Source organism: Streptomyces sp. HUAS TT7, from assembly GCF_051550175.1.
Taxonomy (GTDB): domain Bacteria; phylum Actinomycetota; class Actinomycetes; order Streptomycetales; family Streptomycetaceae; genus Streptomyces.
Map to the genome: position 1 here is coordinate 566501 of NZ_CP196175.1, position 56673 is coordinate 623173.

At 70.4% G+C, this 56673-nt stretch carries 50 protein-coding genes and 1 pseudogene (2 of these 51 only partly in view); 32 read left to right on the plus strand and 19 right to left on the minus strand.

Features of this window, described 5'->3' with window-relative positions; all coding sequences use genetic code 11:
• A protein-coding gene (locus ACSHXC_RS02695) for an ATP-binding protein (protein WP_438289960.1) crosses the window boundary here: on the plus strand, positions 1 to 1039 show its end. The gene continues 1328 nt to the left of window position 1, outside the view; only the last 1039 of its 2367 coding nucleotides appear in the window; its start codon lies off the left edge, out of view; the stop codon is at positions 1037 to 1039.
• Between the two features lie 13 nt (positions 1040 to 1052).
• Here the strand turns inward: ACSHXC_RS02695 and ACSHXC_RS02700 are convergent, their stop codons facing one another.
• Together ACSHXC_RS02700 and ACSHXC_RS02705 are read right to left on the minus strand one after the other, a co-directional pair.
• Positions 1053 to 1526: a GNAT family N-acetyltransferase gene (locus ACSHXC_RS02700; protein ID WP_438289961.1), complete on the minus strand. Its 474-nt coding sequence runs from the start codon at positions 1524 to 1526 to the stop codon at positions 1053 to 1055.
• A gap of 31 nt (positions 1527 to 1557) precedes the next feature.
• Entirely contained in the window at positions 1558 to 2532 is a 975-nt protein-coding gene (locus ACSHXC_RS02705; RefSeq protein ID WP_438289962.1) for a DUF5937 family protein, read from the minus strand.
• 60 nt (positions 2533 to 2592) lie between these two features.
• Between ACSHXC_RS02705 and ACSHXC_RS02710 the strand changes: the two genes are divergently transcribed.
• From ACSHXC_RS02710 to ACSHXC_RS02720, 3 genes are all read left to right on the plus strand, one after another.
• Positions 2593 to 3810, plus strand: a complete 1218-nt coding sequence (locus tag ACSHXC_RS02710; protein ID WP_438289963.1) for an MFS transporter — start codon at positions 2593 to 2595, stop codon at positions 3808 to 3810.
• 118 nt (positions 3811 to 3928) lie between these two features.
• Positions 3929 to 4600 carry a hypothetical protein gene (locus ACSHXC_RS02715; protein WP_438289964.1) on the plus strand — a complete coding sequence of 224 codons (672 nt, stop codon included), beginning with the start codon at positions 3929 to 3931 and terminating at the stop codon, positions 4598 to 4600.
• A 65-nt stretch (positions 4601 to 4665) separates the two neighbouring features.
• Positions 4666 to 5676 (plus strand): SDR family NAD(P)-dependent oxidoreductase, encoded by a 1011-nt coding sequence (locus ACSHXC_RS02720; protein WP_438289965.1) that lies wholly within the window; start codon positions 4666 to 4668, stop codon positions 5674 to 5676.
• 7 nt (positions 5677 to 5683) lie between these two features.
• On the opposite strand, the gene ACSHXC_RS02725 is transcribed toward ACSHXC_RS02720, so the two are convergent.
• A complete protein-coding gene (locus ACSHXC_RS02725; RefSeq protein WP_438289966.1) occupies positions 5684 to 7123 on the minus strand; it encodes a dihydrolipoyl dehydrogenase family protein in 1440 nt (479 codons plus the stop codon).
• Between the two features lie 125 nt (positions 7124 to 7248).
• On the opposite strand from ACSHXC_RS02725, the gene trxA reads away from it, so the two are divergent.
• The 10 genes from trxA (at position 7249) to ACSHXC_RS02775 (ending at position 18495) form a co-directional block, all read left to right on the plus strand.
• Entirely contained in the window at positions 7249 to 7614 is a 366-nt protein-coding gene (gene trxA, locus ACSHXC_RS02730; RefSeq protein ID WP_438289967.1) for a thioredoxin, read from the plus strand.
• A gap of 292 nt (positions 7615 to 7906) precedes the next feature.
• A complete protein-coding gene (locus ACSHXC_RS02735) occupies positions 7907 to 8440 on the plus strand; it encodes a hypothetical protein (protein ID WP_438289968.1) in 534 nt (177 codons plus the stop codon).
• Positions 8441 to 8939: 499 nt separating this feature from the next.
• Positions 8940 to 11117: a hypothetical protein gene (locus ACSHXC_RS02740; protein ID WP_438289969.1), complete on the plus strand. Its 2178-nt coding sequence runs from the start codon at positions 8940 to 8942 to the stop codon at positions 11115 to 11117.
• Positions 11118 to 11217: 100 nt separating this feature from the next.
• Complete coding sequence (pelF, locus tag ACSHXC_RS02745) at positions 11218 to 12756, plus strand: GT4 family glycosyltransferase PelF (RefSeq protein WP_438289970.1); 1539 nt, start codon at positions 11218 to 11220, stop codon at positions 12754 to 12756.
• Positions 12753 to 14141 (plus strand): hypothetical protein, encoded by a 1389-nt coding sequence (locus ACSHXC_RS02750; protein ID WP_438289971.1) that lies wholly within the window; start codon positions 12753 to 12755, stop codon positions 14139 to 14141. The genes pelF and ACSHXC_RS02750 overlap by 4 nt, the downstream gene beginning before the upstream one ends.
• 100 nt (positions 14142 to 14241) lie before the next feature.
• Positions 14242 to 15243 carry an SDR family NAD(P)-dependent oxidoreductase gene (locus tag ACSHXC_RS02755; RefSeq protein ID WP_438289972.1) on the plus strand — a complete coding sequence of 334 codons (1002 nt, stop codon included), beginning with the start codon at positions 14242 to 14244 and terminating at the stop codon, positions 15241 to 15243.
• A 31-nt stretch (positions 15244 to 15274) separates the two neighbouring features.
• A complete protein-coding gene (locus tag ACSHXC_RS02760; RefSeq protein WP_438289973.1) occupies positions 15275 to 15988 on the plus strand; it encodes a nucleotidyltransferase family protein in 714 nt (237 codons plus the stop codon).
• 7 nt (positions 15989 to 15995) lie between these two features.
• Positions 15996 to 16904: an NAD-dependent epimerase/dehydratase family protein gene (locus ACSHXC_RS02765; protein WP_438289974.1), complete on the plus strand. Its 909-nt coding sequence runs from the start codon at positions 15996 to 15998 to the stop codon at positions 16902 to 16904.
• Positions 16901 to 17563: a spherulation-specific family 4 protein gene (locus ACSHXC_RS02770; RefSeq protein WP_438296409.1), complete on the plus strand. Its 663-nt coding sequence runs from the start codon at positions 16901 to 16903 to the stop codon at positions 17561 to 17563. Before ACSHXC_RS02765 ends, ACSHXC_RS02770 begins: the two co-directional genes overlap by 4 nt.
• The gene (locus tag ACSHXC_RS02775) at positions 17560 to 18495 is read left to right on the plus strand and encodes an endo alpha-1,4 polygalactosaminidase (RefSeq protein WP_438289975.1); all 936 of its coding nucleotides are present in this window, start codon (positions 17560 to 17562) and stop codon (positions 18493 to 18495) included. Before ACSHXC_RS02770 ends, ACSHXC_RS02775 begins: the two co-directional genes overlap by 4 nt.
• Positions 18496 to 18499: 4 nt before the next feature.
• Here the strand turns inward: ACSHXC_RS02775 and ACSHXC_RS02780 are convergent, their stop codons facing one another.
• The 3 genes from ACSHXC_RS02780 to ACSHXC_RS02790 all read right to left on the minus strand — a co-directional run bounded on the left by ACSHXC_RS02780 (position 18500) and on the right by ACSHXC_RS02790 (position 21388).
• Entirely contained in the window at positions 18500 to 19399 is a 900-nt protein-coding gene (locus ACSHXC_RS02780; protein WP_438289976.1) for an AEC family transporter, read from the minus strand.
• A gap of 98 nt (positions 19400 to 19497) precedes the next feature.
• Positions 19498 to 20376, minus strand: a complete 879-nt coding sequence (locus ACSHXC_RS02785; protein WP_438289977.1) for an RICIN domain-containing protein — start codon at positions 20374 to 20376, stop codon at positions 19498 to 19500.
• A 106-nt stretch (positions 20377 to 20482) separates the two neighbouring features.
• The gene (locus tag ACSHXC_RS02790) at positions 20483 to 21388 is read right to left on the minus strand and encodes a LysR family transcriptional regulator (RefSeq protein WP_438289978.1); all 906 of its coding nucleotides are present in this window, start codon (positions 21386 to 21388) and stop codon (positions 20483 to 20485) included.
• A gap of 115 nt (positions 21389 to 21503) precedes the next feature.
• Between ACSHXC_RS02790 and ACSHXC_RS02795 the strand changes: the two genes are divergently transcribed.
• A complete protein-coding gene (locus tag ACSHXC_RS02795) occupies positions 21504 to 21851 on the plus strand; it encodes a DoxX family protein (RefSeq protein WP_438289979.1) in 348 nt (115 codons plus the stop codon).
• On the opposite strand, the pseudogene ACSHXC_RS02800 reads toward ACSHXC_RS02795, so the two are convergent.
• The 4 genes and pseudogenes from ACSHXC_RS02800 to ACSHXC_RS02815 form a co-directional block, all read right to left on the minus strand.
• Positions 21803 to 22217 (minus strand): annotated as a pseudogene (locus tag ACSHXC_RS02800) (hypothetical protein); the annotation flags it as partial. The gene ACSHXC_RS02795 and the pseudogene ACSHXC_RS02800 overlap by 49 nt on opposite strands.
• A 131-nt stretch (positions 22218 to 22348) precedes the next feature.
• Positions 22349 to 23785 (minus strand): benzaldehyde dehydrogenase, encoded by a 1437-nt coding sequence (locus ACSHXC_RS02805; RefSeq protein WP_438289980.1) that lies wholly within the window; start codon positions 23783 to 23785, stop codon positions 22349 to 22351.
• Between the two features lie 217 nt (positions 23786 to 24002).
• Positions 24003 to 25187, minus strand: coding sequence for a thiolase family protein (locus tag ACSHXC_RS02810; protein ID WP_438289981.1), 1185 nt, complete (start codon positions 25185 to 25187; stop codon positions 24003 to 24005).
• Positions 25188 to 25335: 148 nt separating this feature from the next.
• Entirely contained in the window at positions 25336 to 25629 is a 294-nt protein-coding gene (locus ACSHXC_RS02815; RefSeq protein WP_438289982.1) for a hypothetical protein, read from the minus strand.
• Positions 25630 to 25815: 186 nt separating this feature from the next.
• Between ACSHXC_RS02815 and ACSHXC_RS02820 the strand changes: the two genes are divergently transcribed.
• Positions 25816 to 26394, plus strand: a complete 579-nt coding sequence (locus ACSHXC_RS02820) for a DUF4352 domain-containing protein (RefSeq protein ID WP_438289983.1) — start codon at positions 25816 to 25818, stop codon at positions 26392 to 26394.
• A 42-nt stretch (positions 26395 to 26436) separates the two neighbouring features.
• Here the strand turns inward: ACSHXC_RS02820 and ACSHXC_RS02825 are convergent, their stop codons facing one another.
• Positions 26437 to 27459: a LacI family DNA-binding transcriptional regulator gene (locus ACSHXC_RS02825; protein ID WP_438289984.1), complete on the minus strand. Its 1023-nt coding sequence runs from the start codon at positions 27457 to 27459 to the stop codon at positions 26437 to 26439.
• A gap of 280 nt (positions 27460 to 27739) precedes the next feature.
• Here ACSHXC_RS02825 and ACSHXC_RS02830 point away from each other — a divergent pair, with 280 nt between their 5' ends.
• Both ACSHXC_RS02830 and ACSHXC_RS02835 read left to right on the plus strand, forming a co-directional pair.
• Positions 27740 to 28954, plus strand: a complete 1215-nt coding sequence (locus ACSHXC_RS02830; protein ID WP_438289985.1) for an MFS transporter — start codon at positions 27740 to 27742, stop codon at positions 28952 to 28954.
• Positions 28955 to 29113: 159 nt separating this feature from the next.
• Complete coding sequence (locus ACSHXC_RS02835; protein WP_438289986.1) at positions 29114 to 29809, plus strand: alpha/beta fold hydrolase; 696 nt, start codon at positions 29114 to 29116, stop codon at positions 29807 to 29809.
• Between the two features lie 63 nt (positions 29810 to 29872).
• On the opposite strand, the gene ACSHXC_RS02840 is transcribed toward ACSHXC_RS02835, so the two are convergent.
• Both ACSHXC_RS02840 and ACSHXC_RS02845 read right to left on the minus strand, forming a co-directional pair.
• Positions 29873 to 30496: a cysteine hydrolase family protein gene (locus ACSHXC_RS02840; protein ID WP_438289987.1), complete on the minus strand. Its 624-nt coding sequence runs from the start codon at positions 30494 to 30496 to the stop codon at positions 29873 to 29875.
• A 70-nt stretch (positions 30497 to 30566) separates the two neighbouring features.
• On the minus strand, positions 30567 to 31559 hold the full coding sequence (locus ACSHXC_RS02845; protein ID WP_438289988.1) for a GlxA family transcriptional regulator: 993 nt from the start codon (positions 31557 to 31559) through the stop codon (positions 30567 to 30569).
• 117 nt (positions 31560 to 31676) lie between these two features.
• Here ACSHXC_RS02845 and ACSHXC_RS02850 point away from each other — a divergent pair, with 117 nt between their 5' ends.
• Both ACSHXC_RS02850 and ACSHXC_RS02855 read left to right on the plus strand, forming a co-directional pair.
• Positions 31677 to 31880, plus strand: coding sequence for a hypothetical protein (locus ACSHXC_RS02850; RefSeq protein ID WP_053725353.1), 204 nt, complete (start codon positions 31677 to 31679; stop codon positions 31878 to 31880).
• Positions 31881 to 32034: 154 nt separating this feature from the next.
• Positions 32035 to 33528 carry a flotillin family protein gene (locus tag ACSHXC_RS02855; protein WP_438289989.1) on the plus strand — a complete coding sequence of 498 codons (1494 nt, stop codon included), beginning with the start codon at positions 32035 to 32037 and terminating at the stop codon, positions 33526 to 33528.
• A 61-nt stretch (positions 33529 to 33589) separates the two neighbouring features.
• Here ACSHXC_RS02855 and ACSHXC_RS02860 read toward each other — a convergent pair whose 3' ends face one another.
• Positions 33590 to 35053, minus strand: coding sequence for an APC family permease (locus ACSHXC_RS02860; RefSeq protein WP_438289990.1), 1464 nt, complete (start codon positions 35051 to 35053; stop codon positions 33590 to 33592).
• 159 nt (positions 35054 to 35212) lie between these two features.
• Here ACSHXC_RS02860 and ACSHXC_RS02865 point away from each other — a divergent pair, with 159 nt between their 5' ends.
• The 9 genes from ACSHXC_RS02865 (at position 35213) to ACSHXC_RS02905 (ending at position 47059) form a co-directional block, all read left to right on the plus strand.
• Complete coding sequence (locus tag ACSHXC_RS02865; protein WP_438289991.1) at positions 35213 to 36388, plus strand: ROK family transcriptional regulator; 1176 nt, start codon at positions 35213 to 35215, stop codon at positions 36386 to 36388.
• A 199-nt stretch (positions 36389 to 36587) separates the two neighbouring features.
• Positions 36588 to 37373 (plus strand): ArsR/SmtB family transcription factor, encoded by a 786-nt coding sequence (locus tag ACSHXC_RS02870; protein ID WP_438289992.1) that lies wholly within the window; start codon positions 36588 to 36590, stop codon positions 37371 to 37373.
• Positions 37374 to 37437: 64 nt separating this feature from the next.
• The gene (locus ACSHXC_RS02875; protein ID WP_438289993.1) at positions 37438 to 38361 is read left to right on the plus strand and encodes an NAD-dependent protein deacetylase; all 924 of its coding nucleotides are present in this window, start codon (positions 37438 to 37440) and stop codon (positions 38359 to 38361) included.
• 455 nt (positions 38362 to 38816) lie between these two features.
• Positions 38817 to 39674 carry an isocitrate lyase/PEP mutase family protein gene (locus ACSHXC_RS02880; RefSeq protein ID WP_438289994.1) on the plus strand — a complete coding sequence of 286 codons (858 nt, stop codon included), beginning with the start codon at positions 38817 to 38819 and terminating at the stop codon, positions 39672 to 39674.
• A gap of 82 nt (positions 39675 to 39756) precedes the next feature.
• Positions 39757 to 40845: a bile acid:sodium symporter family protein gene (locus ACSHXC_RS02885; RefSeq protein ID WP_438289995.1), complete on the plus strand. Its 1089-nt coding sequence runs from the start codon at positions 39757 to 39759 to the stop codon at positions 40843 to 40845.
• Between the two features lie 158 nt (positions 40846 to 41003).
• Positions 41004 to 41846 carry a mycofactocin-coupled SDR family oxidoreductase gene (locus ACSHXC_RS02890; protein WP_438289996.1) on the plus strand — a complete coding sequence of 281 codons (843 nt, stop codon included), beginning with the start codon at positions 41004 to 41006 and terminating at the stop codon, positions 41844 to 41846.
• A 26-nt stretch (positions 41847 to 41872) separates the two neighbouring features.
• The gene (locus tag ACSHXC_RS02895) at positions 41873 to 43540 is read left to right on the plus strand and encodes an amidohydrolase (protein ID WP_438289997.1); all 1668 of its coding nucleotides are present in this window, start codon (positions 41873 to 41875) and stop codon (positions 43538 to 43540) included.
• Positions 43541 to 43745: 205 nt separating this feature from the next.
• A complete protein-coding gene (locus ACSHXC_RS02900) occupies positions 43746 to 45224 on the plus strand; it encodes a pyridoxal phosphate-dependent aminotransferase (RefSeq protein ID WP_438289998.1) in 1479 nt (492 codons plus the stop codon).
• 599 nt (positions 45225 to 45823) lie between these two features.
• Positions 45824 to 47059, plus strand: a complete 1236-nt coding sequence (locus tag ACSHXC_RS02905; protein ID WP_438289999.1) for a phophatidylserine decarboxylase associated domain-containing protein — start codon at positions 45824 to 45826, stop codon at positions 47057 to 47059.
• A gap of 190 nt (positions 47060 to 47249) precedes the next feature.
• Here ACSHXC_RS02905 and ACSHXC_RS02910 read toward each other — a convergent pair whose 3' ends face one another.
• Both ACSHXC_RS02910 and ACSHXC_RS02915 read right to left on the minus strand, forming a co-directional pair.
• Positions 47250 to 48314 carry an ETX/MTX2 family pore-forming toxin gene (locus ACSHXC_RS02910; RefSeq protein ID WP_438290000.1) on the minus strand — a complete coding sequence of 355 codons (1065 nt, stop codon included), beginning with the start codon at positions 48312 to 48314 and terminating at the stop codon, positions 47250 to 47252.
• A gap of 300 nt (positions 48315 to 48614) precedes the next feature.
• A complete protein-coding gene (locus ACSHXC_RS02915) occupies positions 48615 to 49169 on the minus strand; it encodes a hypothetical protein (RefSeq protein WP_438290001.1) in 555 nt (184 codons plus the stop codon).
• A gap of 989 nt (positions 49170 to 50158) precedes the next feature.
• Between ACSHXC_RS02915 and ACSHXC_RS02920 the strand changes: the two genes are divergently transcribed.
• The gene (locus ACSHXC_RS02920; protein WP_438290002.1) at positions 50159 to 52888 is read left to right on the plus strand and encodes a discoidin domain-containing protein; all 2730 of its coding nucleotides are present in this window, start codon (positions 50159 to 50161) and stop codon (positions 52886 to 52888) included.
• Between the two features lie 7 nt (positions 52889 to 52895).
• On the opposite strand, the gene ACSHXC_RS02925 is transcribed toward ACSHXC_RS02920, so the two are convergent.
• Both ACSHXC_RS02925 and ACSHXC_RS02930 read right to left on the minus strand, forming a co-directional pair.
• Positions 52896 to 54182, minus strand: coding sequence for a MalY/PatB family protein (locus ACSHXC_RS02925; protein WP_438290003.1), 1287 nt, complete (start codon positions 54180 to 54182; stop codon positions 52896 to 52898).
• A gap of 91 nt (positions 54183 to 54273) precedes the next feature.
• Positions 54274 to 54711: a hypothetical protein gene (locus tag ACSHXC_RS02930; protein WP_438290004.1), complete on the minus strand. Its 438-nt coding sequence runs from the start codon at positions 54709 to 54711 to the stop codon at positions 54274 to 54276.
• 370 nt (positions 54712 to 55081) lie between these two features.
• Between ACSHXC_RS02930 and ACSHXC_RS02935 the strand changes: the two genes are divergently transcribed.
• Both ACSHXC_RS02935 and ACSHXC_RS02940 read left to right on the plus strand, forming a co-directional pair.
• The gene (locus tag ACSHXC_RS02935; RefSeq protein ID WP_438290005.1) at positions 55082 to 55795 is read left to right on the plus strand and encodes a class I SAM-dependent methyltransferase; all 714 of its coding nucleotides are present in this window, start codon (positions 55082 to 55084) and stop codon (positions 55793 to 55795) included.
• Entirely contained in the window at positions 55792 to 56532 is a 741-nt protein-coding gene (locus ACSHXC_RS02940; protein WP_438290006.1) for a hypothetical protein, read from the plus strand. The genes ACSHXC_RS02935 and ACSHXC_RS02940 overlap by 4 nt, the downstream gene beginning before the upstream one ends.
• Here ACSHXC_RS02940 and ACSHXC_RS02945 read toward each other — a convergent pair.
• Positions 56476 to 56673, minus strand: the end of a protein-coding gene (locus tag ACSHXC_RS02945) for an alkaline phosphatase family protein (RefSeq protein ID WP_438290007.1). Its footprint extends 681 nt past the window's final position; 198 of the gene's 879 nt are visible here — the last part of the coding sequence; its start codon lies off the right edge, out of view — the gene reads right to left on this strand; the stop codon is at positions 56476 to 56478. The two genes, ACSHXC_RS02940 and ACSHXC_RS02945, sit on opposite strands and share 57 nt — an antisense overlap.

Here is a 56673-nt window from a genome sequence, read left to right on the forward strand (position 1 = left end):
CGGCCCCTGCCGGGACCGCACCCGCGCTCTGTGGGTGTGCGGGATGATCGCGGGCACCCAGGTGGACATACCCACCGCCCGCGCCCTGCTGCTGCGCGCCGAGCGGGAGGCGGCCGAGCAGCACGACCAGGTGGGGCACACCTTCGCCGTTCAATGGCTCGGCCAAGTGGCCTTCCTGGAGGGCGACTGGGGGCGGGCGATCGACCTGCTGCTGCGGGCCCGCGCCGCCCACGGCCCCAAGGCCGCGCTCAACCCCGGCCCCATCCCCTGCCGGGTCACGCTGGCCGCGGCCTGGCTGGCCCGGGGCCGTACCACCGAGGCGATGGCCGTCCTCGACGAGGCCCGCGGCCTGTGCGAGGAGGCCGGCGAGATCTGGATGCGGGCCCATCTGGACTGGCTGCTCGCCACCGCAGACCGGGCTCGCGGGCGTTTCTCCGCCGCCGTGTCCCATGCGGAGCACGCCCTGTGGACGCAGTACGTCTTCCACGACATCGTCGGAGTCACCGTCAACCTGGAGGTGCTCGCGGGCCTGACCGCCGCCCAGCTCCAGGCCGAGCGCGCCGCGACCCTGCTCGGCGTCGCCGACCGCATCCGGCGCGCCTACTGCGTCAAGGCCGACGGGGGGCCGTTCCTCGCGGACATCCGGCGCCAGGCCGCGCACACCGGGCGCGAATGCCTCGACGAGCAGGCCTTCCGGACGGCCTTCGAGCGGGGCGCCGCCATGGATCCGGCCGAGGCGGTGGCGTACGCGCTCGGCCTGCCCGGGCCGCCGCCCGCCCCCGGGCCGGCCGCGGTCGTCCCCGCCCGGGCCCTCACCCGACGCGAGGAGCGGATCGCCGTCCTCATCGGCGAGGGCACCTCCCCCGCCACGGTCGCCGGGCTGCTGCGGTTGTCCCGTACGGAAGTGGAGTCCCAACTGGCCGCCATATTGGGCGCGTTGAACCTTTCGGACCCGGCGCAGCTCGCCGCCTGGGCCTCGGCGCGGCCACTCCCGGACGGCGACGCCCCGGTCGCGCCGCCGGCGTCGCACGCGACGTAGCCCCCAACTTTCTTCATTCAGTGGGGAGTTCGAGCTCCGGACGGTCCCACATCACGGCGGGCGGGTGGGCCGCCACTGTGCCGGTCCGCCTCGCTCCCACACTGAGGTAGAACCCCTCGGCGGGCGGATGCGAGACGATCCGGACGCTGTCGAGCCCGGCCGCGCGCGCCTCGCCCTTCATGTGAGCCATGAGGAGGCGGCCGATACCAAGGCCCTGTGCGCTGTCCGCGACGAACATCAGGTCCAGTTCGGGCGGGTTCAGGATCAGCGCGTAGAAGCCGAGCACCCGGCCGTCCGTGCCGACGGCGACGTACACCTCGTGGGTCTCGATGTAGTCCGGGCCCACCCGGTACCCGGCGATCATCGGCGCGTACGGGCCCTCGTAGGCGCTGGAGGTGCGCACCAGGCGGGTCAGCCGCTTGGCATCGCGCGCGGTCGCCCGCCGGACGCTCACCCCGCGCCCCCCATCCGTAACACGTGCATTCATGGGGAGAGTATTACTCACGACGGGAGAGGCCTCATCCCCCGCCGCCCGGCGCCGCGACCAGGACGTCCCCGGCCGGGGTCCGGTAGTAGAGGACCGACCGGCCCGAGCGGCGCCGTCCCACCAGGCCGGCATCGAGCAGGATCTTGAGGTGACGGCCCACCGAGCCGAGGCCCTGGCCGGTCAGCGCCACCAGATGGCTCGTGCTCTTCGGGGTGCCCAGCAGCACGAGCACCCCCGCGCGGGCCGGTCCGAGCAGCGCGCCCAGGGCCCGGGGCGCCGCGGCCCGGCCCGATTCGGCGAGCACGCCCGTGCACGAGTACACGACGGCGTAGTGCCCCCGGTCGTCCCAGGTGACCCAGCACGGGCGCGGGGTGACCGGCAGGAACAGGAGCTGGGCCGCCGAGATGTCCTGGGGCGGACGGTCGTGCACATTGATCTGGAGCCGGCTCTCGCCGAGCCAGCACATCCCGGGCCGCATGTCGTCGAGCACCGCGGCCCAGCCGCCCCGGCCCAACTGCCCGGTGCGCGCGATGATGTCGGCCTCCATGATCCGGCGTCGGCGCGGCCAGTCCGGGAGCACGATCCGCGTCCACAGCCAGTCGAGGAGGTCCGCCGTGCGGTCCGCCAGATCCGGGCGGCAGAGTACTGCCGGGAGCGGGCCGCCGATCGTCTCCACCAGATCCGCGTGCACGGTCGCCGACGGGGTTTCACGGATCTCCGCCAGTTCCTCGTGGAAGGACCGCTCGCCGTCGCCGGTCGGCGTGGGCACGAGGTAGTCCGCGGTCCAGTGGGCGCTGCGGACGGCGCGTACGAGCTGTGCGGTGACCGGATCGTCCGCCAACCGAGCCTGGAAGACGGGCAGTTGGGCATCGAGCCAGGCCCGATCGCCGGGGTGGTGGGCCGTCGGGGCGAGCAGTGCGAAGAGGGTCGCGGTGGTCTCGGCCAGCGGCGAGACGACGAACCGGCTGCCCGCGAGCGTGTCCGCGCCGACCTGCCACCACCCCATGGTTTCGCCTCCCCGCGAAACAGTAACGCCCTCGCCGCGCGGCCCCGGAGACTCCCCGCCATGTCCACCTACCGGGAGCTCCTGCGCACGCCGGAGTTCGCTCCCTTCTTCCTCGTCTCCTCCGTCCAGGTCGCCGCGTCGACGGTGAGCGGTCTGGCACTCGCCACCCTCGTCTACGCGGCGACCGCCTCGCCGCTCCTGTCCGCGCTCAGCATGTTCGGCGCCTCGTTCACCCAGGTGATCGGCGCGAGCCTGCTGATGTCGGCGGCCGACCGGCTGCCGCCGCGGGCCGCGACGACCGCGATCGCGCTGGCCTCCGCCGCGAGCACCGCACTGCTCGCCGTCCCGGGCCTGCCCGTCGGCGCCGTCTTCGTGGTCCTGCTCTGCCAGGGCCTGGTCGCCTCGGTCGGCGGCGGGGTGCGTTACGGGCTGCTCGACGAGATCCTGCCGAGGGAGCGCTATCTCCTGGGCCGCTCGGTGCTCAACATGAGCACCGGCGCCATGCAGATCTGCGGGTTCGCCGTCGGCGGCATCCTCATGGCCGCGCTCTCTCCGCGCGGCACCCTGCTCGCGGGCGCGGTCCTGTACTCGATCGCCGCGGCCGTGGCCCGCCTGCGGCTCGCCCGCCGGCCGCCGCGAGTCTCGGGGCGCCCGTCGATCGCCGAGACCTGGCGCGTCAACTCCCGTCTTTGGGCGTCGGGTTCGCGCCGCCGCCTCTATGTCGGCCTGTGGGTGCCGAACGGCCTGATCGTCGGCTGCGAGTCCCTCTTCGTGCCCTACGCGCCCGATCACGCGGGCCTGCTCTTCGCCTCGGCGGCCTTCGGCATGCTGACCGGAGACACCGTCACCGGCCGTTTCCTGAGGGCGAGTTGGCGGCGAAGACTGCCCGTGCCCCTTCTGCTGCTGCTCGCCGTCCCCTATCTGACACTCGCCCCGCACCCGCCCCTGCCGCTCGCCGTCGCGGCCGTGACACTGTCCTCCGTCGGATACGCGGCGAGCCTCCTCCAGCAGGAGCGGCTCGTGGCGCTGGTCCCGGAGGGCATGACCGGCCAGGCCCTCGGGCTGCACACCTCCGGCATGCTCACCTTCCAGGGGGTCGGCGCGGCCCTAGCGGGCACGGTCGCCCAGCGCACGTCGCCCGGGACGGCCATGGCGGTGATGGCCGCCGCGTCGATCACCGTCACGCTCGTCCTCGCGGCGGGATCAGGCCGAATTCGCGGGCCCCGCCGAGCTGTTGAGGGCGGATGTCCCGCACAGCAGAAGGTGTCCGAGGCGTAAGAGAGGCGTGGCCGATACCGCGTGGTGTCGGCAGGGCAGGGGGGACACGGGGTAGATAAGGGTCATGACCGACCATTTTCTTTCGCCCGCTCTGTACGTCTTAATGATCGTCCTGGTCATGAAGGTCATGGACGGGCTGCCGCAGCGGACGTTCAGCCTGCGCAAGCCGCCGAAGGTGGCGATCGGGCTCTGGCTGCTCGTGGCGATCCCCTCCCTGCTCCAGTTCACGTTCCCCCAGATCTACGACAACCTGCACCGCGACTCCGACCTGATCATCGACCACGGCCAGTGGTGGCGGGTGTACACGTCGTTCATGGTGCAGGACGGCGGGGTCGGCGGAACCGCGTTCAACCTCTTCGTCCTGGCCCTCATCGGCTTCGCCGCCGAGCGTGTGTGGGGCACGCGCATGCTGCTCGCGTTCGTCCCGGCGCTCATGCTCGTGTTCAGCGTCGACACGTTCCTGGTGCACGGGCCTCCCGGCGGCGGCAACTCGGGGCTCACCTTCCGGCTCGCCACCAGCATCGCCGGGCTCGCGCTGCTCATCCGCCCCGGCAGGCGCCACTACCTGCTGGCCGCCGCGATCGTCGTGGACGGCGCGGTCCTGCTGCTGCTCGGCGACGGGCACGGCGAGCCCATGATCACCGGCATCGTCGCGGGCCTGATCGCCGCCCTCGTCCAGCGCCGCTGGCCGCGCGTGTGGCAGCCGGTCGCGACCGACCCGGACGCGCGAGGCAACACGCCCAAGCCCGAGGAGGCACCGGAACCGGAAAGCGACTTGGAGGGACATTGAGATCAACCGGCGAACAAATAACGGGAGTTGACTGAGAGTGCACTTCAACTCCTAGATTCGTCACCATGACGGCTTCTGAACAGCACACCCTACAGCACAAGATCGGATCGGGCTTCGGGGCCCGGAGCACCACCGCGGACGTCCTGGCCGGGACCGACCTCACCGGGAAGCTCGCGGTGGTCACGGGCGGCTACTCGGGGATCGGCCTGGAGACGACCCGAGCACTGGCCGGGGCGGGCGCCCACGTCGTGGTCCCCTCCCGGCGGCTCGAAGTCGCCGAGGCGGCCGTGGCCGGGATTCCCGGCGCCGAGGTCGACACGTTGGACCTCGCCGACCTCGACAGCGTGCGCGCCTTCGCCGACCGGTTCCTGGCCTCCGGCCGCTCCATCGACCTCTTGATCAACAGCGCCGGGATCATGGCCTGCCCGGAGACCCGGGTCGGGCCGGGCTGGGAGTCCCAGTTCGCGACCAACCACCTCGGGCACTACGCGCTGGTCAACCGGCTGTGGCCGGCGCTCGCCGCGAACGGCGGCGCCCGAGTCGTGGCGGTCTCCTCGCGAGGCCACCAACTATCCGCCATCCGCTGGGACGACCCGCACTTCGGTCTCGGCTACGACAAGTGGCAGGCGTACGGGCAGGCGAAGACCGGCAACGTACTGTTCGCCGTGCACCTCGACGCGCTGGGCCGGGACGCGGGCGTGCGGGCGTTCTCGGTGCACCCCGGCGAGATCCACACCCCGCTGGTGCGCCACGTCTCGGCCGAGGAGCGGATCGCGGCGGGCTGGGTCGACGAGCAGGGCAACTGGTCGTTCGACTTCAAGACCCCGGAGCAGGGCGCCGCCACCCAGGTGTGGGCGGCGACCTCCCCGCAGCTCACGGGTCTGGGCGGCGTCTACTGCGAGGACTGCGACATCGCGGAGCCCGCGGCGGCGGGCGCGGTCGGCGCCGCCGACGGCGAGCTCGACCACGACGCGCTCACCAGCGGCGTCCGCCCGCACGCGACGGACCGCGAGCAGGCGGCCCGGCTGTGGGCACTGTCGGCCGAGCTCACCGGCGTCGACGCGTTCGCGGTGTAGGCGCGCTTCAGCCCCGGTACGTCTCCAGGAGGCGCAGCCACACCTCGCTGATCGTCGGGTACGACGGGACCGCGTGCCACAGCCGCTCCACGGGGACCTCGCCCGCGATGGCGACGGTCGCCGAGTGGATCAGCTCGCCGACGCCGGGGCCGACGAAGGTGACGCCGAGCAGGACGCCCCGGTCCTCGTCGACGATCATGCGGGCCCTGCCCGTGTAGCCGTCGCCGTAGAGGCCGGCTCCCGCGACACCGCTCATGTCGTAGTCGACCGAGCGCACCCGGCGGCCCGCGGCCTCCGCCTCGGCCAGGGTGAGCCCGGCCGAGGCCGCCTCCGGGTCGGTGAAGACGACCTGGGGGACGGCCGCGTGGTCGGCGGTCGCGCTGTGGGCGCCCCAGCGGTCGCTCTCCAGGACCGGGGTCCCGGCGGCGCGGGCCGCGATGGCCGCGCCGGCGATCCTGGCCTGGTACTTGCCCTGGTGGGTGAGGAGCGCACGGTGGTTCACGTCGCCGACCCCGTACAGCCAGTCGCTGCCCTCGACGCGGCAGGAGTCGTCGACGGGGAGCCAGGAGCCGGGGTCGAGGCCGATGGTCTCCAAGCCGATGTCCTCGGTGCGGGGCGCGCGGCCGGTTGCGAAGAGGATCTCGTCGGCCTCCAGGCGTTCGTCGCCCTCGGGGCCGCGCACCGACACGGTCACCGCGCCGGTCGCCACATTGCGTACGACGTCCGTGACCGAGGTGTGGGGGCGGAGCTCGGCGCCCGCCTCGCGCAGCGCGTCGGCGACCAGCTCGCCCGCGAAGGGCTCCATCCTCGGCAGCAGCCCCTCGCCCCGCACCAGCACGGTGACCTGGGCGCCGAGCGCCTGCCAGGCGGTCGCCATCTCGGCGGCCACCACTCCCCCGCCGACCACCACGAGCCGGCCCGGCACCTCCTGGGAGCTGGTGGCCTCGCGGCTGGTCCAGGGGTTCACGTCGGCCAGGCCCGGGAGGTCCGGGAGCTGGGCGCGGCTGCCGGTGCACACGGCGACGGCGTGCCGGGCGGTGAGGACGTGGTGCTCGCCCTCGGGGCTGGTGACGCTGACCTTGCGGGTGCCGTACAGGCGGCCGTGGCCGCGGTAGAGGTGGGCGCCGATGCCGTCGAGCCAGGCGACCTGGCCGTCGTCCTTCCAGTGGGAGGTGTACTCGTCGCGGTGGTCGAGGACCGCCCGGGCGTCGAGCGGGCCCTGCACCGACTGGCGCAGACCCGGCACCCTGCGTGCCTCCGCGCGGGCGACGACCGGGCGGAGCAGCGCCTTGCTGGGCATGCAGGCCCAGTACGAGCACTCGCCGCCGACCAGCTCGCTCTCCACCACCGCGCAGCTGAGGCCGGCCGCCCGCACCCGGTCGGCGACGTTCTCGCCGACCGGCCCCGCGCCCAGCACCACCACGTCGTATTCCTCGGCTTCCGTCATAGGCACAGTCTGCTGGGCGGTGTACTCCGTGGCCACAGGGGCACACGCCAAGGACGGAATACCGCGGCGGCGCACGCGGTTGTGCGAGGCGGTCCCACCCCCGGGGCCGGGAAGAGGTGTGAGTGATGGCGACTGTCGAGCTGACCAAAGAGAACTTCGACTCGGTCGTGTCCGAGAACGGATTCGTGCTGATCGACTTCTGGGCCTCCTGGTGCGGCCCGTGCCGTCAGTTCGCCCCGGTGTACGAGGCCGCGTCCGAGCGCCACGACGACCTGGTCTTCGCGAAGGTGGACACGGAGGCCCAGCAGGAGCTGGCGTCGGCCTTCGACATCCGCTCGATCCCGACGCTGATGATCGTCCGCGACAACGTGGCGGTCTTCGCGCAGCCCGGTGCGCTGCCCGAGGCGGCCCTGGAGGACGTCATCGGCCAGGCCCGCGGCCTGGACATGGACGAGGTCCGCAAGTCGGTCGAGGCGGCGCAGCAGAAGTAGCCCCGGATCTCCCGCTCATCGCGGCCCCCTCCCCGCCCAAGGGGAGGGGGCCGCGGCGTTGCCCGGGGCGGAATCCGCCATTGCTGGGCACAGCACGGAGCGTCTGTTACCGGTCAGCCACTTGTCCGGGCGCACCGGCCGCACCTCCGCACGCTGTACATGAGGTGCGGTCAAGATGCCAACCGGCGCCAATCCACGGCCAGTTCATACCCACGGGGTTCGAGCCAGGAAGTGCTCCACCATGTGGTGATCCAGCGGACGTAGCGTGTGCTTCCTCCTACTCTCCGTCCTCATGCGAATCACACACCTAAGGCGTTTCGGCCTCGCAGCAGCCCTTGCCTCCTCTCTCGCCCTCTTCGGCGTGAGCCAGTCCGCGAGCGCAGACGCCCCTGCCGACGTCAGCTTCACGGCCGACCAGACGGCGGCCACCCCCGGCAGCACGGTCAATCTGAAGATGACCTTCACGAACAACCAGACCACCGATGTGTGGTTCGTCTACCAATCGGTCCAGCCGACCTGGGCGACCACCCAGCGCCCGGACCTCAAGTACTCGCTCGCCGCGTGTACCGGCGAGGGTGTGACCTGCACCGGGACCGGCACCACCTCGATCGGCGTGAACTACTCCGTGCCGGTCGCGCCGGGTACCAGCCGCACAGTCACCATCCCGGTCCAGATAGCGGCGAACTCGGGCTGCAACGGAAACATCGCGTTCTATTCATACGTCTACTACGAGTACAACGACAGCCAGAGCCACAAGGACGGCACCTTCAACTCCCCGACCACGCGGGTCAACTGCGCCACGCCCGCCCCGGACGGCGCTCACTGACCAACCCTCGGCCGCGCCTGTCCGCGGCCCACGGATGCCGGTCGGCCCATCCCCCCGGGTCGGCCGGTTTCGTGTGTCCGGGATCAAACATCCACGGCCCTTATTCGAGTGAATGTTTCGCTCGCGTGGCCGAAAACCGGATACGTCCCGGAAAGCCGAGTTGTCTGGACCATTGGCGATTCGCGCCGTCGTGCGCCCCCCGCCCCGAAAGCGGTTACTCCGCCGGGCCGCTCCGATTTTCCCGCCCCGGCACGCCCCGCCGAGACCGTCCGGAAACCCGCACATCTTCCTGTGCACCGCTCTGCGCCCCATCACAGCGGCCACGGTTTTTCGTCATGTTTCACAGTAGCCACTCGAAAACTCCTTGAAGGGCCGCACTATGTGACGCGTCAGAGCGGAACGGCGGGCCCTTCGAACCAGGGCGTGCCCATTCCGTCGTGCGAGGGGTCCGTGCAGGCAGGGGAGCCGAACGGACCTCCAGGGGAGGGGACTTCACCGCGTGAAGCGGAATACACACCGCAGCAGACACCTCACCGGCCTGGCCGTCGGCGGAGTGCTGCTCGCCACGGGTTTACCGGCGGCGCCGGCGTACTCGGCGACGCCCGCGCCGCGCATCGATCTGAAGGTCCTCGTCGTCTCGGACGGCGGCCCCGCCACCGCGGCCATCACCGCGGAACTGGACGGCGAGGGCACTCCGTACACCGTGGTCGACCTGGAGCAGTCCGGGCGGCCCGTGATCGACCAGGCCTTCCTCTCCGACACCGTGGGCGGGCTGCCCCGGGCCAAGTACCAGGCCGTGGTGCTGCCCAACGACAACCCCTTCCCGGCCGGCTCGGCCGAAATGGCCGCGCTCGCCGCGTACGAGAAGTCGTATGCGATCCCGCAGGTCGACGCCTACACCTACGCGCGTCCGCAGGTGGGTCTGCAGCCGGCCGCCACCAGCGGCTACAGCGGCTCGGCGGACGGCTTCAAGGCCCAGGTGACTGCGGCCGGCCGCAGTACCGGGCCGTTCGGCTACCTCAACGCAAGCGTGCCGTTCGAGGACAACTCCCCCTCGGTGAGCGAGAGTTACGCCTTCCTCGCACAGCCGGCCGCGGGCGCCGACTTCACGAGCTACGTCGAGGCGCCGATCCCCGGCAGGACGGGCAACGGCACCCTCGTCGGCGAGTACCGCCACGACGGGCGCCGGGAGCTGGTCGTCACCTTCGCGTACAACCAGTACCAGGAGCAGTTCAAGCTGCTCTCCCGGGGCATCGTCGACTGGATGACGCAGAACGTGCGGCTCGGCGCCTCGCGCAACTACTTCGCGGTCCACGTGGACGACGTGTTCGCCGGCGACGACCGCTGGGACCCCAATCTCAACTGCACACCGGGCGACGTCGACTGCCCGCCCGGGCAGGGCGTCGAGGACTCGATCCGGATGACCCCGGACGACGTCAGGAACGCGGTCGCCTGGGAGAAGTCCCGGGGCTTCACGCTCGACCTCGCCTACAACGGCGGCGGCAGCGTCGAGTACCGCGAGAACCACAACGGGGCCGACGAGCTCGCCGACCAACTCGCCCTGAACAAGGGTGACTTCCGCTGGATCAACCACACCTACGACCACGCCTTCCTCGGCTGCGAGCAGAACGTGTCGGTGGTCCCGTGGAAGTGCGCGACCAACCCGGACGGCTCGACGAAGTATGTGAGCCAGACCGGGATATCCAAGGAGATATCCGACAACCAGCAGTGGGCGCAGGGCGTCGGACTGCCCGTCGAATCCGATGAGCTGATCACCGGGGAGCACTCCGGGATGAAGCTCCTGCCGCAGCAGCCGCAGGACAATCCGTACCTGGCCCCCGCGCTCACCGCCAACAAGATCGACTGGCTCGGGGCCGACATGTCGCGCGACCCCGAGCAGCGCCAGGTGGGCTCCGCACTCACCGTCGCCCGCTACCCGATCAACATCTTCTACAACGCGGGCCACGTCTCCGAGCAGGTCGACGAGTACAACTGGATCTACACCAGCCGCGCCCAAGGCGGCAGCGGCCTGTGCGAGAACCTGCCGAACACCACGTGTCTGCCCGCGCCGCTCAGCACAACCACCGGGTACACGGGCCACATCGTGCCCCTGGAGACCCAGGTCGCCCTCGGTCACGTCCTCGGCAACGACCCGCGGCCGCACTTCATCCACCAGTCCAACCTCGCCGAGGACCGGATCGGCTATCCCGTCCTTGACGGAGTGCTCGACCAGTACAAGGCGCTGTACGCGGCCAGTGCCCCGCTGGTGAACCTGCGGATGAAGGACATCGGCGCCGAGCTGCGCAACCGGGGCGCCTGGAACTCCGCCGTGAAGGCCGGCCAGGTCACCGGGTACCGGATCGGCGACAGCGTGACCGTGCAGGCTCCGGCGGGCGTGGCCGTCACCGCGACGATGCCGAACGGCACCAACCAGGTTCTGGGGAGCGGCACTTCGGCGTTCGGCCAGGCCTACGCCGGGAGTGTGTCCGGCTGGGTGTCGCCGCAGTCCGGGCAGAGCAGCGTCTCGCTGGCGCTCGCGCCGGCCCCCGCCAGAGCCCTGGCACCGCAGTCCCGCCCCGCGCCGTCCGCCGAGCGCGCGACGCCGCAGAGCGCACCGCGCACGCCGGTCCCCGCCGGTGTCACCAAGCCGGTTCCGTACAGCGCCGAGCGGCGCTGACACCGGTCCACCGAGGCTCCGAACGCCCGCCGCCGCCGCGGCGGCGGGCCGCCGGGCCGCCTTCACCACCCACCGCTCTCTTCAGCCGCGGAGCGCATGCATGCACGTACCACACCGCGCGCCGCGCTCCGGCGCTGCGCGGGTCACCCTGCTCACCGAGGGCACCTATCCGCACAGCCACGGTGGGGTGAGCGTCTGGTGCGACCAGCTCGTCACCGGAATGCCCGACATCGACTTCGACATCATCGCGGTGACCGGCACCGGACGCGAACCCACCGTGTGGGACCTCCCGCCGCACGCCTCCGAGGCCGTCTCGGTCCCCATGTGGGGCCCCGCGCCGGCCGGTTCGGCCCCGCGCGGCCGCCAGGAACGGCGCCTGATGACGGCGTACGAACGCTTCCTCACCGCACTGCTCGACCCCTCGGCGGAGAGCGGGTTCTCTCCCGCGCTGTACGAGATGGCCCGGGCCGCCCGGGACGGACAGCTCAGCCCCGCGCTGCGCGGCGACCGGGCGATCCGGGTCATGACCGAGGTGTGGAACCGGCCGGGGCTCGCCGTGCGCGAGGCACGGCCGACCCTGCACGACGCGGTCACCGCGACCGGGCTCCTGGAGCACGCGCTGCGGCCGCTCGCCGCGACCCCGCCGAGCCAGGGCGTCTCGCACGCGGTCAGCGGCGGAGTGGCCGTGCTTCCCGGGCTCGTCGGGGCCGAACTCCACGGCGTGCCCCTGCTGTTGACCGAACACGGCGTCTATCTGCGCGAGCGCTATCTGGGCTACCGGACCGCCCCGTACCGCTGGCCGGTCAAGGCGGTGCTGCTCGGGTTCTTCCGGCTGCTCGCCGAGGAGACGTACCGGCGGGCCGCGCTGATCACGCCGGGCAACCAGTACAACCGGCTGTGGGAGGAGCAGGGCGGTGCCGATCCGCAGCTCATACGTACCGTGTACAACGGGGTCGACCCGGCGGCGTTCCCGCCCGCCGGACCGGAACCTTCGACCCCAACTCTCAGCTGGGCCGGGCGAGTTGACCCCATCAAGGATCTGGAGACGCTGATCCGCGCCTTCGCCAAGGTGCGCAGCGAACTCCCCGAGGCCACCCTGCGCCTGTTCGGCGGCACGCCCCGGGGCGGCGAGGCCTACCGGGAGCGGTGCGAAGCCCTCGCCGACTCGCTCGACCAGGGCGGCGCGGTCACCTTCGAGGGCCGGGTCGACGACATCAGGGACGCCTACGCCGCGGGCAACGTGGTCATGCTGTCCAGCATCAGCGAGGGCTTCCCCTTCACGCTCATCGAGGCGATGAGCTGCGGCAGGGCCACCGTCTCCACGGATGTGGGCGGGGTGCGCGAGGCGGTCGGCGAGACCGGGCTCGTGGTGCCGCCGCGCGATCCGGACGCGATGGCCGCGGCCGCCCTGGAACTCCTGGGCGACCCGGTGCGCCGGGCGGCCATGGGAGAAGCGGCCCGGCTGCGCGTCGTCGAGCAGTTCACGCTGCGCCAGACCGTCGACACCTTCCGGGCCATCTATCTCGAACTATCCGTACGCGGCGGGGCAGTTGTCCCGGTCCGGCGAAGAGAACACAGCGAGGACACCACGATGGCCCTGCGCCTGGTCCCCGCCGAGCTGAGCCGGGTGGCCGGATGAGCGGGCCCATCCGTCTGCAGCCGTCCGACGGCCGCGACGACACGCTGACGCTCCGGCTCGCCACCGAGTCCACGATGACGCTGCGTCTGCCGGGCCGTGCGCCCGCGCGGACGGGCAAGGACGCGGCGGTGGACCGCCTCGCCGCCGAACTCGCCGAGCAGATAGGGCCCGCGGTGCACGCCTACGAGGTGGCGGCGCTGCTTGAGTCCGAGGGCCTGACGGCCCAGCAGATCGCCGACGAGTACGGCCACGGCAATCTGTTCGCGCTCGCCGAGGACCTGTACCGGCGGGTGCCGCGCAGCTTCCCGGAGCCGCCCGCGGCCGCCGATCCCTGGAAGCCCGACCCGGTGCGGTGCGCGCTGCGCGGCGCCCTGTTCGCGCTGCCGGGGCTCGCCTATCCGCTGACCGCCCGGCTGTGGCAGAGCGACCGGGCGGTGCTCGCTCTGGTCGTGGCGGGCCTCGTCTCCTGGGCATGGGGGCAGGGGCTCGGGCACCGCGCCTATCTGCGGATGGCCTCGGGCCGCGCCGAGGCGGCCCGCACCCTGATGGCGGGCGCGCCGCTCGGCGCCCTGCTGGCCTGTGCCACGGGCTTCGCGATCGTGGGGCCGGGCAAAGCGGCGTTCTTCGTGGCCGGCCAGTCCTGCTATCTCGCGGCGGCCGGGATCCTCCTGGTCCTGGCGCGCGAGCGGCTCCTGCTCGGCGCGCTCGGCCCGATCATCGCGGGGGCCGCCGTCCTGCCGTTCCGGGAGCCGGGCTCGCTGTTGCGGGTGGGGCTGTGCGCGCTCACCCTGGTCCTGGTGATCGCGGCCGTCGGCCACTGTCTGCGGGAGGCGCTGAAGGAACCCGGCGCGACCTCCTCGGCGGCGCCCCGGCTCGTGGCGTCACTGCCGTACGGGCTCTTCGGCCTGGCCGCCGGTGTGCTCGTGGCGTTCGCCGGTCAGCGCCATCCGCTCGCGGTGATCGCGCTGACGCTCAGCATGGGCCCCGCCGAATGGCTGCTCTACCGCTACCGGGGCCTGTCGGTGGCCGCGCTGCGGGCGACGGCCACCCCGGCCGCGTTCCGGTGGCGCTCGGCCGCCGTCCTCGGCGGCTGCCTCCTCGTCTATCTGCTCCCGCTGTTTCCCGCGGCGCTGCTCACCGGGGCCGAGCCCGCGCCCCTGCTCGCGCTCGCGGCACTGCTGTGGACGGCGCTGCTGCTCCAGGCGTTCGGCATCGCCTGGCCGCCGGCCGCCGTCAGCCTGGCGGCCGCGGCCGGGGTCGCCTCGGCCGGGCTGCTCGCGCCGCCCCCGGGCCCGCTCACCGAACTGCTCTGCTGCGCGGCCGCCGCCCTCGCCCTGACCGGCACCACCCTGCACCTGCTCGGGCGGCCGACCGCGCACGCCTGACCCGCACCGCGCCCCACCCGGCACAGGGCGGGGCACCAGCCTCACGCACCGCATCCGAATGATCACCCAATGTTCTGAACAGCGTTGAAAGGAGCGGCAGTTGACTTCCGCACCGCTTGTCGCCGTCACCGGAGCCGAAGGCTTCATCGGCTCCCACCTCACCGAGGCCCTCGTCGCCTCCGGGCATCGCGTCCGCGCGATGGCCCAGTACAACTCCTTCTCGTCGTACGGCTGGCTGGAGACCCTGTCCGCGGACGTCCTGGACCAGGTCGAGATCGTCCTGGGCGACGTCCGCGACCCCGGCTCAGTGCGGGGCCTCACCGAAGGCGCCGAGGCCGTCTACCACTTGGCAGCGCTGATCGCGATCCCGTACTCCTACCAGGCCCCGCACAGCTACGTGGACACCAACGTCACCGGCACGCTCAACGTGCTCGAAGCGGTCCGCGCCCTGGAGACGCCGCGCCTGGTGCACACCTCGACCAGCGAGACGTACGGCACCGCGCAGACCGTGCCCATCACCGAGGACCACCCGATCAACACCCAGTCCCCGTACGCCGCTTCGAAGGCCGGCGGGGACCGGCTCGCGGACAGCTACTACGCGAGCTTCGGCACGCCCGTGGTGACGCTGCGGCCGTTCAACACCTACGGGCCGCGCCAGTCGATGCGGGCCGTGATCCCCACCGTCATCGGCCAGGTCGCGGCCGGCTCGCGCACCATCACGCTCGGCGATCTGCGGCCCACCCGGGACTTCACGTTCGCCGCCGACACCGCGCGGGCTTTCCTCGCCGTGGGCACCGCCCCCGCCGAGCGCGTCGTGGGGCGGACGTTCAACGCGGGGACCGGCACCGAGATCTCGGTCGGCGACCTGGTGCGGCTCATCGGCAAGGTGATGGGCGCCGAACTCGACGTACAGGAGGACGGGCAGCGCATCCGTCCCGCCAACTCCGAAGTGATGCGTCTGGTCGCGGACGCGAGCCGGCTCACCGAAGCCACCGGCTGGCAGCCGGGGTTCGGCCTGGAGTCGGGCCTGGAGCGGACCGCGGAGTTCTTCCGCGACCCGGGCAACCTCGCCCGCTACAAGACCGGCATCTACAACATCTGACCCCGCCAGTCCCATTCTCAGGGAGGCTCCCATGCACGCAGTGATACTCGCCGGAGGCAAGGGCGTCCGGCTGCGGCCGTACACCACGGCGCTGCCCAAGCCGCTGGTCCCGATCGGAGACCAGCACGCGATCCTGGAGATCGTGCTGCGCCAGCTCGCGGCCGCCGGGTTCACCGGATGCACCATCGCGATCGGCCACCTGGGCCAGATCATCCGGGCCTATGTGGGCGACGGCGAACGCTGGGGTCTGAACATCGACTACAGCACCGAGGAGAGCCCGCTCGGCACCATCGGCCCGCTGCTCACCATGCGGGACCGGCTGCCGGAGTCCTTCCTCGTCATGAACGGGGACATCCTCACGGACCTCGACTACGCGGACGTGCTCACCCAGCACCGCACCAGCGGCGCACCGCTGACGATCGCCACGTACGCCCGCAAGGTGCACATCGACTTCGGGGTGCTGACCACCGACGACACCAAGGTGGTGGGCTTCACCGAGAAGCCGAGCATGGACTACCGCGTCTCGATGGGCGTGTACGGCCTGTCCCTCAGCACCCTGGACGGCTACACCTCCGGCCTGCCGCTGGGCTTCGACGAGCTGGTGCTCGACCTCCTGAAGGCCGAAACCCTGCCGCATGCCTACGCGTTCGACGGCTACTGGCTCGACATCGGGCGCCCGGACGACTACGACCGGGCGAACGCCGAGTTCACCAGCCACCGTTCCCTCCTGTTGAAGGGGGTCTGACCCTCCCATGCGCATTCTCGTACTGGGCCACAGCGGCTACCTGGGCGGCCACGTCGCCCGGGAGCTGCGCGCCCTGCCCGGCGTGCGGTTCTTCGGCGCGGGCCGGGGCCCGACGGCCGACCTCGCCGTGGACCTCGCCACCGTCGGCCCCGGGCCGCTCGCCGAGCGGCTCTTCTCGTACGCCCCCGATGCCGTCATCAACTGCGCGGGGGCGGTCGGCCCGCAGTCGATGGCGCTGGCCGAGGTCAATGTGCGGGGCCCGGCCGTGCTGTGCGCGGCGCTGCGCGAGGCCGCCCCGACCGCCCGGCTCGTCCACTTCGGATCGGCCGCCGAGTACGGGCCGAGCGGGATCGGGGAGCGCGTCACCGAGCAGTCCGCGACCCACCCGACCACCCTGTACGGAGCCACCAAGCTGGCGGGCACCTTGGCCGTCACCTCTTCCGGGCTTGACGCGGTGGTCCTGCGGATCACCAACCCGGTCGGTCCCGGCGCGCCCGCCGCCGGGCTGCCGGGCCGCCTCGCCCGGCAGCTGCGCGACCTGGGACCACGGTCCTCGGTGCGGCTCGACGACCTCTCCGCGCACCGCGACTTCGTGGACGCGCGGGATGTCGCCCACGCCGCGGTCCTGGCGGCCATCGACGGCGGACCGCTGCCCCCGGTGCTCAACATCGCACGCGGACAGGCCGTCCCCGTAAGGGAGTTGGTGTACGAACTGGTCCGCGCCGCGGGGTTCAAGGGCCACATCGAGGAGAACGCCGAAGGCTCGGCGCGCTCGGCGGACGTGCCCTGGCAGTGCTCCGACCCGGGCGCGGCCCGGACCACCCTCGGCTGGTCGCCCCAGTACTCCCTCGCCGATTCGGTGTCCGCGCTGTGGGCGGCCGTGCGCGCCGAGCCGGACCGGGAACCGGTGCACTGATGCTGCTCGTTCCGCTCTATGTGCACCCCGCCGAGGACCCGGCCGCCTGGCAGCGGCTCGCCGAGGCGGCGGCCGGCCTCTACGGGGTGGTGCTCAACGCGGCGGACGGGCCGGGCGCCGCCCCGGACCCGGCGTTCGTCGAGCCGGCCGAGGCGCTGCGCTCGGCCGGCGTCCGGGTGCTCGGCTATGTCGACCTGGACTACGGCGCCCGGCCGCCGGCCCACGTACTGCGGGACGTCGAGCGGCACCGCGACTGGTACGGGGCCGACGGCTGCTTCCTCGACCGGGCGCCCGCCGACCGGACCGGCCTGCCGTTCGTGCGGCAGGCCGCCCGGGCCGCCCGGCGGGCGGGCGCGGCCACCGTGGTGCTCAACCCGGGCGTGCATCCCGCGCCCGGCTATCTTCGGATCGCCGATCTCCTGGTCACCTTCGAAGGCCACTGGGACACCTATGCGTCCGCCTTCACCCGCCCCGGCTGGGCCGACCGCCAGCCGCCGGAACGCCTGTGCCACCTGGTGTACGGCGTGCCCGGGGCGCTCCTCGCGCTCGCCCTGCGGACGGCCGGTGACCGCGGCGCGGGCGTGTGCTGCGTGGTCGAGCGCGAGCTACCCAATCCGTGGGCGGCGCTGCCGCCCGTGCTTCCCGGAAAGACGCCATGAACCACACCCTGGCCCGCAACCCGAGGGCGCTGCTCTGCACCGCCGTCACCCTTCTCCTGCTCGCCACCGCCTGTTCGTCCGGCTCCTCGGACGACGACACCGACGGCCCGGACACCCCGCGTCCGACGGCGACGCCCTCCCCTTCCCACTCCCCCTCGGCCTCCGGCACCCCCGCCTCCCCGTCACCGGGCAATCCCGTTCCGTCGCCCTCGCCGAGCGGTTCGGCCCCGGCGAAGCTCTGGCAGCCCAAGCCCGGCACCGCCTGGCAGTGGCAGCTCAACGGGCGGGTGCAGGACGGCCCCGATGTTCCGGTGTACGACATCGACGGTTTCGAGAACACCGCGGCCGACGTCGCCAAGCTGCACGGCGAGGGCCGCAAGGCGATCTGCTACATCAACGCGGGCGCCTGGGAGAACTTCCGGCCCGACAAGGGGGACTTCCCGGCCGCGGTCCAGGGCGAGAACAACGGCTGGGAAGGCGAGCGCTGGCTCGACATCCGGCAGATCGACGTGCTGCGTCCGCTGATGGAGCGCCGCTTCGACATGTGCAAGGAGAAGGGCTTCGACGCGGTCGAGCCGGATCTCATGGACGGCTATCTGAACAAGACGGGCTTTCCGCTCAAGGCCGCCGACCAGCTGGCGTACAACCGCATGCTCTCCGGGATCGCGCACGCGCGGGGGCTGGCGGTGGGGCTCAAGAACGATCTCCAGCAGATCCCGGAACTGGTGCCCGCCTTCGACTTCGCGGTCAACGAGCAGTGTGCGCAGTACGACGAGTGCGCCCTGCTCACGCCGTTCGTGAAGGCGGACAAGGCGGTCTTCCACGTCGAGTACGAGCTGCCGACCAAGGATTTCTGCGCCAAGTCCGACAAGCTCGGGCTCTCCTCGATGCGCAAGAACCTCAAGCTGGACGTCTGGCGCCAGCCCTGCTGAGCGGTCAGCCGAGGAGGACCGCGATCAGCGAGAGGGACGCCATCGACAGGAGCGTCGAGAGCAGCACGGTGTCCCGGGGCAGCTCGATGTCCAACCGGTACTCGGAGGCGAAGATGAAGGCGTTCTGCGCCGTGGGCAGTCCGGCGCAGAGCACCACCGCGAACAGCTCGTGCCCGCCGAGCCCGAAGGCCCACCTCCCCAACGCGTAGGCGAGCAGCGGCTGTACGGCGATCTTGAGGGCGACGAGCAGGCTGCGCTCGGCCCGCTCCCCCGGGTCGGCCGCGGCGCGCGCGGTGAGCGACAGGCCGAGCGCGAACAGGGCGGCCGGGACGGCGCCGCCGCCGAGGATGGTGAGCGGCGAGGTGACCTCGTCGGGCAGGCGCAGCCCGAGCGCGGCGACGGCCACGCCTGCGGCAGATGCCCCAACCACCGGGTTGCGTACGGGCAGTTGGAGCATCCGAAGCCAGCGCCTGCCCGCGCCCCGGCGCACATCGAGCTCTATGAGCACCAGGATCAGCGGCGTGATGAACAGCATTTGAAACAGGGCCGCCGCCACGATGAACGACGTGTCGTGCAGGACGTGCACGGCGACCGGAATGCCGAGGTTCGCCGAGTTCACATAGGACGCGGCCATCGCGCCGATCGCCTGCTCGGCCTTCTTGCGCCGGAAGAGCCGCCTGCTCGCGATCAGCCCCGCGCCGAACACGGCGAGCAGGCTGAGGGCGAACACCGCGACGCCGGGCTGCGCCAGCTCGCCGGGCCGCGACTTCGCCATCGTGAGGAACAGCAGCGAGGGCATGGCGAAGGTGAACGCGAAGCGACCGAGGACCTGTTGGGCCTGGTCACCGAGCAGATTGAACCGCCCGGCGCCCCAGCCGAACGCGGTGATGGTCCAGATGGGCAAAAAGCCGGAGAGAACCGAGTGCACCGGCCAAGAATGCCGGACCGGTGTCCGATGCCCGCGGTCGGGGTCGCGGTATCCGAACGGGTTCCAGGCAGTGGTCAGACGCGCTCGATGCGCCACTTCTGCGCGACGGTGTCATTGAACGTGTATTGCTGGACGTTGGCGCTGTTGTCCTTGGAAGCTCCGGTTACATCCACGGTCTTGCCGCTGTGGATGTTGCTGATCACGAAGACGCCGTCGCCGATCGGCGTGACCCACCAGCGCTGGCCGGCGGCGCCGGTACGGTCCCACTGCTGGATGTTCGCGGCGTCTTGCAGGGCCGCTCCGGCGACCTCCAGGAGCTTTCCACTCGCCGTGGAGGCGATTTCGTACTCGCCGGTGTCGTTGTACGCCGGGTTGCGCGAGTAGTCGCGCCGCACGGGCGTGAACGTCCATTGCTGGTTCGGACCGCCGTGCCGGGTGTACTGGCCGACGTTCGCCCCGTTCTCCTTCTCGTTGCCCAGCACGTCCAGCACCTTGCCGCTGCCGATGTTGGTGAGGACGTACGTGCCCTCCTCGACGGGCAGGTTGCGGATGACCTGTGCGGCGTCGGAGCCGAGCGGGAAGATGCGTATGGAGGCCGTCCGGTTCTTCAGCGCCGGGCCCAGCTTGTTGCGGGACTCGCCCACCGGGCTTCCCAGGCCATCGATCTCCCGCGTGTCCTTCTCGGCGATGGAGCGGAGTTCGTCCCGCGGGCCCACCTGGGCGGCGAAGCCCTGGGAGTCGGGCTCGACGTGGAGGGCGACGCTCTGCTCGGTGTGGTTCACCACCGACAGGACCCCCCCGTCGAACCCGAAGGCCCGCAGGTCCCCGAGTGTCTGGTCGCAGAGCAGGACCCGCCCGCGCTCCTTGGTATTGAAGTCCTCGTGCTCGTAGAGCGCGTACCAGCCCTTCGGGCACGCCTCGACGCCACTGCTTTCGAAGATCTTGACCGTCACCGTCGTGGATCCCTCTCTGCTCGCATCCCGCACACCGCGGGCCACGCCATCACCCTAGAGTTCCGGCTTGATGACCAATAGTGATCAAATCTGGCCACCGCGACGGTTATGCCGTCCTGCCGGGGGGCCTGCTCTCCAGGCAGCAGCGGACGAAGTCCTGGACGACCGGGTTGCCGTCGTTGCCGGGTGCCCAGGCGACGCCGACCCGGCTGGGGCTGACGCCGCTGACGGGCCGGTAGGTGACGCCGGGCCGGGCGTAGAAGCGGGCGGCGGATTCCGGGGCGAGCGCGATCCCGTAGCCGTTGGCGATGGCGCTGAGCCAGTCGTCGGGTTGGTCGGTGACGGCGCCGATGCGGGGTGGGTGGCCCTCGCGCTCATCGGTGGCCAGCCAGTACTCCCGCCACCGGCCGGACTCGGGCGGGGCCGCCACGAACGGCTCGTCCCACAGCTCACGAAAGGGGATGAGGTCGCGTGCGGCGAAGGGGTGCGTGGTGGGCAGGGCGACCCAGCGGGGCTCGGTCAGCAACACCTCCACCCGCAGCCCCGCCTGGCCGGGAAAGGGCAGCCGTAGCAGGGCGACATCGACGTCCCCGTCGGCCAGTCCGGCGGTCGGGTTCGACCAGGCGGCCTGGCGCATCTCGACCCTCCAGCCCGGCCGGCGACGGGCGAACTCCGCCACGATGTGCTGGGTCGCCTCGTTGGCGGCGCTGGCCATGAAGCCGACCCGCAGCACGCACTCCGCCTGGCTGGCCGCGGTCCTGGTCTCCCGTAGCGCCCGCTCCCACTCGGCCAGCACCGCGGGCACCCGTTCCGCCAGCGACCGGCCCGGTTCGGTGAGAGCCATACCCGCGCGGGACCGCGTGAACAGCCGCACGCCGAGCCGGCTCTCCAGTTGCTTGATCTGCTTGGTCAGCGCCGGTTGGGCCACGAACAGCCGCTCCGCCGCGCGGGTCAGGTTCCCTTCCTCGGCCACCACGACGAAGTAGCGCAGCAACCGGGTGTCGACGTCCATGCCATCAGGTTATGGATGCAGGTATTGGACGCCCAACGCCGGCCTTGGTGAGGCTTGTTGAACCGGGGGTACGCAGCCGCGACCTGCCGAAGCTCACGATCCCCTGAGAGAAATCATGTCTGTGACGATGCTCATCACCGTCATCACCATCGTGGCCAACGCCGCCATCGCGGTGGCCGACTTCGCGAAGGCCGAGTTCGTCCTCGGCAACATGGCCGAGGTCGGCCTCCCGACCTCATTGCTCCCCGCCTTAGCCACGCTCAAGGCCGCCGGAGCCGTCGGGCTGGCGCTCGGGCTCCTGGGAGTCCGATTCCTCGGCATCGCCGCCGCGGTGGGGCTGGTGCTGTTCTTCGTCGGTGCCGTCGTCAGACACGTACAGACTCGCGTGTACCACAACATGGCGTTTCCCGGGACTTATCTGCTGTTGTCCGTCGCCTCCCTCTGCGTTGCCCTCGCACGGTGAACAAGGTGTCGGCCGTGTGGCACATCGCCTGAAGTGCCACCCGGCGCGCCCAGGAACCCGCGAACAAACCCGGCCACGGTGTCCAGGTGGCTTTCGAGCAGGAAGTGTCCGCCTCGCGAGGAGCGACACCTGGTGATCCCGGAAGTCGGCGTGGACCTGAGGGTAGAGGGGTGGATTGCCGGCGTAGTCGCGGAACAGGGCGAGGTGCACGAGGTCCTTGCCCGGCCGGTTGACCTCGCGGTGGTCCGCGGCCCAGGTGTCGGGATCGACCAGCTCTGGTCGGTCCACTCCGTGCAGGTACTGCCGGCGGATGGCGTCGAGCGAGAGAGCGGCGCGGGCCGCGGGTTCGGTCCGGGGGCCCGGATTCTCGCAGCCCGCCGTCACCAGGCTCGGGCACGGGAGATCCGACAACCCGAGTAGAGCGGCGGCGAGTCGGCGCCCGGCCCGGCGCCCACTGGCGGGCTCGTCGACAGGACAGACGTTGCCTGATCAAGGCATTAGAACGGATGGCCCGCCGGTTCGCGCCGCACGGTCGTCCAGCGCAGTTCGGTGAACGCGTCCAGGTTGGCCGAGCCGCCGAACCGGGCGCCGGTTCCGGAGGCCGCGATGCCGCCGAAGGGCGCGACCGCCTCGTCGTTGACCGTCTGGTCGTTGATGTGGGCGATCCCGGTCGGGATGCGGTCGGCGAGCTCCAGGCCGAGCGCGGTGTCCTGGGTGACGATGCCGAGCGAGAGACCGTACGGACCCGCCGCTGCCAGGGCCGCGGCCTCGTCCAGGGTGGCGAAGGAGCGGACCGGCGCGACCGGTCCGAAGACCTCCTCGGCATAGGCGGGGGTGTGGTCGTCGACGTCGGCGAGCACGGTGGGGCGGTAGAAGAGGTCCCGGTGGGTGCCGCCCGCGGCTAGCCGGGCACCACGAGAGGTGCTGGACTTCACCAGGCCATGGATCTTGGCGAGTTGGGACCGGTCGATGACCGGGCCGAGGTGGACCTGCTCGCGGTACGGGTCGCCGACGGCCAGCGCGTCGGCCTTGGCGGCGAGCCGCTCGACGTACTCCTCGTACAGCGAGTCGTGCACGAGGTGGCGGCCGGTGGTCATGCAGATCTGGCCCTGGTGGAAGAAGGACCCCCAGGTGGCCTGCGCGATCGCGCCCTCGATGTCGGCGTCGGCCAGCACGACGAGTGCGGAGTTCCCGCCCAACTCCAGGTGGGCGCGCTTGAGTTGGCGGCCGGCCGCCTCGCCGACCCGGCGTCCGGCGGCGGTCGATCCGGTGAACGAGATGACGGGGATGCGCGGGTCGGCGACGAGCGCCTGCCCGGTCTCTGCGCCGCCGGGCAGGATGTGCAGCAGCCCCTCGGGCAGCCCGGCCTCGGCGAACACGGCCCCGAGCGCGAGCCCGCCGCAGACGGCAGTACGCGGGTCGGGCTTGAGCAGTACGGCGTTGCCGAGCGCGAGTGCGGGAGCGACCGAGCGGACGGAGAGGATGAGCGGGGCGTTGAACGGGGCGATCACACCGGTCACGCCGACCGGGACCCGGCGGGTGCAGGAGAGCCGTGGCTGCTCGCTCGGCAGCACCTCGCCGAGCGGGCGGGAGGCGAGGGCGGCGGCCTCGTAGCACTCCTGCGCGGCGACGTGCAGCTCGAAGTCCGCCTTGCCGGACACCGATCCGGACTCGCGGACCAGCCACTCCCGCAGCTCGTCGGCGTGGTGCGCGAACAGGTCGCCCGCCCGGCGCAGGACCGCCGCGCGCGCGAAGTGCGGGGTGCGCGCCCAGGCGGCCTGCGCCGCGACGGCGGCTTCGGCGGCCGCGTCGACGTCCTCACCGGCGGCGAGGGTGATGGCGCCGAGCGACTCCCCCGTGGCGGGCTCGACGACCTCGTGCTCACCCCCGGCGAGCGTTCTGGGCTGCCACGTCTTGGGGTCGAGCAGGGTCATGAAGCCTCTCCAGTCGCCGTGTCGCCGCCGCAGGGAAGTCCAGCAAGTCCCTTACAGGGCAGGGAAGTTGAGCAAGGCACTGCGGACGCCCCGTACGCGGCACGGCAGTCGGGGTGCGCGAGCGGCCATCGTAAGATGATTTAGCGATCAACGAAAGCCCGGAGCGCCCAACCGAGCGCCCACCCGAGAGCCTCAACTCCCGTACGCAACAATCCCGTTAGCGTTCCAGTACGAGGGCGAGGCCCTGGCCCACGCCGATGCAGAGGGCCGCGAGGCCCGTGCCGGAGCCGGTGGCGGCCAGCTGGTGGGCGACGGCTCCGGCGAGCCGGGCGCCGGACGCGCCGAGGGGGTGGCCGATGGCGATGGCGCCGCCGCGCGGGTTGACCACGGCGGGGTCGAGTCCGGGCCACTCGGCGAGGCAGCCGAGCGACTGGGCGGCGAACGCCTCGTTCAGCTCGAAGGCGGTGAGGTCGGCGAAGCCCTTGCCCGCCTTGGCGAGCGCCTTGCGGACGGCTTCGACCGGGCCGAGCCCGAAGAGCTGGGGCTCGATGCCGGTGACGGCGGAGCTGCGGATGCGGGCGAGCGGCTCGCGGCCGGTGGCGCGCAGCCCCTCCTCGTCGACGAGGAGCAAGGCGGCGGCGCCGTCGTTGAGTGGGGAGGCGTTGCCCGCGGTCACCGAACCGTCCGCACGGAAGGCTGGCTTGAGCCGGGCGAGCGCCTCCATGGTGGAGGACTCCCGGATGCATTCGTCGCGGACCAGGTCGACCCCGTCGTACGGGACGACCTCGCCGTCGTAGAGGCCCTTGGCCCATGCCTCGGCGGCCTTGCGGTGGCTGTCGAAGGCGAAGGCGTCCTGCTGCTCGCGGGTGATGCCGTGCTTGTCGGCGATGAGTTCGGCGCCCTCGCCGAGGGCGACCGTCCACTCGGCGGGCATCTTGGGGTTGGTCATGCGCCAGCCGAGGGTGGTCGAGTACATCTGCTGGTGGCCGGCGGGGAAGGCGCGCTCGGGCTTCTGCACGACCCAGGGGGCGCGGGACATCGACTCGACGCCGCCCGCGACGGCGATCGAGGCGTCGCCGACGGCGATGGCGCGGGCCGCCTGGATCACGGCTTCGAGGCCGGACCCGCAGAGGCGGTTGACGGTGACGCCGGGTACCGAGACGGGAAGCCCGGCGAGCAGCACGGCCATGCGGGCCACGTCGCGGTTGTCCTCCCCCGCGCCGTTGGCATCGCCGAAGTACACGTCGTCGATGCGGGCCGGGTCGAGCTCCGGGGTACGGTCCACCAGCGACCTGACCACGTGCGCGGCGAGGTCGTCGGGCCGCACCGGGGCGAGCGCACCCCCGAACTTGCCGATCGGGGTGCGGACGGCGTCGACGATGTACACGTCGCGGATGCTCATCGGGTCTCTCCCACGGATCTCTTCACCGGTTCGGGGCCATCACGCCAGCCCGTTCGCCCAGTGAAGTGATGTTCATGAATGGCTGCGCCCGAGTCTCTGCCCGCCGCCGTCCGCTGTCAACGGGCCCCGGCCACAACGCGATCACACGTCACGGCCGGGCCGGGACCTCTCTGACCACCACGCCGAGACCGATGTCGAGTTCGGACCCGTCGACGAGCACCGCCTCGACCGCGTGGCCGGCCGAGTCGATCTCGGCCTCGATGCCGTGCCCGGCATAGCGTGGATAGCCCGAGACCCCCCACTCACCGGTGGCCTCGACGACGGCGGACCGCACGGCACTGTCCGCCACCGAGGCACCGCCCCGGTCCTCGACGTGCTCAGGAACGAGCAGGATCTCGAAACGCTGGGGGTGCCGGCTCGAAGGCCGCGATTGGTTGCTCATGCTCCGACGCTAAACACCCGGAGGCCCAACCGCACGCCGTCCCGCCCCACTCACCTCGCAAGTCCCACCCGACACGATCAAGTCACCTGGAGATAGCCAAGTCGTCACGAACCAGCCACATCGATCACGGCTGGTCGGCCACGCGCCCACACTGCGTCCCTCAGCCATGCACCATCTGGGGGCACCATGCGCCACACCATCGCCCATGCCATCAGCTCAGGCGTGCTTCTCCTCCTCGCGGGCACCGCCTGCACTGCGGGAAACACGGTCACCACCAAACCCAACGACAGCAAGCCCTCGGCACCCGGGTCGTCCCGGTCCGCACAACCCACGGCGAGCCGCGCGAAGACTGCCGCTATCGGCGACACCATCACCCTCAAGGGCACGAACAAGGGCGAGCAGCTCGACGTCACGGTCAAGCGGTGGCTCGACCCGGCCGTGAGCGCGAACGAGTTCTCCGCTCCGAAGGACGGAAGCCGGTGGGCAGCGGCACAGTTCGAACTCGTCAACACCGGCTCGGCTCCCTATGAGGACAGTCCGTCCAATGGGGCGCAGGCCGCCGACACCGACGGTCAGCGGTTCCAGACGACGTTCGGTGAGATCACTGCCGGGCCGCTGATGCCCGCGTCCGCCAAGGTTGCGCCCGGCGACAAGGCCCTCGGCTGGATCCTGTTCGAGGTGCCGAAGACGTCGAAGATCGCTACCGTGCAGTTCACCATGGACAGCGGGTTCGCCGACCAGACGGGCCAGTGGTCCGTGAAGTAGTGCCGCCACGGGCGCCTCCGCCTTCGAGGCCGAGGCGCCCGCTCAGCTCGATTCGCGCGGCAGTGCCCTGGCGCCCATCAGGTCGTGGCGTTCCGGGGTGCCGTCCGGGTCGCGCACCACTCGGTCGACCAGTTCGGCCAGGTGGCGGCCGGTCACCATCTCCACATGGACCGTGCTCAGGCGGGGGCGGAGCAGCCGGCCGAGCAGGAGGTCGTCCGCGCCGATCACCGCGGTCTCGCGGGGGACATCGATGTCAGCGTCCTGGAGTGCGCGCATCAGGAGCATCGCGTACTCGTCGTTGTACGCGAACACCGCGTCCAGGCCCAACTCCCGCCAGCGGCCTGCCAGTTCGGCCGCGGATTCCTCCGTGTACGCCATCGTCACGGGCTCGATCACCGCGTCGGTGCCGTGCGCGGCCTTGCGGGCACCGGCCAGGCGCGGCTTGGAGAAGAGTTCCAGGCCGGGCTCCTCGGGGATCAGCACGCCGATGCGGCGGCGGCCCCGCTCGCGGAGGTGGGCCACCGCGCTCTCGCCGATCTCGCGCTGGTCCATCACGAGCGCGTGGGCGCCCTCGACGCGCTGCGGGCCCAGCGTTATGACCGCCCGGGCGCCGGACCGCTTGAGGAGCTGGACGCCCTGCGGGGTGAGTTCGATCTCGCCGAGCGAGACCACGGCGACGGGTCGCAGCTCGGCCCACGCGCGGGCCGCCTCGTCCGCGCCGAGCCCGAGGCTGCCGTACTGGACGACCGTGTAGTCCAGCCGGCGCAGCTCCCACTGGAGCTCGTTGAAGAACCGGCTGTAGAGCGGGCCGACCGGGATGTGCGCGGTGGGAAGCAGCACGATCCGGGTGTGGCCGGCGCGCAGGCTGCGGGCCGCGGCGTGCGGGACGTACCCCAGTTCCTCGGCGGCGGCGCGGACCCGGACCCGGGTGGGTTCGCTGATCCGCACGGCCGAGGTGTTGTTGAGCACGTAGCTCACGGTCGCCCGGGAGACCCCGGCCAGGCGGGCCACATCGGCGCTGGTCGGGACGGGACGGTCGGCAGGCTGCTTGGGTGTCTGGCTCATCGCGATCGGCATCTTTCCAGACGCATCCCGCTCGGGGTCTAGCGGATGGCCTGAATTCGATGCTACACAGTGCTTACACGAGCAATTGACACGTGTCATCAAACGCGCCGGACGGCCTCACCCCTTGCGTTCACCGGTGTCACGCAGGGGACCTCCGGCCCGGGACCCCTCAATTCCGGCCGGTCAGGACGCCGTCCCGCGCCGCTCGTGCACCCCTCATCCGCCTCCTCACTCCTCGGAGGGCAGCGTGGCCCTTTCCTCCCCCGGTACCGGCCTCCCGGTGGCCGTAACCGCCCCGGCTCCCCGGCCCGCACGCGGGCTGCTTCCGCTGCTCCTGCTCGGCAACACCGCCCTGTACGCCCTCTACATCGGCGTGCCCGGCGTGCTGCTCGCGCTCCAGATCGAGCGCATCGACGCGGCGCACAAGGTCGCCGGCCTCGGACTCGTCTCGGGCGTCTCGGCGATCTTCGCCACCGTGTTCAACCCGGTGGCGGGCGCGCTCTCCGACCGCTCGGGGCGCCGCAATCCCTGGATACTCGGCGGTGGCCTGCTCGCGCTGCCGGTGATGTTCCTGCTCGGCACGGTCCACACGATCCTGCTGGTCACGATCGTGTGGTGCCTGGGCCAGGCTGTCCTCAACGTCTACCAGGCCGCCCTCACCTCGGTCGTCCCCGACCGGGTGCCGCTCGCCGCGCGCGGCAAGGCGTCGGCCGCCGTCGGGCTCGGGCTGCCGTTCGGCTCGACCATCGGCGCGCTGCTCGGCGCCGCCTTCTCGGACCACTACCGCACCGGCTACCTGGTCTTCGGAGCGCTCGTCGCGGCCGCCGCGGTGATCTTCACCGCCGGTACGCGCGAGGAGCGGCGGCCCGCCAAGGGGCCGCTGCCCGTCGGGCGCCAACTCGCCGCGTTCACCGGGGCACTGCGCGACCACGACTTCCGCTGGGCGTTCATCGGCCGCGCGCTGCTCGTCCTCGGCTACTTCGCGGTGGCTGGATATCAGCTCTACATCCTCCAAGACCACACCCATCTGCCCGCCGGACTGGGGCCCGAGCAGGCCGTGGCGATCCTGATGCCCGTCAACGCGCTCGCGATGGTCGTCTCGACCGTCCTCGGCGGCTGGCTCTCCGACCGCTACGACCGACGCAAGCTGTTCGTCGGCGCGTCGGCCGCGCTGTCCGCGGCGGCCCTGGTCATCCCTGCCGTCTCACCGGGCTGGCCCGCGATGATCGCGTTCTCGGTCGTCAACGGGCTCGGCTTCGGCTGCTACATGGCGGTCGACACCGCGCTGGTCACCCTGGTCCTGCCGAAGGCCGAGGACGCCGCCCGCGACATGGGCGTCCTGAACGTCGCCAACGCGGGCCCGCAGATCGTCGCCCCCTTCGCGGCCTCGCTGATCGTCTCGGTCAGCGGCGGCTACACCGCACTCTTCCTGGCCGGAGCGGCGCTCTCGGTCCTGGGCGCGCTCGCGGTGCGCCCGATCAGGTCCGTGCGCTGAGAGACGTACGGGTCCGGGGTCGGCGCACACCTGACAGGTGCGCCGGTCCATGATCCGTACACATACGGTTCCGGGGCGGGCCCGCGCCTGACCGCACCGCCCGCCCCGGCCCCGTACAGCAATCGCCCGACAGCACCACCCGTACCGAAAGGCATCACCGTGCAGCTCAACACCCGCACCTGGGGAGAGGGTGACCGTGTCGCCCTCCTGGTCCACGGGATCATGGCCGACCACCGCACCTGGCGGAAGGTCGGTCCCGCGCTCGCCGAGCGGGGCTACCGCGTCATCGCGGTGGACCTGCGTGGCCATGGGGCGAGCGGGCGCGGCGAGTACACCGCCGAGCTCTTCGCCGACGATCTCGTCGAAACCCTCCCGGCCGGCGCCGAGCTGGCGATCGGCCACTCCCTCGGCGGGCTCTCCCTGTCGCTCGCCGCCGAGCGGCTGCGGCCGGCCCGCGCGGTCTACTCGGACCCCGCCTGGAACGTCAACTTCCAGCAGCATGGCGTCAGTCCGGAGATCTTCGCCCAGTTCAAGGCAGCGAGCCGGGCGACCGTCGCGGTGCTCAACCCGCGCTGGGAGGCCGAGGACGTCGACATCGAGCTGGCCACGCTGAAGCTCTGGGACGAGAACACCGCGCTCGGCCTCGCCCCGATATTCAGCGCGGACCAGGTCCCCGAGAAGGCCGTCGTCCCCTCGCTCGTCCAGTTCGCCGACGGGAGCTTCCTGTACGACGCGAGCGAGGTGACCCGCCTCGAAGCGCGCGGTTTCGAGGTACGTACGGTCAAGGGCGCCGGACACACCATCCACCGCGACGACTTCGAGGGGTTCATGGCGTCGCTGGACGGGTGGATCTGACGACCCGTCATGTATGCCGGGCCGCGGGGCACCCCCGTGGTCCTGCCGCCCGGCGCCGGGTTGTCACTCGGGCAGCTCGTCGACCGTGGCCACGACGATGCCGAACAGGTCCGTGATCGAGGTGAGCGCGGCGGTCTGGAGGGCGGCCGCGGGCAGCACGGTGCCGTCGGGGGCGGTGAGCGATCGGGTGGCCGTGGTCTCGGCGACGACGGTGGGCCGGTAGCCGAGGTTGAAGGCGCCCTGGGATGTGTAGTTGACGCACATGTGGGTCATGAACCCGCCGATGACCAGGTCCTTCCCGCTGCCCGGGGCGGCACCGAGCTCGGTCAGCGTCTTCTCCAGCTCCGTGCGGTGGAAGGCGTTGGGGACCTGCTTGACCACGACCGGCTCGCCGTCCCTCGGCGCGACCTCGTCGCTGATGGCACCGATGTGGGCATGGATGTCGTACGGGCCTCCCTCGCCGCCGTCGTTGATGATGTGCACGACCGGGGTGCCGGCGGCGCGGGCCCGCTCCAGCAGGCGCGCCCCGGCCGCGAGGGCTTCCTCGACGCCTTCCAGGGCCATCACGCCGGTGCGGTAGGTGTTCTGGAAGTCGATCATGATCAGGATGGACTCGCTCAGCTTCGGCGGCCGGTTGTCCAGGCCGACGATGTCGCGGAGGGTGGTGGAGGGCATGGAGGTGCTCATCGGGTGCCTTTCACAAGGGAGTTGGGCATGGCGAAGCCGTCCGGCTCGCATGTGGGTTGGATACGGAAGGTCAGGCGGGCTGGGTGCGGAAGCGGCGGCGGTAGGCGGCCGGGGTGGTGGCGAGCTGCCGCTTGAACGCACGGTGCAGGGTTTCGACCGAGCCGAGTCCGGCCGCTTCCGCGACCTCGTCGAGCGGGCAGTCGGTGGTTTCCAGGAGGCGCCGGGCCGCCTCGACCCGGGCGGCCTCGACATAGGCGGCGGGGCTCGCGCCGGTCTCCTGTTTGAAGACGCGGGCGAAGTGCCGCCCGCTCAGGCACATCCGGGCCGCCAGGGCCTCCGCCGACAGGTCGTCGCCGAGGTGGTCGGCGATCCACAGCCGCAGCTCGTCGATGTCGCGCCGGGAGGTGGCGGGCCGGCTGAGCGGCACGGAGAACTGGCTCTGGCCGCCCTGCCGCCGTAGGTACATCACGAGTTGCCTGGCCACCGCGAGGGCCACGTCCTCGCCCTGGTCCTCGGCCACCAGCGCGAGCGCGAGGTCCAGGCAGGCGCTGATCCCGGCGCCTGTCCACAGTCTCCCCCGGTCGGTGCGGACGAAGATCGGGTCCGGGTCGACCGTGACGGCCGGGTGGTCGGCGGCGAGCTGGGCGGCGGTCGACCAGTGGGTGGTCGCCGTCCGCCCGTCGAGGAGCCCGGCCGCGGCGAGCACATGGGCGCCCACGCACACCGATGCCACCCGCCGGGCGTGCGGCGCGGTGTCCTTCACCCAGGCCACGACGTCGTGGTCGATCCGGGCGAGGGGGCCTTCGTCGGTCATGTCCACCGCGCCGGGCACGAGCAGGGTGTCCACCCGAGCGCCGACCTCGTCGAAGGACAGGTCGGCGAGCAGCCGCACTCCCGCCGAGGTCCGCACCTCGCCGGACGCCGGCCCGGCCAGCCGGACCTCGTATCCGGCGCCGCCCGAGGTCTCCCGGTTGGCCAGGGCGAAGACCTCGGCCGGTCCGGTGACGTCGAGGAGGTCGACATCGGGGAAGACCGCGATGACGACCCGGTGCGAAGTGGGCATGACCCCATCCTCACCGCCGGCCCCAGCGGCCGCAATGACGATTCCCTGTCACATCCGGACACGGAACCCCGTCGGCTTCGCGGCCCCGTCGGCTACGCTCCCCCGATGAGCCAGGACATGGTGGGGCTGCTCGGGCGGGTGACCGGAACGATCGGGCCCGGGCTCGTGGGCGAGGTCATCGTCAGGATCCGGGGCGGGGCCGAGCACTTCCTGGCCCACCCCGCGCCGGGCACGGGCCGGATCGAGACGGGGACGGTCGTGACGGTGGTGGAATACCTGCCTCCGCGTACTGTCTACGTCATGGCCGCGTACGACAACTGAGCGCGCCCAGGCTCACGTTGGCCACCGCTGTCATCTGCGCATTCACCGGTGCGTATCAAGATTGCGACAAGGATCCGTAAGCGTCTTCACGCCACATCCGGCCAGGAGCAAACTCCCCCCATCAGTGCCGAGCGGCACTGCATGAAGGGGGCGTATGCCGATGGTCATCGGCGTCGCGGCGGGACTGGTTCTCGCCGCCATCATCGTTCTGGTCGGCCTGTTCAAGCTCATGTGGCGGGTGGCCGAGCCGAACGAAGCACTCGTCATCTCCGGTTCGAAGCACCGGACCGAGGGGCTCGGCGAGGGCATGGGGTTCCGGATCGTCACCGGCCGGGGAACCCTCGTACTGCCCGGCGTACAGGCGGTCAGGAAGCTGTCGCTCGATCTCAACGAGACCGAGCTGTCGGTGGACTGCGTGACGCAGCAGGGCATTCCGCTGAAGGTGCGGGGCGTGGTCATCTTCAAGGTCGGCGACGACTTCGTGTCGATCGCCAACGCGGCCCGTCGCTTCCTCGACCAGCAGAAGCTGATGTCGGACCGTGTGCACAACGTCTTCGCCGGTCATCTCCGTTCCATCGTGGGCGGGTTGACGGTCGAGGACATGATCCGGGACCGGGAGAAGCTCACCGGGCAGACCCGGGCCGCGTGCGGTACGGAGATGGAGAAGCTCGGTCTCATCGTCGACTCGCTGCAGATCCACGAGATCGAGGACCCGACCGGGTACATCAAGAACCTGGCGATGCCGCACGCGGCCGCGGTGCAGCGCGACGCGCGGATCGCCCAGGCCGAGGCGAACCTGCGGGCCACCGAGGCCGAACAGGCCGCGTTCGCCCGGATGTCGGAGGCGACCCGGGACAGCGAGATCCTCCAGGCCGGCTACCAGGCCGAGCGCGACAAGGCCGCGGCGAGCTCCCGGCAGGCGGGCCCGCTCGCGGACGCCGCCGCCCGGCAGGAGGTCGTGGTCCAGGAGACCCGGGTCGCCGAGCTGGAGGCACACCGCCGCGAGCAGCAGCTCCAGGCCGATGTGCGCAAGCCCGCCGATGCCCAGGCGTACGAGAAGCGGACGCTGGCCGAGGCCGAGCGCGATGCCCGCATCTCGGCGGCCCAGGCCAAGGCAAAGGAGACCGAGCTCGCGGCGGCAGCCGAGGCGACCCGGGTCAAGGCGGCCGCGGCCGCCGAGGCCCAGGCCACCGAGGCGCGCGGGCTCGCGGCCGCGAAGGCGACCCGGGCGACGGGTGAGGCCGAGGCGGCGGCGACGCAGGCCAAGGGACTCGCACAGGCCGAGTCGGCGAAGGCCCAGGGTCTGGCGGAGGCCGAGGCCATCAAGGCACGGGCTGCGGCACTCGCGGAGAACCAGGAGGCCGTGGTCGCCCAGCAGCTCGCCGAGAACTGGCCGCAGATCGTGGAGGCGGGCGCCTCCGCCTTCGGCAATGTGGAGCACATGGTGCTGCTCAACGGCGCCGAAGGCATGTCGGAGATGTTCGCGAAGGCCCTGACGATGGGCGGTACGGGTCTGGGCCTGGCGCGGCAGCTCCTTGCATCCATGAACCAGAACGGCGACTCCCCCAACGGGCATGCCGCGGCCCCGAGTTCGCCTCTCTCGAAGTCGATACCGATCACGGAGGAGGTCCCGCGCGGCGACAAGTAACGTACGCAGCACGCGAGTTTGCTCCGCCCGGTATCCGGCGGGGCCAACTCGTGCAAGCGACTCAGCCGCCGGGCAGCGTCTCCACCGAAGACTCGCCCGGGTAGTCGTCCAGAAACTCCTCGCGGATCTCGCGCGGCCCGAACGGCCAGACCCTCTCGAAGCGCGCCCACAGGACGAAGGCGACGCAACCGAGCGCCACCCAGGCCAGTGACCATTCGATGGGGTGGCGGCCGGGCGAGTTCTTGTCGGCGTAGCCGTAGATGGTGAGCCAGCCGACCAGGGCGATCAGGCTCGGCAGCGGGTAGAGCCACATCCGGTACGGGCGGCGGAGCCCGGGCTGCCGCTTGCGCAGCACGGTGACGGCGAGGATCTGGGCGAGCGCCTGGACGATGACCATCACCGTGGTGAGCAGCTGGATGAGGGTCGTCAGATCGGTGTGGCGGCCGATCATGAAGCCGACGGCGGTGACGACGCCCATGGTGAGCAGGCCCAGCATCGGGAAGCGGTGCTTGGGGTGCAGCTTGGCGTACGAGCGGAAGAACACCTTGTCGCGGGCGGCGTCGTACGGGACCCGGGAGCCGCCGAGCAGCCCGGTGAAGACGGAGGCGAACGCGGTGACCAGGATGAGGACGGTGACGACGTCGGCGGCGCCCTTGCCCCAGGCCTTTTCCAGGACGGCGGAGGCGACCGAGCTCGACGCGATGTCGTTCGGGTCCAGCATCCGGGTCCAGTCGATGACGCCGAGGGTGCCGATCTGGAGGAGCAGATAGATCACCATGATGCCGAAGACGGAGTGGATGATGGAGCGCGGCAGAGTGCGCCCGGGGTCCTTGATCTCCGCACCCATGTAGGCGGCGGTGTTGTAGCCGAGGTAGTCGTAGATGCCGATGGTGAGCCCTGCCGCGAAGCCGATCCAGAAGTGACTGCTCGTCAACTCGAAGGCATCAGAGGGGTACTTGAAGGCCAGGTGCGGGCTGAAGTCGGTGGCGGCGGCGACCGTCACCAGGGCGACCGAGGCAATCATGACGACCCACATCACGACGGTGATCCGGGCGATGTTCTCGACGCCCCGCCAGAGCAGCAGGACCACGAAGGCGATGATGCCGAGCCCGATCAGGTCGCCGGCCGTCTTGCCGAGGTCCGGCGCCAGGTAGCCGAGGTACTGCACGAATCCGACGACGCCGGTGGACATGGCCAGCGGGATGAACAGCATCGCCGTCCATACGAAGAGGAACGGCATCAGGCGGCCGGTGCGGTACTGGAAAGCCTGGCGCAGATAGACGTAGCTGCCGCCGGAGCCGGGCAGCGAGGCGCCGAGCTCGGCCCAGATGAGGCCGTCGGCGAGGGCGAGTATCGCGCCGGCGACGAAGCCGATGACGGCCTGCGGCCCGCCGAAGGCGGCGACCATCAGCGGGATGGTCACGAAGGGGCCGATCCCGCACATCTGGCTCATGTTGATGGCGGTGGCCTGGAAGAGTCCGATCCGGCGGACGAAGCCGCCGGCCGGCGGAGGGGTTCCGGACACTGGGGTCCTCCCGGGGCTGATGGGCGAGAAGAGGGAGCTGCTGCGGATTCGCCAGTGCGGGGTTCCCTCGGCGTCGGGCGTGCTTAAGTTAAGTACCTTTACTTTCACCGTCAAGAGGTCGTCAGTGAACAGCTCGGACCGATGCGTGAGAATGATGCGATGACCAGCAGCGACGAGGGCGGCGACCTGCCCTGGAACCCGCAGCGGCAGCGCAGTTCCAACGAGCGGCTGCTGCTCGACCGGCTGCGCACCGGAGGCCCCGCGTCCCGGGCTCAGCTCGCGCGGGACACCGGCCTGTCCAAGCCCACCGTGTCCAGCGCGCTCGCCTCGCTCGAACTGGCGGGCCTGGTCCGCGAGGCGGGCACGATCACCCCCGAGCGGGGCCGCGCCGCCGTGCTCTACGCGCCCGATCCGACGGCGGGTTACGCACTCGGCATCGACATCGGCCGGACCTGGCTGCGGATCGCCCTGGCCGACCTCGACGGCAAGGTGGTGGCCCGCTCCGAGGTCCGCAACCATGCCCGCACCTCGGCCACGATGGCCGACCTGGTCGTCACCAGCGCGCGCCAACTCGTCGAGGGTTCCGGTGTGGACGCGGACAAGGTCGCCCAGGCGGTGGTCGGCACCCCCGGCGTGTACGACGCCGAGAAGCGGCGCGTGCGCTATGCCCAGCACCTGCCGGGCTGGGGCAGGCCGGGCCTCTTCGACCAGATGCGGGAGCGGCTCGGCATACCGCTCGCGGTCCACAACGACGCGAACCTGGCGGCGCTCGGCGAGTACACCTTCGGCGTCGGCGCGGCCAGCAAACTCTTCGTGTACGTCATGATCGGCACCGGCCTCGGCATGGGTGTGGTCAGCGAGGGCCAGCTCTTCACCGGGGCGCACGGCGGCGCGGGCGAGATCGGCTTCCTGCCGTGGCCCGGCCTCCAGAAGCCGGACACACTGGAGGACGCGGTCTCCGGCGACGCGGTCGTCGCGGCCGCGCGCTCGCTCGGCATGGCGGGCCCGCTCACCGCGAAGGACGTCTTCGACGCGGCGCGGGCCGGAACTGCCGCCGCGGTCAAGGCAGTTCAGCTGGAGGGCGAGCGGATCGCGCACACCGTCGCGGTGGTCGCGGCCGTCCTCGACCCCGATCTCGTGGTGCTCGGCGGTGGCGTCGGACACAGTGCGGATCTGCTCCTGCGCCCCGTACGGGAGACGCTGCGCGCGCTCACCCCGCTGCGGCCGAAGGTGGCGCCGAGTTCGCTCGGGGAGGACGCGGTGCTGCTCGGCGCGGTGGCAACGGCACTCGGCACGGCGCGGGACGTGGCCTTCGAGCGGCGCTCGGCACACTGAGGACTCCGCGTCACCCCTCTTGCCTGCGATGGGGGTCCCCACCCCGGCCCTGAAGGGCCCGGCCGCGATGCCGAGGGGGACGGTGTCCGCAGGCGCGACGACGGTGTCGGGGAACTGAGGGGCCCGTTTGACATGCAGCCGTTGGGGTGCCAATCATGAAGAGGTAGCCTTGCGGCTGCATGACTGGGGGTTACGAGTCATGGACGCGGTGTTCAAGGCGCTGGCGGATCCGAGCCGGCGGCGGTTGCTGGACCGGCTGCGGGACCGCAACGGACAGACCCTGCGGGAGCTGTGCGCGGGCCTCGACATGGCCCGCCAGTCGGTGAGCAAGCACCTCGCCGTACTGGAGGGTGCGGGACTGGTCACGACGGTGCGGCAGGGGCGGGAAAAGCTGCACTACCTGAACGCCGTACCGATCAACGCCATCGCCGAGCGCTGGATCAGCCGGTTCGACCGCGGCCGGGTCAACGCCCTCGCGGACCTGAAGAGAGCATTGGAGCAGCCCCTCATGGACAGCAAGACGTTCGTGTACACGACCTACATCCGCACCACCCCCGAACGGCTGTGGCAGGCCCTGACGGACTCGGCCTTCACCGAGCGGTACTGGGGCGTGGGCTTCGAGAGCGACTGGAAGAAGGGCTCGCCGCTGGTCTGGAAGCAGGGCGATGCGACGATGGCGGACCCGGAACAGATCGTCCTTGTCTCGGACCCGTACCGCCAACTCGCCTACACCTGGCACTCGTTCACGGACGAGTGGGCGAAGGCGGTCGGCATCGCGGAGGACGTACGGGCGCAGATCGCGGTGGAGCGCCGGTCCAACGTCACCTTCGACCTGGAGCCGCAGGGCGACCAGGTCAAGCTGACGGTCACCCACGACTTCGACCCCGAGGGCATCCTGCACGACATGTGCAGCCAGGGCTGGCCGCCGATCCTGTCCAGCCTGAAGACCCTCCTGGAGACGGGCGAGCCCCTCTCGGCGCACTGAGCCCCGTTCTCGTCCGACCGGCCGTCCCGTACCGGTGTCCTGCCCGTTTTCGTAGGCTGGCGGTATGCGCATGCGCCCCACCCTGAGCTGGACGCCCACCGACGGTCTGAGACCTGGCACCACGGATCCCGGGCCGGTCGCCGATGCGCTGCGGGCCGGCGGTGTGCTGGTGCTCAGCGGGGCCGGCATCTCCACGGAGTCGGGCATCCCCGACTACCGGGGCAAAGGCGGGAGCCTGAGTCGGCACACCCCGATGACGTACCAGGAATTCACCGCCAGCGCCGGGGCCCGGCGCCGGTACTGGGCGCGCAGCCACCTCGGCTGGCGTACGTTCGGCCGTGCCCGGCCCAACGCCGGGCACCTGGCTGTGACGGCGTTCGAGCGGCACGGCCTGCTCTCGGGTGTGATCACCCAGAATGTCGACGGTCTGCATCAGGCCGCCGGCAGCGAGGGCGTGGTGGAACTGCACGGAAGCCTCGACCGGGTCGTCTGCCTTTCCTGCGGCGGTTTCAGCTCGCGCCGCGAACTCGCCCGGCGGCTCGACGAGGCAAACGCGGGCTTCGAACCGGTGGCCGCCGGGCTCAACCCCGACGGTGACGCCGACCTCACCGACGAACAGGCCAGGGACTTCCGCGTCGCGGCCTGCGCGGAATGCGGCGGCATCCTCAAACCCGACGTGGTGTTCTTCGGTGAGGCCGTGCCGCCGCCGCGGGTCGCGCGCTGCCGCGAACTGGTCGATGAGGCGACCTCGCTGCTGGTTCTGGGCTCCTCGCTCACCGTGATGTCCGGGCTCCGGTTCGTCCGCGAGGCAGCCCGGGCGGGCAAGCCCGTACTCATCGTCAATCAGGACCCGACACGCGGCGACGAGCACGCCGTCACCCGAGTCGCACTGCCCCTGGGCGCGGCCCTCACCACCCTGGCCGACCGACTGCACATCCCCGTCGACGGCCGGAAGGCCGCCCGAGGCGGCTTGAATCCGCCGTGTTGAGCCAGGTGGACCGATTCGGACTATCCGGCGTCGACACCGTCACATCTGACGGGTAATCAATCAATCGGGCCGTCGCACGCGGAATGCCGCCGGACCTGGGGCGGTGAACGTTTTCGGCGTGCCGTCTCGTAGCGGCCGCGGTCGGCGACGACCGGCGCAAAAGCAGCCACGAGCAGCCAACATTACGGAGCCATGGTTGTTACATGACCAACTCTTTCCCTACGCTGCTCATGCCGGGAACGACAGCAGCAATTCCTGTAATTGCTCATGCCGTTGACCGCACGCAAGGGCACGACACCCACACACGGCAGACACGTGCACACGGAAATGGGGCCACACCGAAACGGCATGGCCCCAAGGACGCTTTGGTATGCAACGCCTCGCACCGGCCGTCGACTTGGCAGGCAACGGGCCGGCCGCGAGACACATGACCGCGACCTCATCGGAGGGTACCCGTGAATCACCCCAACCGGCTACGCACCGCGATACAGAACGACGGCACCACCCCCCTGATCGGTATTTTCGACATGTTCTCCGCGTCCGTGGCGGCGCAGCACTACGACGGAATGTTCGTCTCGGGATTCGGCTTCGCGGCCTCCCACTACGGGCTGCCCGACATCGGCTTCATCGCCTGGCCCGACGTCGTCGCGTTCGTTCAGCGGCTGCGGCTCGCCTTCCCCCAGCAGCACCTGCTGGTCGACATCGACGACGGCTACGTCGACCCGGAGACGGCGTGCCACGTGGTCCAGCAGCTGGAGAGCGGCGGGGCCTCCGGGGTCATCCTGGAGGACCAGCAGCGCCCGCGGCGCTGCGGCCACGTGGACGGCAAGCAGGTGCTGCCGCTCGACGCCTACCTGGAAAAGCTCGACATGGTCCTCAAGGCGCGACGGGACCTGGTCGTCGTCGCCCGCACGGACGCCACCGAGGAGGAGGAGATCCTGCGCCGGGCCAAGGCCCTGGCCGCGACGGACGCCGACGTGATCCTCGTCGACGGGGTACGCAGCATCGACTGGATCCACAAGGTGCGTCGCGTCATCGGCGACAAGCCGTTGCTGTTCAACCAGATCGCGGGCGGCAAGTCGCCGCGGCTCTCGCTGACGGAGCTTCAGGAACTGGGCGTCGACGTCGCGATCTACAGCACGCCCTGCCTGTTCGCCGCCCAGACCGCCATCGACGGCGCGCTGAGCGAGCTCAAGGCTGCCGACGGGCGGCTGCCCGAGCACACCCCGGCCAGCGTCGGCGTCGCCGAGTGCCTGACGCTCCTTGAGCGAAACATCAGCCGCCACCACGACCGTGTCCCGGCCGGCGCCTGACAGTGAGTCAGGAGGGGCCGCGTCGCCTCAGCGGCGGCGCGGCCCCGCGCCACGTGAATCCCCGCTCCGCAGAAGGAGACGCATGCTCCTCATCCTGCGCTCGCTCGCCCGTCACATCAGGCACCGCGTGGACTGGTACATCGTCGCGCTGTTCACCGTCATCGGCTTGGCGACGCTCGCCCCGGTCGAGGGCGCGGCGGCCGACGGCGTCTCGCTCGCCGTCCGGGTCGCCGTCGGGCTGCTGTTCTTCCTCTACGGTGCCCGCCTCTCGCCGCAGGCGGCGTACGACGGTCTGCGGCACTGGCGGCTGCACGTCCCCATCCTGACCCTGACCTTTCTGGCCTTCCCTCTGGCGGGACTGGCGGCCGGGCTGCTGCCGCGTTCGGCACTCAGCACGGAACTGGCCGTCGGGGTCCTCTTTCTGACGGTCCTTCCGTCCACCGTGCAGTCCTCGATCGCCTTCACGTCGATGGCCCGGGGCAATGTGGCGGCGGCCATCTGCTCGGCGTCGTTCTCCACCGTCCTCGGAGTGGTGCTGACTCCCGTCCTCGTGGTCGCCCTCATCGGGCAGACCGGCGACGGGGGAATGCCGATACGCGCCTCGCAGCTCGGGGACATCGCCCTTCAGCTCCTGGTGCCCTTCCTCGCCGGGCAGGCGGCGCGGCGCTGGGTCACCGAATGGCTGGGCAGACACCGGGCGTTGATCACCGTGTGCGACCGGGGCTCCATCCTGCTCGTCGTCTACTCCGCGTTCAGCCGCGGCATGACCACCGGCATCTGGCAGCGCGTGTCGCCCGGGCGGCTGCTCCTGCTGGCCGCACTGTGCGCACTCCTGCTCGTCCTGGCCCTTCAACTGGCCTACGGAACCGCCCGGTTGATCGGCCTGCCGTACGCGGACCGGGTCACCGCCGTGTTCTGCGGCTCGAACAAGAGCCTGGCCAGCGGGCTGCCGATGGCCACGGTGCTGTTCCCGGCGGAGCGGGTCGGGATCGTGGTACTGCCGCTGATGCTCTACCACACCATCCAGCTGGTGACCTGCGCCTGGCTGGCCCGCCGCTGGCCGGCCGGCCGGTCTGCTGCCCCAAGAACCGATGAAGACGACAGGAAGGGGATACGGACGGCAAGGAGCGGTAGCAACCCGCGTGAGGGAACAAGTGCCAACCCCGGCTGAGCGGGACCACCTCGGCGGAGACCGCATCCCCGCTACCGCGATGCTCAGCGCCGCCTCTTCCAGTCCTGGCCCTTTCGTCCCCTGGCCAAGCCGGCTTGCGCGCGGTACATCACCTTGATGAGGGCCATGCTCTGCGCGGACCGCGAAGGAGCCACGCTATGCCAGACGAGGAAACCCAGAGAACGAGGGGGCGCCTTGACGGCAAGACGGCCTTCGTCACCGGCGCGGCCGGAGGGCTCGGTCGCAGCCACGTTCGGCGCCTGGCGGAGGAGGGCGCCGACTTGGTGATCGTGGACATATGCCGGTCGGTCGACACCGTGCCTTACCCACAGTCGACGCCGGAGGACCTGCACGACACGGTCGAGGAAGTGCAGGCCCTGGGCCGCCGCGTCGTGGCGCGGCAGGCAGACGTGCGCGATCGAGCCGCCCTCCAGGAGGCGTACGACGCCGGGCTCGCCGAGTTCGGGCAGATCCACATCGTTGTCGCCAACGCCGGGATCGCACCGTTGCTGGTGGAGGACAGGGTGCAGGCGTGGCATGACGCCATCGATGTCAATCTCACCGGCACCTTTCACACCATCGAGGTGGCCATCCCGTCGATGGTCGCCGCCGAGCGGGGCGGCTCGATCGTGATCGTCAGCTCCACCGCCGGACTGGTGGGTATCGGCGGGGCCAGTAACGGCGGTCTTGGCTACGCCGCTTCCAAGCACGGCGTGGTCGGGCTGATGCGTACGTACGCCAACAACCTCGCCCCGCACAGCATCAGGGTGAACTCCGTGCACCCCACCGGTGTGGCCACCAGCATGGTTGCCGACCCTGCCATGATCGAGTTCGTCGCCCAGGACCCGGTTCTGTCCGAGGGGGCGCCAAATGCCCTGCCGGTGGACACAATCGAACCGGTCGACGTGTCCAACGCCGTCCTGTGGCTGGCTTCGGACGAGGCTCGCTACGTCACCGGTGTCACGCTGCCCGTCGACGCCGGATTCACCAACCGCCGCTGAGTCGCCGAGCTGGAGGTGGAGCTTCCATGACTGATCAGTACGCGGACACGGTTTTGGTGGGCGGGCACGTCAAGACGTCGTCGGGCTGGGCTCAGGGGCTCACCGTGCGCGCCGGTGTCATCGAAACGGTCGGCGGCCGCGACGAGGTGCTGCGACAGCGCGGACCGGACACACGGGTGGTGGACCTGGCCGGCGATACCGTTCTCCCCGGCTTGCACGACCTGCACGTGCATCCGATCTACGCCGGAATCCGCGAACGCCGCTGCAAGGTCCCGCAGGGCTCCAGCCTGGCCGACACCCTCCGCATCGTGGCCGAGCACGTGTCCCGGGCGGCTCCCGGCGCATGGGTCCTGGGCGGGCAGTGGGACACCTCCGCGCTCGGAACGATCCCGGACCGGACCATGCTCGATGCCGTCGCCCCCGGCAATCCGGTCCTCCTGGAGGACACCAGCGGACACAGCTCGTGGGCGAACAGCGCGGCCCTCGGGGCCGCCGGGATCGGTCCCGGCACACCTGACCCGGTAGGTGGCATCTTCGAGAGGGACGCCGCAGGCAATCCGAGCGGCATACAACGCGAGACCGCGGCCGACCTGCTGGCCGCTTCAGCCCCCAAGCCGACCGACGAAGAGGTCGAGGCGGCGCTGGAGTGGGCCCTCGACGAAATGCTCTCCTACGGGATCACCTCGTTCACCGAAGCCGCGGTCGGATTCACTGCCGGTCCGCAGTCCGAACTGCGTGCCTACACCCGCCTCGCCGCGCGGGGAGCCGTGAGGCAGCGCGTGCGCCTGTGTCTCGTGTGGTCCCCGAATGATCCTGTGTGCGAAGAAGTGATCGCTGCCCGAAATCTCTACGCGAGCGGTCGCGTGATGCCTGACTGCGTGAAGATCTTCCTCGACGGGGTACCGACCGACAGCCACACGGCGGCAATGATCGAGCCCTACGCGGACACCGTGGAGGGACGGGACGACGAGGTCAGCCGTCACGGGCTGCTCGCGATCGCACCGGCGGTCCTCGATCAGGTGGTGACCCGATTCGACCGGATGGGCATCACGGTGAAGTTCCACGCGGCCGGCGATGCGGCGGTGCGGGCGGCGCTGGGCGCCATCGAGGCCGCCCGCACGGCCAACGGGCACGGCCCGTGCATGCACAACGTAGGACACTGCACGTTCGTGGCGAAGACCGACATCGAGCGCGCACCACGGATCGGCGCGACGTTCGAAGTCTCCCCCTACCTGTGGCGGCCCTCCCCCATCTGCTCCGACATCGTGTCGGCCGTCGGCACGGAAGCGATCGAACGAGCGTGGCCTGTGCGGGAGATGCTCGACGCCCGCGCACTGGTCGTGCCGGGTTCGGACTGGTGCGTCGTGCCATCCGTGAACCCTTGGTCCGCCATCGAAACGCTCGTCACCCGGCGGGAGCCGGGCGGCAGCGCGGACTGCCTCGGCGAGTCCCAAGCCATCACTCTGGAAGAAGCCTTCGGCCTGTTCACGGTCAACTCCGCGCGCCAGGAGGGCATGGCGCACCGTGTCGGGCGCATCGAACCGGGCATGCTCGCCGACGTCATCGTGGTCCATCAGAACCCCTTCGAAGCACAGATCTCCCAAGTTCACGCCACCGAGGTCAAGATGACGTTCATCGAAGGGGAACTGGTCTACGACTCTGGGGCGCGACGGTCTGAGGCTCCCTCGTGGTGAGGCCTTGCCGGCAGGGTTCTACCTGGCCAGCTCCGCTGGGAAGCCACCTCTCTGACGCCGACGGCTTGACCGGGTGGAGCGGCCGCGCCGACATGTAGGCGGCACCGCGCCGGCTGGCCGGTTCGTGTTCTGTTCAGTCTCCCCGTTCCTCCCGAAAGATGGGTGCCTGCCGGAAACATCACGCCTACCGACGGAGGAACGTGCGATGGCCGCGAACACGAAGGGCACCAGGACAGGGCAGCAGGGCCCCGGGGAGCGTACTCCCGAGGAGATCACGGCGCTGCTCGCCGGGGCCGCCGACCCGGAGCAGCGGCTGGCCGTCCACCAGGAGCTGTACCCGGACGTGGTCAACCTGGCCACGGCGGAGAACGTGCTGGTCTATCCGTCACTGCGGGACAACGTGTTTCAGCGGCTCGGGGTCCTGGAGCAGAAGGACGTCAAGTACGCGCCGTCGTACGGCAGTTCCGAGATCCGCAAGGGCATCGCGGACATGCTCCGCCCGATGTTCTCCGCGGACCTGAAGAGCGAGGACGTCTTCGGTACGTCGGGGGTGTCGGCCGCTCTGGAGTGCCTGGCGTTCGCGCTCAGGGAGGGCGGGATCCTGGAGAGCGGCGATCGGGTGCTGCTGCCCGCGCCCTACTGGCAGGGTTTCAACTGGTGCTTCGAGCAACGGCCCGAACTGGTCACCGTTCCCGTTCACCTCCGGGAAAGGGGTCCGGAGAACTTCGAGCTCACCCTGGCCGATCTGCAGCGCGCCTACCGGACCCAGCCGGAGCCGCCGAAGCTGCTCGTCCTCACCAATCCCAACAACCCCCTGGGCGACAACTACGGCAAGGACCTGCTGGAGAGCATCTACCGGTGGGTACTCACCGAGACCGGCATGCACATCGTCTCCGACGAGATGTACGCGCACTCCCAACTCACCGGATCGGAGCCGGAGTTCGTCAGCGCCCTGTCCTTGGACGCCTACAAGAACCATCCGGAGGCGCGGAACCGGGTCCATGTCGTGTGGGGATTCGCCAAGGACTTCGGTCTTTCGGGCTTCAAGGCGGGAGTTGTGATCTCCAAGTCGCCGGTGGTCCATGTGGCCATGCAGGGCATCAAGGACAAGCAGAACAGCTACGCCTGGTTCAGCCCGTTCGACTCGCTGAAGCACCGTGTCATCGGGGCGATGCTGAAGACCGTCGTCGACGGCAAGAGCTACCCGCTGGAGCTGATGCGGCAGTACCGGGGCTGGCTGACCACGGCGTTCGAGGACACGCGCCGCGCCCTCACGGACGGCCACATCCCGTACCGCTACCGCGAGGGGCAGAACGCTGCGCAGTTCTTCTGGCTCGACCTGCGGGCCTATCTGCCGCCGGCCGGGACGGCGGTGATTCCGCCGGAGATCGGGCCGCACTTCCCTCGGCTCGACCGCGTACCGGAGCCCTTCGCCGCGGAAGCCGAGAAGGAGGGGTCGGTCGCCCTGCCGATCCTCTTCCCGGACATCTCCAGCGAGGAGGAATGGCTGCGCTGGTACATCGCCACCTACGCCCAGGTGCAACTGCTTCCGGGGCAGCTGCTGTCCTGTGCCGAGCCGGGCTACTTCCGACTGTGCTACACGGCCGTCGATACCAGCGAAGTCATCGCCTCGATAGGAAGGGTGGCCGACCTCCTGGCGCCGTGGCGGAACGGTCGCCGTTGACCTGCCGCCGAGGGCGCGTGGAGTGGGCAGGCGGCAGCAAGTCATGTCCGTGTGTGTGACAGGTGCTCAGGTGGAACGTCCGCCCTGCGGTGCCCGGTGTTGACGGCCGAAGCCCTTGCCACTGCCGCGGGGTTCAAGAATCGCAGCGGCCCGATCGAGCGGGACGCGAACCGATGCATGTACCGCGCCACCGATTCATCGCGCGCCGCCGCCGAGAACACCAGCCGCTCCACGGGATTGAATGGGCGGCGCCTCGGGCAGGGCGCGGACGAACTCGAAGAAGCTGCGCGAGACAGCAGAACCGGCTGCGCCGGACCGCACGAGGGCGGGTGTTGGCCGCACTCCATGTTGTCCGGCTGCCGGGCAGGCAAGGACAGCCGTCTCTGCGAAGTCGCCTGCCCGGACGGTCGGGCACATCCAGCGGTACCCGGCTGATCGTTTTCCTCGTGTACACCGACAGTGGGTGCCGGTCTGTGGCCACTTCCCTCCCTTGCGGTGCATGCGCCGGGACGGGACGTTGTGCGGCGGGCCGGTGTGCGCAGGCGGGGCATCGGTTCCGTCCACTGTCGTGGAGCGATGAACCGTGGGGAGTGTCCTCGGTGGGTGATGTCACCGGCGCCGGGTTGGATGCGCGGTACCGCAACTCGTTCGGGCGGGTCGCCGGTTATCTGCCGGACAGCCGTCAGGCGGTCGAGGCCTGGCTGACTGGCTTCGCGGAGCAGGCCCGGGAGCGCAAGGAGGAGCTCGGCCCGGCGGTGGCCGCCCTGAAGCAGGAGATCGAGGCCGATGCCAACATCCAGCTGCTGGTGACGGGCATGCTCGACCAGCTCCCGCGGCAGTTGCGACCCTTCCAGGACGTCGGGCACCTGCTGAAGTGCGTGGACCAGGTCGTCACCACCGCACCCGAGTACCACCCCGACCCGGACAAGCGGATCCTCTTCCCGCTCTCCGCCCTGTTCGCCCCTCTGTCGCTGACCCGGTCCGGCGCGGCCGTCCTGCGCCTCCCGGTGTTCAACGCCGCGCTGCGCCATGCCCTGAAGGCGTGGTGTGCGTTCCTGGACAGCCCGCAGAGCCGCTACGTCCTCACCCAAACCGACAACGGCTGGCTGTCCGCGCAGGCGGCCGAACAGAACAAGCTGGACGAGTACGTGATCCCCGACCGCAACGACGAACACTGGGGCTTCGCGTCCTTCAACGACTTCTTCCACCGCAGGGTCAGGCCCGAAGCCCGCCCGGTCGCCTCGGACGCCAACGCCGTCATCGCCTCCGGCGACGCAGCCTTCGTCCGCGTCGACCAGAACGTCGGCAAGAGCACCGGATTCCCGCTCAAGGAGCAGGGCTTCGCGCTGGCCGACATGTTCAACCACCACGCCTACACCGACCGGTTCATCGGCGGGAGCGTGGTCCAGCTGGTGCCTCCCGCCACCGGCTACCACCGCTGGCACGCGCCCGTCGACGGCGTGGTCCGGCACGTCGAAACCATCCCCGGCCAGGTGTTCAGCGTCGCCGAGTCCGCCGGCCTGGACCCGACCGCCCAAGCGGTCCCGTTCGGTACCGAGGCGGCGGCCAACACCCGGGGCCTGATCTTCATCGAGAGCACCGGACCACGCATCGGCATGGTGGCGCTGCTGCCCGTCGGCATGAGCGAAGTCTCCTCGGTCACGATCACCGCGACCGAGGGCCAGCAGGTCAAGAAGGGCGATGAACTCGGCTGCTTCAGCTACGGCGGCTCCGACATCGTCATGGTTTTCCAGAATCAGAGCAACGTCACCTTTTCCGCGAACGCGGACCAGCGCTATCGCGTCGGCGAGCAGATCGCCGTCGCTCAATCCTGATGCGCGCCGGATGCGGTGGGCCGTCCCCCACCCCGGCATGTCCTGCCCCGGCAGCACCGTCGCCGGATTCCTCTACCTCCCCTTGGTCTCCTGGGGACCACTGCTGGGTGCCGTGACCTTCTCCTGCCATCGCCGACGCGCGGCGGCCGTGTACGGCTCAAGCACACCTAAGCCCTGGGCTCCGTTCCGATCATTTCGCTCGGGTGATCTGGGCAGGCACGGTGTAGGAGTAGGACTTCAGCGCACTGGCGGGCACCGGGGTCCGGGGGCTTGCGTCAGTGGTCGGGAGCGGTGATTCGCTGACGGTGACGTCGAAGTTGGTGTTGGCGACATCAGCTGTGTACTCCCCCATGCCCATGGAAGGCACTACCACGGTGTGGTGCCCGCTGAGATAGAAACCCGGTGTCAAGGGCACGGCGGCCAACGCGGTGTCGTAGACGGAATAGTGGTGCTCGATCGCCGTATGGCTGCCGAGGAAGGCTTTTCCGTCATCCGTGTACATCTCCGTCATGATCTTCTTCTCGAAGCTGCCGTCCAGGTCACCAGTGATATTGACCTTCCCCTGATAGGTGTTCCGGTACAGGTCGAATGTGACCGTGTCCACGGTGTGCGGCGGCACCATCATCGTCTGCGACGGGGCGGTGTAATGGTTCGTGACGGTGGTTGTAGTGGTGTCCGTCCTACCGAGAGTCCAACTGGTCTCGAACTCATCGCCGCCGGAGAAGAAAGGCCCCATTTTCACTTGTGTCGTGAGCTTGTTCGTGATTCCGAAGGTCTTGGACAGGGAAGTGGAGATGCTGTCCTCGACATCCTGGCCGAATGCCTGGGTCGACAGGCTCTTCTCTCTGTTCGTAGCGTTCGCCAAGCGGGCGCTCCCGTGGTAAAGCACTACGTTGTCGCCGATGTGCGGCGCACCCGCGGGCGTCACCTTCACATGGGAAAACGCCAGACCCGAAGCGTCCCAGACGGTCCGCGTCTTCTCCAATCGCGGAACAAAAGCCCTCCCGACCTGCTGAACGACGGTCTTGTTGTTGCGCTGATCCATGTACGCCTGATCCTGCGCCGCAGTTGTCGGATCACCGTAGAAAGCGATATCGCTCAGGAACTGGCTGAGGCTGGACGGGTAGGAGGGAGCATCATGAGATGTGGCGGAGGCATTCACGGAGGCCGCGCATACCACTACTACTGCAAGTGCCGCCGCAGGCGCCGTGTGCCGGGAGATACGCCCCGCCCGCCGATTCGTGCCGAGTTTCATGGAAATTCCGAGCTCCCATTGTTGCTTCGCTCCGGCTCGGACGTTTGAGGTCTCGTTGCGGTACCGGGAGGACCCGCCGGATCGATTTCCTCGTATGCAACCATATCGCGACCCCGGGATATTCAGATATTGACGGGTTCCATGCAATCAACGGCCCTTGCATAATGCCTTCTTGACGCCCGTCGGCGTCGTCATCGGCCCCCGTCGCGAGGGATGAAAGTCCCGCAGCCGCGGGATCGTCCACCGCTGCCCCCTGGTCAGGGCGCAGGGGTGCAGCGGGGACGGTCCGGGGCGGCGGGGTCAGTTCAGGCCGACGGCGGCCAGTGCGGTGGTCCAGTCGGTCGCGATCGCCTGGCGTGCGTCGTCGAGGGGGACCTGCCCATTGCAGACGGCGGTCTTGAGGCGGTTCTCGACGGTGTCCTTGTTGCCCGCGGTCTTGCCGCCGGTGCTGTACCGCGGCTCGGGCCACAGGTTCATCGGGTCTCGGGGTGCGCCGCCCAGCTCCAGCGGGACGAGGTGGTCCTCCTCGTAGTCGGCGGTGCTGGTGTCGCTGTAGCCGTAGTCCGCGATCTGCTGAACCTTCAGCGGGTTCGTGTACGAGGTGGGCGGACGTACCGTGGACGTCCAGCCCGACACACAGATCGTCGAGCCGATCGTGTCCTGGGTGACATCCGGGTTGAAGGCGCCGGGCTGGCAGACCGGGTCGGGCAGCGGCAGATACGACTGCGAACACGACGCCGAAGCCACGGCCGCGGTGGGGGCAGTGGCGTGTGCGCCGGCCGTGCCGACGGTCAGCGCACCGGCGGCGAGGGTGAACACGCCTATGGTGGAAGCGAGTTGGCGTATCGCATACATGCGGGGGGTCTCCATCGCATCAGAGCCCGGCTTGGATGCCGGGCGGCTGACGGCATGACACCAGGCGCAGTATCTATGCGAGTAGACCCAGGAGATGAACAACGGGCAACGTGCGCCATCGTTGCCCGCCCGTGGGCGTCCCATGACCAGAAAATCAGGGCTCCTTGGTGGCCATCCGACCCAGCGTCCCTCTATCGGGGCCGTTGAACCCGCGGAAGACAACACGTAGGCCATCGACGACGCTCGTCCCGGACCTGTCCATCGCCCCGCGCGCCTGCACGCCGACGGCACCCCGACCGCCAGGTGACTGCCGCCGTTCTGTTGGCCTGGACCCAGGGTTCGACGTCGCGACGTCCGAAGACGGCGGCGCCTGGTGGCCGCGGATGGCGGCTGGCGCCAGTCTCAGCGGCTGGCGGAGCCGGGCGAGCGGATACGGGTGATGCCGAGCGCGCCGGTGAAGCTGGCGATCGCGGATCGGCGGCCAGTGTCGCGGATCGGCGGCGAGTGTTACTGCCCTGTCCGCCCATACCGATCGGACGATGGACAGCGGGCTGAAGGACGAGACGATCGCGCGTCGACTCCGCATCGGCGAGCGCAGCCTGCGGCGGCGGATGTCGGTGCTCTTGGGCCCGCCAGCAGCAACGAGCCGGTTTCGGGTGGGAGTTCGGGCAGCACGGCGAGGACGGCTTGAGACCCCCGCAGGAACTGGCGTCCACGCCACAACCCGCCTTCCTCCACGGCCAACCCGGTTGAGGTCGTCGCCCACACCGGCGGACATGCCGAGTGGCTCAGCAGCGACCAGCGCAGGACACAACCCGCCGCCGTGCCTCACCGACCTCCCCACCCTGGCTGAAACGCCTCGGCCCGTACACCGGCAGCCAACCTCTTACGTTCGAAACTTGACGAAGACTGCACATCTATTGACGTGAATCGTTCAGGAAATTTATGGTCCCAGGACCCTCGCAGGCGAACCAGAGTCACGGAGAACCATGACGTCGTACTCCCTCGGTGTGCGGCCGCGTGCCGCCCGCCTGACCGCGGTGCTGCTGGCCGGAGCGCTTCTCGCCTCCGTGCCGCCGGCGGCCTCGCAGCCGGTGCGGAACACCGCCGCCACGACCGCCACCTGCCCCGAAAGCGACGGCTGGGCGCTTGGCACCACCCGCATCGACGCGTCGGACACCCACCATGCCTTCGTCGGCAATGGCTACCTGGGGCAGCGCGTGCCGCCGAACGGTGCCGGATACGCCGACAGCACGGCCAAGACCGGCTGGCCGCTGTTCACCCCGAGCTACGACGGCTCCTTCGTGTCCGGGCTCTACGCGCACAACAAACAGACCGCCGGGGACCGGCAGGCCGTCGCGGCGCTGCCCACCTGGACCTCGCTCGCCGTCGGCACCGATGGAGCACAGGGCGATACCTTCAACTCTTCGACGCCGTCCGGCCGGATCTCCCACTACCGTCAGTCGCTCCTTCTCCACTGCGGCGTGGTGCGTACGTCGCTGACCTGGACCGCGACCGACGGGCGCCGGACCGACCTCGTGTACGAGGTGCTCGCCGACCGCGTCAACCCGCACGTGGGCGCCGTACGTCTGAGCATGACGCCGCACTGGAGCGGCGAGGCGACCGTGACCGACCTGCTGGACGGGCGCGGCGCGCGGCGCATGCGGCAGACCGGCGGCGGTGACCGGACCGGCGGGCAGCGCGGCGACGGGACCGCACCGAGCATGGATGTGGCCTTCCGCACGGACGGCACGGACGTGGACGGAGCCGTCGCCTCCACCCTGCGCGCCGGACGCGGAGCACACGCCACCAACGTCCAACAGGCCGGTCAGGCAAAGGAGATGACGACCCATCAGGCCATCAGCCTTCCGGTCCGACGTGGACAGTCGTACGAGTTCACCAAGTACGTCGGCGTCGACACGTCGCTGACCTCGCGCGCACCGCGCCGCGATGCCACCGCCGCCTCACAGCGTGCCGCCGACGACGGCTGGGATGCCCTGCTGAGCGCCCACACCGCCGCCTGGTCGCGGCTCTGGCGCAGCAATATCGAGATACCCGGACAGCCCGGGATGCAGTCGTGGGTGCGGTCCGCGCAGTACGGGCTGTTCTCCAACACCCGCGAGGGCGCGGACAACAGCATTGCTCCGACGGGCCTGACCAGCGACAACTATGCGGGCCTCGTCTTCTGGGACGCCGAGACGTGGATGTACCCGGGCCTGCTCGTCACCCGGCCCGAACTCGCCAAGACGGTGGTCGACTATCGCTACCGGACCCTCGCGGGGGCCCGCGAGAATGCGCGCGAGCTCGGCTATCAGGGGCTCTTCTACCCCTGGAACAGCGGGAGTTCGGGCAACCTGGCCCAGGAGTGCCACAGCGTCGACCCGCCGCACTGCCGCACCCAGATCCACCTCCAGTCCGACATCTCCCTGGCCACCTGGCAGTACTACCTGGCCACCAACGACACGCAGTGGCTGCGCGAGCGCGGCTGGCCGGTGCTGCAGGGCATCGCCGAGTTCTGGGCGGGACGTGTCAGCCGCAACACGGACGGCAGCTACTCGATCAAGGACACGGCAGGGCCCGACGAATACAGCAACGGCGTCGACGACGCGGTCTTCACCAACGCCGGCGCCGTCACCGCCCTGCGCCACGCCATCCGCGCCGCCGAACTGCTCGGCCGGCCGGTGCCCACCGAGTGGAAGACGATCGCCGACCACATCCGGATCCCGTACGACGCACGGAGCGAGGTCTTCCAGCAGTACGCCGGATACCACGGCAGCACCATCAAACAGGCCGACACGGTCCTGCTGATGTATCCGCTGGAGTGGCCGATGCCCCAGGGCGCCGACGCCGCCACCCTCGACTACTACGCGCAGCGCACCGACCCGGACGGCCCGGCCATGACGGACTCGGTGCATGCCATCGACGCCGCCGGACTCGGCGAGCCGGGCTGCTCCACGTACACCTATCTGGAACGTTCCATCAAGCCGTTCGTCCGCGGCCCCTTCGCCCAGTTCTCGGAGGCTCGCGGCGACAAGGCGGGCGCCCAGGACCCGCTGGCCGGATCGCCCGCCCAGGACTTCCTGACCGGCAAGGGCGGCTTCCTGCAGGTCTTCACCAACGGCCTGACCGGCATGCGGATGCGCGAGGACCGCCTCCACCTCGACCCGATGCTGCCCCCGCAGCTCGACCGCGGCGTCACCCTGCACGGACTGACCTGGCAGGGGCGCACCTACGACATCGAGATCGGCGCCCACCGCACCACCGTGCGTCTCACCGACGGCGCCCCGATGACGCTGGACACCCCCCAGGGCCAGCAGATGGTCAGCAAGGGCGCCCCGGCCGTCCTCAAGACCCGCCGCCCCGACCTCACGCCCACCACCAACGCGGCCCGCTGCACCACCGCCACTGCCTCGTCCGAACAGCCCGGCATGTACGCGGACGCCGCGCTCGACGGCAACGGGGCCACGGCCTGGGTCCCGGACGGGGCGAGCGGCGAACTGACGGCGGACCTCGCCAGGCCCGTCCGCGTAACGAAGGTCACCCCCACCTGGAACGGCACCAAACCCACCGGCTACAGCATCGACCTCTCCCTCGACGGGCGCCACTGGCAGCCCGCGACGGCGGGTGATGCGCGACTCGCGCGGTACGTACGCGTGACGGTCCGGGGCGAGGCCGGGGCCAAGCAGCATCCGGGCATCGCGGAGCTGACCGTGAACTAGGTGCTGCTCAGCTGCGGGCCCCGTTCGACCCGCGCAGGTGGCGGGCGGCGGTGCGTCCCATCCGAGTGATCGCCTCGGTGAGGACGGACGGGGAGGTGGCGAAGTTCAGACGGACGTGCCCGGCTCCTCCCGTTCCGAAGATGTGGCCGGCGGAGAGCGCCACCCGGGCGTTCTCCAGGAACAGCTGGGCGGGGCCGGCCAGGTCGCTGACGACCGCAAGGTCTGTCGGGCTTCCTTCCGGGGCGAGGCCGAGGGAGCGGCAGTCGAGCCAGGCCAGGTAGGTCCCCTCCGGCCTGGCGTAGCCGATTCCGGGCAGGTGTTGGTCGACGAGCCGGCCCAGCAGGGAGCGGTTCGCGTCGAGCCCTGCCAGCAACGCATCGAGCCACTTGTCCCCGTGGCGATAGGCCGCCGTATGGGCGATGACGCCCAGGAGGCTGGCGCCGTGATGGACTTCCTCGGGCAGCCGGCGCAGATCGGCAGCGGCTTCAGGCCCGGCGATGGCGAGTGCCGCCTTGATTCCGGCGAGATTCCAGCCCTTGGTCGCCGACATGAGCGAGAAGGCGTCCTCGGCTCCGGGCAGGCTGAGATAGGGCGTGAAGTCGGCGCCCGGCAGTACGAGTGGGGCATGGATCTCGTCGGCGACGACACGTATTGCGTACCGGCGAGCCAACTCCGCGACGGCGGCGAGCTCCTCGACGGTGTGAACCGTTCCGGTGGGGTTGTGCGGATTGCAGAGGAGAAAGGCGATCCTGCCCTTGCCGCTCTGCTCCCGGGTACGCCGGAACGTCTCCTCCAGCGTGTCCAGGTCGATGCGGAGATCTCGCCCGAGCGGTGCCTCCACGATCCGGCGGTCGTCATGGGTGACGAAGGCGTAAAAGGGTGCGTACACCGGGGAGTTGACGATGACCGGGTCGCCGGAGTCAGTGATCAGCCGCAGTATCTGCACCGCACCCATCATCACGTCCGGGATCACCGCGACGCGGTCGACCGCCACCCCTTCCCACTTCCAGCGACGTGCGGCGAAGCCGGCCAGCGACTCGGCGAACTCGGTTCCGGCGGGGTATCCGGTGTCACCGGCATCGATGGCCGATCGAAGCGCTTCGGCGACCGGCGGTGCGAGCAGGACATCCATCTCCGCCACCCACAGAGGCAGGACGTCTGCCGGATGCGTGCGCCACTTCATGCTGCTGCGCTTACGGAGCTGCTCAAGCGAAAGCTCCTCTAGAGGGTTCGAACATTCTCCGGCTCCGGCGTCTGCGGAGCCGCACCCACCGGCGGCAGTCACGATCAGCATTGGACCGCCATTTCGGTCCCGGCGCAAGCGCTACCCCCGGCACCGTACTCGTAGCCCCTACCCGACGAGGTGAAGGACCGGGGCCGGGGTGTCAGCGCAGTACGGTACGCCGCTCGATGTCGCCGTTGCGGCGTGTGGCGGTCGCGGTGGCGAAGCGACCTTCCGCGACGCTGAGCCAGAACTGACTGCCGACCAAGACCTCCGTCCCCTTCCTTGACGTGTTCCCCCACCGTCGCCCGCGCTGAAAGGTGACGTCCGGCGGAACCGCCTGCCCGCCCTCGAAGACGCCCCAGGCCAGGGTGATGGGACCGCCGTCGGCCCGCGTGCCCGACAGCGCGCCGAGCAGGGTGGCCGAGACCAGAGCGGTCGGGACGACGACGTCCACGACGCGTTCGCCGTCGTAGATCTCCAGGGCCGCACGTCCCAGAGTCGCCCGGCTGAGCCTCACCGACCATGGGGTGCCCTGGAGTTGGACCCGGTCGTCGTCGCCGGATGGGCGAAGAAGCTCTTGGTTCAGCACAGTGTTCACGGCGTCGACTCTCCTTGGCCCGCTCTTGAGGTACACAACCGAGCCTGACCGGAGCGAGGGCCCCAGTCGCCAACGCCAGTACCCGACTCCGGGGTGGCACTGGGTTCACCCCCCGACTCGGGGAATCCCCCCGCGGATTCGGCTCCCGGGGGCCGTGGTGTCCCTAGTACCACCATGCATTCGGATGCCTGGGTTGAGGATCGGGTCCGGGTCCCTCGGCACTGTGGTGTTGGCAGGGGGCGAGCCGAGCGCGGACCTTCCCTGCTTACCGCTCCGGAACGCCGTAAGTGAGACACCCATGCCCAGCACATGAGTACTCGATGTGTTCCGGACCGGCCCAGCTCTGCACGCAAGTTGCCGAAGGAGAACCATGTCCAGCATCCCGATCCCGGCCACGATCAGGCACAGCCGGAACCTCAGGCGAGTCGCGGCGGGAGCCACCATCGGTGCCGCGTTCGGCGCGTGGTGGATGTCCGACTCCGCCCCGTACCCGTACTCCCAGCACCGGCTGCTCGACCTTCCGCTGCCGTTCCTGACCCTGCGCAGGCTGGACGCCATGCTGGAGGCCCGTCCGGGCGAGCGGATTCTTGAGGTCGGCCCAGGCACCGGGCTCCAGTCCCTCCACGTAGCACCGCAGCTGGGGCCCGAGGGCCGACTGGACATCGTCGACATCCAGCAGCCCATGCTCGACCATGTGATGCGCCGGGCGGTGGACAGGAACATCACCAACATCGTGCCCACCCTGGCCGATGCGCACCAACTCCCGTTCATTCAGGGGACGTTCGACGCCGCCTATCTGGTCACCGCGCTCGGGGAGATCCCGGATCCGGCTCAGACGCTGAGTGAACTGCGCAGGGTTCTCAAGCCCGGTGGCCGACTCGTCGTCGGGGAGTTCTTCGACCGTCACCAGATCCGGCCGGCCCACCTCATCGGTCACGCGAGCGCTGCGGGCCTGCGCGTCAGCCGTCGCACCGGTCCGCCCTTCGCGTACTACGCACGGCTGCGGCGTTCGCCCGGCCCTGTGTCCGCCGGTCGGCCGGGGCTTGAGCCACTGGGCAGCGCCAAGACCGCTGTCTGCTCATGATGCCGCGGAACCAGGCAACGCACAGGCCGGTCCTGCGCCGAGCCGTGCGCGCGGAGTGGGGGCCGCTGCTTCGCACCGTACGCAACGGGCTGGGCGAGCGGGGGCTCCGTGCGATTCCGATCACGATCGCATCGGTGTGTCTGACGCTGCTGCTGCAGATCGTGCAGAACCAGTCCTGGGGTTACGGCCTCGTCCAGGAACTGGGGGCGGTACATGCACACGATCCCCTGTGGCTGACCCTGCTGCGCACCCCCTTGTCCCTCTTCGTGCCCGCGCTGGACCTCCCGGTATGGGGCGCGCTCGCGCAGATCCTGGTCGTCTTCGGAATCTGCGAAATCTGTCTGGGCGGCCGCCGGACCCTGGCGGTCGCGTACGCAGCCACGCTCGCCGGAACGATGTACGCACATCTTGGCGTCCGGCTCGGGCCGGACGGCCCCCTCGGCCTTCCGGCGTCGGCCGCGCACCTCAACGACTCCGGGCCGTCGGCAGCCGTGGTGGGCCTGGCAGTCTTCGTGTGCTGGCGCTACCGTGCGCGGCTCACCTGCGGACTCGTGGTGGCGGCCATGGTCGTCGAGGTGCTGTTCATCAAAGGCAATCTGGCGGGCAGAGAACACGTCGTCGCAGTGCTGGGCGTGCTGTCGCTGTGCGGCGTGTTGGAGTACCTCCAGGTCCGCAGCTCCTCAAGAGGCCCAAATACCCGTGATGTCAATGGAGTTGGCGGCCTCTCCGGCGTGTGAGGTGCCGTACATGTCCTCGATCGTGCGCAGCAGGTTGTAGTGGTTGTACGTCGTCGAGGACGACGACCCCGGGGTCACCGGCTGGCCGTAGAGCACCGTCGGGATCCTGTTGCCTGCAAGCCGGTTGTCCTCGTCGAAGGT

Bases quoted from the DNA above. Each gene is read 5' to 3' on its own strand.
- ACSHXC_RS02840 (WP_438289987.1), bottom strand. From the start codon at position 30,496: ATGAGCACCTCCATGCCCTCCACCACCCTCCGCGACATCGTCGGCCTG.
- ACSHXC_RS02815 (WP_438289982.1), bottom strand. From the start codon at position 25,629: ATGAGCAACCAATCGCGGCCTTCGAGCCGGCACCCCCAGCGTTTCGAG.
- ACSHXC_RS02735 (WP_438289968.1), top strand. From the start codon at position 7,907: ATGCGAATCACACACCTAAGGCGTTTCGGCCTCGCAGCAGCCCTTGCC.
- ACSHXC_RS02910 (WP_438290000.1), bottom strand. From the start codon at position 48,314: ATGAAACTCGGCACGAATCGGCGGGCGGGGCGTATCTCCCGGCACACG.
- ACSHXC_RS02915 (WP_438290001.1), bottom strand. From the start codon at position 49,169: ATGTATGCGATACGCCAACTCGCTTCCACCATAGGCGTGTTCACCCTC.
- ACSHXC_RS02870 (WP_438289992.1), top strand. From the start codon at position 36,588: ATGGACGCGGTGTTCAAGGCGCTGGCGGATCCGAGCCGGCGGCGGTTG.
- ACSHXC_RS02935 (WP_438290005.1), top strand. From the start codon at position 55,082: ATGTCCAGCATCCCGATCCCGGCCACGATCAGGCACAGCCGGAACCTC.
- ACSHXC_RS02925 (WP_438290003.1), bottom strand. From the start codon at position 54,182: ATGCTGATCGTGACTGCCGCCGGTGGGTGCGGCTCCGCAGACGCCGGA.
- ACSHXC_RS02765 (WP_438289974.1), top strand. From the start codon at position 15,996: ATGCGCATTCTCGTACTGGGCCACAGCGGCTACCTGGGCGGCCACGTC.
- ACSHXC_RS02775 (WP_438289975.1), top strand. From the start codon at position 17,560: ATGAACCACACCCTGGCCCGCAACCCGAGGGCGCTGCTCTGCACCGCC.
- ACSHXC_RS02920 (WP_438290002.1), top strand. From the start codon at position 50,159: ATGACGTCGTACTCCCTCGGTGTGCGGCCGCGTGCCGCCCGCCTGACC.
- ACSHXC_RS02720 (WP_438289965.1), top strand. From the start codon at position 4,666: ATGACGGCTTCTGAACAGCACACCCTACAGCACAAGATCGGATCGGGC.
- ACSHXC_RS02795 (WP_438289979.1), top strand. From the start codon at position 21,504: ATGTCTGTGACGATGCTCATCACCGTCATCACCATCGTGGCCAACGCC.
- ACSHXC_RS02750 (WP_438289971.1), top strand. From the start codon at position 12,753: ATGAGCGGGCCCATCCGTCTGCAGCCGTCCGACGGCCGCGACGACACG.
- ACSHXC_RS02820 (WP_438289983.1), top strand. From the start codon at position 25,816: ATGCGCCACACCATCGCCCATGCCATCAGCTCAGGCGTGCTTCTCCTC.
- ACSHXC_RS02700 (WP_438289961.1), bottom strand. From the start codon at position 1,526: ATGAATGCACGTGTTACGGATGGGGGGCGCGGGGTGAGCGTCCGGCGG.
- ACSHXC_RS02845 (WP_438289988.1), bottom strand. From the start codon at position 31,559: ATGCCCACTTCGCACCGGGTCGTCATCGCGGTCTTCCCCGATGTCGAC.
- ACSHXC_RS02855 (WP_438289989.1), top strand. From the start codon at position 32,035: ATGCCGATGGTCATCGGCGTCGCGGCGGGACTGGTTCTCGCCGCCATC.
- ACSHXC_RS02885 (WP_438289995.1), top strand. From the start codon at position 39,757: ATGCTCCTCATCCTGCGCTCGCTCGCCCGTCACATCAGGCACCGCGTG.
- ACSHXC_RS02810 (WP_438289981.1), bottom strand. From the start codon at position 25,187: ATGAGCATCCGCGACGTGTACATCGTCGACGCCGTCCGCACCCCGATC.
- ACSHXC_RS02715 (WP_438289964.1), top strand. From the start codon at position 3,929: ATGAAGGTCATGGACGGGCTGCCGCAGCGGACGTTCAGCCTGCGCAAG.
- ACSHXC_RS02725 (WP_438289966.1), bottom strand. From the start codon at position 7,123: ATGACGGAAGCCGAGGAATACGACGTGGTGGTGCTGGGCGCGGGGCCG.
- ACSHXC_RS02875 (WP_438289993.1), top strand. From the start codon at position 37,438: ATGCGCATGCGCCCCACCCTGAGCTGGACGCCCACCGACGGTCTGAGA.
- trxA (WP_438289967.1), top strand. From the start codon at position 7,249: ATGGCGACTGTCGAGCTGACCAAAGAGAACTTCGACTCGGTCGTGTCC.
- ACSHXC_RS02940 (WP_438290006.1), top strand. From the start codon at position 55,792: ATGATGCCGCGGAACCAGGCAACGCACAGGCCGGTCCTGCGCCGAGCC.
- ACSHXC_RS02805 (WP_438289980.1), bottom strand. From the start codon at position 23,785: ATGACCCTGCTCGACCCCAAGACGTGGCAGCCCAGAACGCTCGCCGGG.
- ACSHXC_RS02705 (WP_438289962.1), bottom strand. From the start codon at position 2,532: ATGGGGTGGTGGCAGGTCGGCGCGGACACGCTCGCGGGCAGCCGGTTC.
- ACSHXC_RS02850 (WP_053725353.1), top strand. From the start codon at position 31,677: ATGGTGGGGCTGCTCGGGCGGGTGACCGGAACGATCGGGCCCGGGCTC.
- ACSHXC_RS02825 (WP_438289984.1), bottom strand. From the start codon at position 27,459: ATGAGCCAGACACCCAAGCAGCCTGCCGACCGTCCCGTCCCGACCAGC.
- ACSHXC_RS02865 (WP_438289991.1), top strand. From the start codon at position 35,213: ATGACCAGCAGCGACGAGGGCGGCGACCTGCCCTGGAACCCGCAGCGG.
- ACSHXC_RS02710 (WP_438289963.1), top strand. From the start codon at position 2,593: ATGTCCACCTACCGGGAGCTCCTGCGCACGCCGGAGTTCGCTCCCTTC.
- ACSHXC_RS02900 (WP_438289998.1), top strand. From the start codon at position 43,746: ATGGCCGCGAACACGAAGGGCACCAGGACAGGGCAGCAGGGCCCCGGG.
- ACSHXC_RS02790 (WP_438289978.1), bottom strand. From the start codon at position 21,388: ATGGACGTCGACACCCGGTTGCTGCGCTACTTCGTCGTGGTGGCCGAG.
- ACSHXC_RS02890 (WP_438289996.1), top strand. From the start codon at position 41,004: ATGCCAGACGAGGAAACCCAGAGAACGAGGGGGCGCCTTGACGGCAAG.
- pelF (WP_438289970.1), top strand. From the start codon at position 11,218: ATGCACGTACCACACCGCGCGCCGCGCTCCGGCGCTGCGCGGGTCACC.
- ACSHXC_RS02895 (WP_438289997.1), top strand. From the start codon at position 41,873: ATGACTGATCAGTACGCGGACACGGTTTTGGTGGGCGGGCACGTCAAG.
- ACSHXC_RS02760 (WP_438289973.1), top strand. From the start codon at position 15,275: ATGCACGCAGTGATACTCGCCGGAGGCAAGGGCGTCCGGCTGCGGCCG.